Below are 57,671 nucleotides of genomic sequence, written 5' to 3' on the forward strand. Positions count from 1 at the left end.
TCGGAGTAGAAGGGGCGGATGGGCACGCCGGACGACCCGCTGGTGGGCGCCTCGCGGGTGTTGTCGGGGGTGAACCCGGTGGCCATCAGCTCGGCGGGCGGCAGGTCCCGCAGCGTCGTCCGGTTCAGCATCGGCAGGGCGGCCAGGTCGGCGGCGGTGGACAGCGCCGCCACGGCGTCGGCCGGGAACACGCGGCGGTAGTACGGCACGTTGGCGTGCGCGTGGCGGACGAGCCCCGTCAGCAGCCGGTCCTGCACGACCTGGAGCCGGGCCGGGTCCATCCGGTCCCGCGAGCGAGCCAGGTACAGGTTCCGCAGCACCGGCACCACCGGGATCGTGCTGGGCAAGCCCTTCATGAGGTCTCCTTCTTCAGCGTGGCCAGCATGACGCCGCCCTTGACCACCTCGCCCGCGCAGTACGCCAGCAGCGCGCCGAACGCCGCCGCGGCGGGCACCAGGAACCAGCCGGCGGCGGCGACCACCGCGAACTGCAGGCACGCGGCCACCGCGGCCAGCCGCCGGCCCCGGTCGTCGGTGTTCTCCACCAGCAGGAACGCGGGCAGCACGGCCGCCGTCAGCGCCGCCTCGGCCAGCAGCGCCGCGCCGGTCGCCGCCATGCCCCGCTGGCCGCCCGCCAGCACCACCCCGAGCACGACCACCGCCAGGGCGCCGGCCGGCACGGCGGGCGCGAGGATGCGCCGCGCCATCCGGCGGGCGCCGGCCTCGCCCGTGCCCTCGATCCAGACCGCCACCCGCGGCTGGAGGATGCGCAGCAGGTACGACACGCCCATCACGACCACCGACAGCGCCACCGACCACACGTAGAAGACGCTGGTCTGCTGCGCGTCGTCCAGGTGCGCGAAGTACGCGAACGTCACCGAGGTGGCCGCGACGGCGGTCACCTCGCCGACGCTGAGCAGCGCCGCCGCGCGTACGGCCGGCCGGTAGGAGCCCTTGTCCGCCCTGCCGGCGCGCCCGCGGATCAGCCCGGCCGCCAGCACGGCGTTCAGCACCGCCAGCACGCCGACGTGCAGGGCCAGCAGCGCGTTGGCGCGCATCCCGGTCAGGGCCACCAGCCCCACGCCGGACGCCTGCGCGACGGCGAGCGTCAGGTAGGCGAACACGTCGGCCCGCGCCCGCCCGCGCAGCCGGTTCAGCGCGGCCATCACCGCGCAGCAGCCCAGCCCGCAGGCGTAGGCGGCGGCGGCCGCGTACCGGGCGGGCGCGCCGCCGGGGTCGGCCGCCGCCAGGGCCAGCCACACGGGCACGGCCACCGCGAACGGCGTGGCCGCCAGCAGCATGAACAGCGGCCGCAGCGTCTGGCCGCCGCGCCGCGGCACCAGCGCGAGCGCCGCCTTCTCGATGCCGCTGGACGTCAGCGCCAGCAGCCAGCCGGACACGCCGTTGGCGGTGGCGTACAGGGCGAACTCCTCGGCGCCCCAGAGGCCGAGCAGCACCAGGTTGGCGGTCCACAGGGCGGCGCGGAACGCGCCGCGCCCGGCGAACAGGGCCGCCGTCACCGCCACGAGGCGTGGCGGTGGCCTGCGGCGCAGGCTCACGGTCACGGGCCGGCCTGTGCCGACTCGACGAACCTGCCCTTGCCGCCGGGGGTGAGCGTGACCCGTTCGGCCTGCTCGAAGCGCACCTCGACCGGCCCGCCCACCTGCTTGGCCAGCCCGTTCCGGTAGGCCGCGGCCACCTCGTCGAAGTCCCGGCCCGCCTCGGGGACCAGGTGGACGGTGACGTTGCCCTCGGCGTCCTGGCGGACCATGCTCTCGGCCACGCCCGGCGTCCACATGGCCAGTGACAGGAACGTGGCCGTGTAGACGCGGTGGCCGCCGGGGAAGGTGATGTAGTCGTCGGACCGGCCGCCGGTCACCCGCATGCGCATGAACCGGTTGCCGCAGCCGCACTCCCCCGGCACGATCATGCCGCGGTCGCCCAGGCGGTAGCGGATCAGCGGCATCGCCCGTTCCCTGAAGTGGGTCACCACGACCGCGCCGTCCTGGCCGTCGGGCACGGGCCCGCCGTCGTCGTCCACGATCTCCAGACGGACGCGGTCCTCGTCCACGTGCATCGCGCCCCGGTCGCACTGGGTGGAGACGGTCAGCACCTCGTAGGCCGAGTACTCGTCGAACACCGGGACGCCGAAGCCGTTCTGCAGCAGCTCGCGCACCTCGTCGGTGAGCAGTTCGGAGTCGGTCATGACCATGCGCAGCGTGCGCCGCAGCCGGGCCACGTCGGCGGGTGAGGCGGCGCGCAGCAGCCCGCGCAGCACCACCGGGTAGCCCATGATCAGGTGCGGGCGCACCTTCAGCACGTCGGCCAGGATCTTCGCGTCGCCCTGCCCGGCGCCGATGACCGTGCGCGGGAACAGGCCGAGCCGCTGGAACCAGCGCAGCGGGCGGGGGAACGGCTTGATGTGCGCGATCCGCCACCACGGCCGGTAACCCGACAGCAGGAAGCGGCGGAAGATGGTCGCGCCGTGGTAGCCGTAGGCGGCCACGTCGTGCCGCACCTCCAGGACGCGGCCCGTGGTCCCGCTCGTCCGGTCCAGCCGGTAGTCCTTGGTGCTCAGGCCGGGCGTGTGGAAGCGGGACAGGTCGCCGTCCAGCACGGTGGCCTTGTCCAGGATCGGCAGCTTCGCCAGGTCGGCCAGGCTGTGCAGGGGCACGTCGTAGCGCGGGTCGGCGTAGTGCGGCACGTGCGCGCGGGCGAAGGCCAGCAGGTCGCGCAGGCCGTCGAGGGTGAGCCGGTCGGTCTCGGCGCGCGGGCGGCGGATGGCGCGGAAGGCGTCCACGACGTGCCGCACCTCCCGCACGGCGACGCCCAGTCCATGGCTCACAGGCCGTCCCCGATCTCGAAGCGGAGCAGCCCGGCGGCCTCGGCCAGCACGCCGGCCAGGGCGTCCCGGCCGGAGGCGGCGGCGGTCAGGTAGCCGAGCTTGGCGCCCGCCCGCGTATAGCGCTCCACGTGGTCGCCGGGGGCGGCGGCCAGCACCAGGTCGACGACGCCGGGCAGCGCCCTGACCTGCTCCTCGCCGTCCACCCTGACCAGCTTCCCGTCGCGTTCCGCGTTGAGCACGCGGACCGCGCCGTACCGGGTCGCCGCCGGGGTCAGGGACGGCGTCTCGCCCATGGCCGACAACACGTACTGCTCGACCACGTCCACGCCGTGGACCAGGCCCAGCAGCTCGGCCAGGCCGTTGCCGCCCAGGCGGGCGCCCATCTCGACGAGCACGACCTCGCCCGTCCCGGTGACCAGCACGTCGGCGCTGAGCGGCCCTTCGCGCAGCCCGGTCTCGGCGCAGATCGCGTCGAGCATCGGGCGCACGGCGTCGGTGACGTGGCCGGGGCCCGGCATGGTGTGCTGGACGGTGATGAACAGCGGCGGCGGGGTCAGCTCGCGTTCGGCCAGGCCGATCAGCGCCACCTTGCCGCCGATCACGAACGCCTCGGCCGTGTAGTGGGCCCCCTCCAGGAACTCCTCGGCCACGACGCGGCCGGACAGCGACCACTCCCTGGCCAGCCGCACGGCCTCGGGCAGCTCGTCCGCCGCGCGGCACAGCGACACGCCGCGGCTGCCGGAGGAGTCCACCGGCTTGACCATGAGCGGGAAGCCCAGGTCAGGGGCGTCGCGCAGCACCTCCTCCGCGGTGCCGCTCACGTGGCGGGGGCCGGGCAGGCCGAGCCGGGCGCACATCGCGCGGAACCAGCCCTTGTCGACCGAGCCGCGCACCGCGCCCTCCGACAGCCCGCACGGCAGGCCCAGCCGGGCGGCCAGGGCGAGCTGCGAGGGCAGGTTGACGTCGCTGGCCGGGGAGACCACGCCGGCCAGGTCGTCGCGCTCGGCCAGCGCCCGCGCGACCCGCGGCACGTCGCGGGTGCTGAGGTCGAGGAACTCGTCGGCGTGCGCGACGCCGGGGGCGTCGGCCCGCATGTCCACGCAGATCGTGCGCACGCCGAGGCGGGCCGCGGCGCGGATGGTGCTGATGGCGCCGTCCGCGCCGCCGAGGACCGCGATGGTGCGGCGGGCGCCGGTCACGTGAGCCTCCCGGCGAGCAGGTCAGCGGAATCGACCGGCACGTTGGCCTCCCGTACGAGGAACAGCGGCGGACGGGCCTGACCGCGAGAGATGTGCAGAAGCGTGCGGGCCATCATGGCCAGCCCGAACAGGGCGGCGGCCAGCGCCAGCCCGAACAGCAGCGCGCTGCCGGTGATCCCGGCCAGCAGCGCCACGGGCAGGCCGATCAGGCCCGCCCACACCGCGGCCGAGATGGGCCGCGACGAGAAGCCGAAGAACAGGTCCAGCGAGTGCCTGGCCAGCCCGCGCACGGTCACCTTGGACGAGCCGTGCACCCGCGGCCGGTGCGCGGTCGGCACGGTCGTCCAGGCGCGCGTCAGGCGCGGCAGCGTGGCCAGGAAGTACGGCGTGCCGAGCCGCAGGTCCACGATCCGGCGTGCGATCTCCGTGCGGACCAGGCGGAACGTCGTGGCGCGCGGCGGGATCTCGATGCCCAGCAGCCGCCGCGCCAGCCAGTCGTGCACGATCGACGCGGTCCGCCGCGGCCAGGGGTCCTTGCGGTCCACCCGGATGCCGAACACCGCGTCGTACCCGTCGGCCGCCCGCTCGATCAGGCGCTTGGCCTCGGTGGGCGGGAACTGCAGGTCGGCGTCCAGGTGCAGCACCCAGGGGTTCCGGGCGTACCGATAACCGGCCGAGAAGGCGGCCTCCACGCCGAAATTCTTGGACAACGATATGAAAGACACCCGATTGTCACTCTCGGCGATCGTGCGAATGCGCGCGAGCGTGTCGTCGGTACTGCCGTCGTCGACGAAGAGTATTTCGAGTTCGGCCTGGTCACCGAGCGCGTCAGCGATTTCGCGATAGGTGTCAGGGATGTTGTCGGCCTCGTTCAGGCACGGAACGACCACGGTGAGTGCCAGGCCGTCCGGCGGAACCGGAAGCGGATGCTCATTCATGGAACGGTCTTCACCACGTGTATCAACCCCGGTTCACCCTGTGACAGGGCCCGGGCATTCCCACCCGGCTCGACCCCGGTTGCGGAATATATCCATACGCGTCAGACAAAAGATAGGTATTGATTTCTTTCCGGACGGTTTGTTAGGAAGATCTCCGACGCGGGGCCGCTGGGTCATGCGCATTGTCAGGGGGCATTCATGTATGTGCTCGGCATCAGCCAGGTCCACGACTCGGCGGCGGCCCTGGTGGCCGACGGGAAGATCGTGGCCTTCGCCGAGGAGGAGCGGTTCACCAGGGTCAAGCACGACGGCCGGTTTCCCGCGCAGGCCGTGCGCTACTGCCTGGAGGAGGCCGGCATCACGCTGGCCGACGTCGACCACGTCGCCTACTACTGGCAGGCGCCCCGCGAGACGTTGCACGCGCTCGGCCACTTCGCCCGGCACCTGCCCCACACGCTGGCCGTCTTCCGCAACGACGCCGGCGACTACGGCGACAAGGCCAGCGGCCTGCTGGAGACGCTGTCCGACCAGAAGGGCCAGGCCCACCCGGACGACTACAACGTCGGCGGCGCGCTGCTGCTGCACCTGCGGCGCGGGTTCACGCTGGAGAAGATCCTGCGCGAGTCGCAGAACTTCCGGGGCCGGACGAAGTTCAAGGTCCACCTGATGGACCACCACCGCGCCCACGCCGCCAGCGCCTTCTTCATCTCGCCGTACCAGGAGTCGGCGATCATCACCTGGGACGGCATCGGCAGCGACGGCACCTCCACCTACCTCGGGCTGGGCAAGGGCGGCCGGATCCACGACATCCGCCGCGTCAAGTTCCCGCACTCGCTGGGCGCCATGTACGCCGGCGTCACCGGCTACCTCGGCTTCAACCCGACCCGGGACGAGGGCAAGGTCATGGGCCTGGCCGCGTACGGCACCGACCGCTACGTGGACGACTTCGCCGACCTGGTCCGCCTGGGCCCCGACGGCTACTTCGAGCTGGACCTGAGCTGGTTCCGGCACCACGCCACCGGCAAGCACCAGATGTCGGCCAAGTTCCTGGAGCGCTTCGGCCCGGCCAGGCCGCGCGAGCGCGCCGTTCCCAACCAGCACTACGCCGACGTCGCGTACGCGCTGCAGGCCACGCTGGAGCGCACCGGCCTGCACGTGGCGCGCTGGCTGCAGGCCAAGACCGGGCAGACCCGCCTGGTCACCGCCGGCGGCGTCGCGCTGAACAGCGTCATGAACGGCCGCATCCTGCTGGAGACGCCGTTCGAGGACTTCTTCGCCCAGCCCGCCGCCGCCGACGACGGCTCGGCCCTGGGCGCGGCGCTGCTGCTGGGCGTGGAGAAGTACGGCATGCGCCGCCCGCGCGACGAGGAGTACATCTTCCTCGGCCCGCAGTTCGGCGAGGAGGAGATGGAGCGGGCGCTCCAGGACGCCGGCCTCGACTACCGGCGCACCGACGACATCAACGACACGACGGCGCGGGCGCTGGCCGACGGCAAGATCGTCGGCTGGTTCCAGGGCCGCATGGAGTGCGGGCCGCGCGCGCTCGGCAACCGCTCGATCCTGGCCGACCCGCGCCGCGCCGACGCCAAGGACCGGCTGAACGAGAAGGTCAAGCACCGCGAGCCGTTCCGCCCGTTCGCGCCCTCCTGCCTGGCCGAGCACGCCGGCGAGTACTTCGCCAGCGGCTACCCCTCGCCCGTCATGCTGCTCGTGTTCGACGTGCTGGAGCACCAGCGGGACAAGGTGCCGGCGATCACCCACGAGGACGGCACCGCCCGCGTCCAGACGGTCTCGGCGGCCGACAACCCGCGCTACCACGCGATGATCTCCCGCTTCGCGGAGCTGACCGGCGTGCCCATGGTGGTCAACACCTCGTTCAACGACAACGAGGAGCCCATCGTCTGCACCCCCGAGGACGCCGTGCGCTGCTACCTCAAGACCGACATGGACGCCCTGGCCCTGGGACCGTTCTTCACCGAGAAGGACGTTCGTTGAGGCGTTGGTTGTGGCTGGCGCCCGCCGTTCTGGGCGCCGCGGCGGCCACCCTGATCATGGTGATCCTGCCGCCCGACCGCACTCTGGACAACCCGCTCGAAGCGCTGTGGAAGGTCAGCCCGCTGGTGTTCGCGGTGCTGGCCGTGGCCGGGTTCCCCCGGCGGCCGGGGCTGGGCATGGCGCTGATGTGCGCGCTGGTCGTCGGCTACATGGGCGTGCTCGACACGGTCAACGTGCTGCACATCTTCTCGTACGCCGAGTCCGCCGACCAGAAGGCCGCCTTCCCCGAGCTCTACCAGTTCATGCTCTTCATGAACTCCTTCACCGTGCTGGCCGTGCTGTTCGCCTACCGGCTGGGCGGGGCGCGCTCCGACCGCGTGCTGAAGGTCGGGCTCGCCAGCGTCCTGGTCGTGATCTCCGGGCTGAACGACCTGTCGATGTGGCTGCTCGGCGACTGGCCGCAGGGCCGGCCCGGCACGCTGACGTGGGCCTCGCACATCGCGGTGTTCGTCGGCGGGCCGCCGAGCGTCGCCGTGGCAGTGATCTTCCTTCTCGTCCACCTCGTCCTGGCCGGGGTCGTGCTGGCGCTGCCCGTGCGGCGGTGGCTGGACCGGCTCGTCCCCGCAGCCGCATGAACGCCGACTTAGTCGTCGTCGGCTCCGGTCTGTTCGGGCTGACCGTGGCCGAGCGGTGCGCGTCCGAGCTGGGGATGCGGGTGCTGGTGCTGGAGCGCAGGGACCACGTCGGCGGCAACTCCTACAGCGAGCGCGAGCCGCAGACCGGCATCGAGGTCCACCGGTACGGGTCGCACCTGTTCCACACGTCCAACGCGCGCGTGTGGGAGTACGCCCAGAGGTTCACGTCGTTCACGCCGTACGAACACCGGGTCTATTCGGTGCACAAGGGCCAGGTCTACCCGATGCCCATCAACCTGGGCACGATCTGCGCCTTCTTCGGCCGCCACCTCAGCCCCGACGAGGCCCGCGACCTGGTCGCCCGGCAGGCCGCCGAGGTGACCAGCGCCGGCAACCTGGAGGAGAAGGCGATCTCGCTGATCGGCCGGCCGCTGTACGAGGCGTTCATCCGGGGCTACACCGCCAAGCAGTGGCAGACGGCCCCGGCCGAGCTGCCCGCCGAGATCATCGGCCGGCTGCCGGTGCGCTACACCTTCGACGGGCGCTACTTCGACGACCTCTACCAGGGCCTGCCCACCGACGGGTACGCCGCCTGGCTGGAACGCATGGCCGACCATCCCAACATCGAGATCCGGCTCGGCGCCGACTTCTTCGACCTGCGGGAGAGCCTGGCCGGTGCGGTGCCCGTCGTCTACACCGGGCCACTGGACCGCTACTTCGGCCACGCCGAGGGCGAGCTGGGCTGGCGGACGCTCGACTTCGAGACGTCCGTGCTGCCCACCGGCGACTTCCAGGGCACGTCGGTGATCAACTACGCCGACGAGGACCTGCCGTGGACGCGCGTCCATGAGTTCCGCCACCTGCATCCCGAACGCACCTGGTACCCGTCCGACGCCACGGTGATCATGCGGGAGTACTCGCGCTTCGCCGGCCGGGCCGACGAGCCGTACTACCCGATCAACACGCCGCAGGACCGTGCCCGGCTGCGCCGGTACCGCGACCTGGCCAAGGGCGAGCGGGACGTCTGGTTCGGCGGGCGCCTGGGCACCTACCAGTACCTCGACATGCACATGGCCATCGCCGCCGCCCTGACCCTGTACGAGAACCGCCTGCGCCCCCGCTTCGCCGCCCACGTCCCCGAGTAGGCCGCCCTCAGGCTCAGGCGGACCGGCGGCCGGACGGTTGGGCTGGACGGTTGTGCCGGGCCGGGGGGCGGGCCACACTTCTGGCATGCAGGTAATCGTGCGCCTCGACGGCGAGACGCCGACCGCCCCCGCCCTCTCCTCCCTGGAGCGCCAGCTCCGCGGCGACAGCGCCTTCCGGGGCATGGAGATCCGGCCGCTGCCCGGCCCGCCCGAGCCCGGGGCGATGAACGGCGCCGCCGACGCCCTCATGCTGGCGGTCTCGGCCGCGTCCGGCGGGCTGGGCGTCTCGATCGTCCAGGCGCTGGCCGGGTGGCTCAGGACGCGGCGCCACAGCTTCACGATCAAGATCAGCCATGGCGAGCGCACGCTGGAGCTGAGCGTGGAGGCGGCCAAGGACCCGGCGAAGGTGATGGAGGCGGCCCGGCGGCTGGCCGAGATGCTGGAGCCTCCCGCCCCATGAGCCCCTGGCCCGACCCGGCCCGCTGCCGGGCCGTCCTCGTCGGCACGACGACGTACACCGACCAGGTCATGTGGCCGGCCCTGCCTGCGGTGCGGGCCAACGTCACGGACCTGGCCGAGGTGCTCACCGGCCCGCGCTCGTGGGGCCTGCGGAGCGACCACTGCGCGCAGCTCATCGATCCGGCCAGCTCCGACCACGTCCTCGACCTCATCCACGACGCGGCGACCGAGGCCGCCGACACCGTCTTCATCTACTACTCCGGCCACGGCGAGAAGACCGAGAACGACCTGCTACTGCCGATCGCCACCACCAGGCCCGACCGGCTGCGGATCGGCGGCGTGCGGTTCTCGGTCATCCGGGAGATCATCCGCGAGCGCCGCGCGCCCCGCGCCGTGGTCGTGCTCGACTGCTGCTACAGCGGCATGGCCCACGGGATGAGCGGGCCCGCCCTGCGCGGGCTGATCGACACGACCAGCGCGTACGTCCTGACCTCCTCGGCCAGGGACACCCTGTCGCTCGCGCCGCCCGGCGAGCGCCACACCGCCTTCACCGGCGAGCTGCTCAAGATCCTCCAGGACGGCGTCCCCGCCGGGCCCGCCGACCTGTCCATCGGGGACGTCACCCGCGCGCTGCGCTACCGGCTGCTCGACCGGCGGCTGCCGCTGCCCGAGTACAGCCAGGCCGGCGCGGCGGACGAGCTGCCGCTCGTGCGGAACAGACGAGAGCCGCCCCGGACGCCGCCCCGGGCCGCGCCCGCCCCGCCGCCGGGGATCCGCCTGGCCGGGGCCGCCCGCCGGACGGGCCGGGCGGTCGGCATCTGCTTCGGCGCGGCCAACTCCTTCGTCACCGTCGTCGAGGGTGGCGAGCCCGTCGTCATCCCCGGTTCCGAGGGCGCGCGGGCCACGCCGTCCGTGGTGGCCTTCGCCAAGGACGGCGACGTCGTCATCGGGCAGGCCGCCAAGCGGCAGACCCTCACCAACCCGGACAGGACCGTGCGCTCGATCGTCCTGGAACTGGGCACCGACTGGTCGATGGCCGTCGACGGCTCAAGATACTCCGCGCCCCGGGTCGGCGCGCTCGTCCTGGGCCGGCTGAAGCAGGACGCCGAGGCGTACCTGGGCGAGCGGGTCACCGACGCGGTGATCACCGTCCCGGCCTACTTCGACGACGCCCGGCGCCAGGCCGTCACCGAGGCCGGCACGCTGGCCGGGCTCAACGTGCTGCGCCTGATCAACGAGCCGACCGCGGCGGCGCTGGCGTACGGGTTCGACGCGGCGGAGAACCGCTCGATCCTGGTCTTCGACCTCGGCGGCCGCACCTTTGACGTGTCCGTGCTGCACATCGGGGACGGCTACGTCGAGGTTCTTGCCACCCACGGTGACAACCGGCTCGGCGGCGACGACTGGGACCAGCGGATCGTGGACGAGCTGGCCAGACGGTTCAGGGAGACCCACGGCGTCGACCTGACCGGCGACACGATGGCGCTGCAGCGGCTGCGCGAGGCGGCGGAGCGGGTGAAGATCGAGCTGACGGCCGCGCAGCAGGCGCACGTCAACCTGCCCTACCTCACCTCGGGCCGGCAGGGCCCGCTCCATCTGGACACGACGCTGACCCGGCGGGAGTTCCAGAGCCTGACCGCCGACCTGCTCGCCCTGCTGCGCGGGCCGTTCCGGGGCGCGCTCCAGGACTCCGGCCTCAAGGTGACTGACCTCGCGCACGTGGTGCTGGCCGGCGGTGCGAGCCAGATGCCCGCCGTGACGGCGCTGGTCACCGAGCTGTCCGGCGGCACGCCCCCGCTCATGGGGCTGAGCCCCGACGAGGTCGCCTCCATCGGCGCGGCGCGGCAGGCGAACGTGCTCAAGGCCGACCTGACCCCGGTGACGCTCGGCCTGCGGGGCAAGGGCGGTGTGCTGCGGAAGGTCATCGAGCGCGACAGCCCGGTCCCGGTCGAGCGGACGGTCACGTTCACCACGACCGCCGACGACCAGTCGGCCCTGCGGGTCGAGGTCTACGAGGGCGAGCAGGCCACGGCCGCGCTCAACGCGGTGCTGGGGACGTACATGGTGGGCGGCATCCCCGCCGCCCGGCGCGGGGAGCCGCGGATCGAGGTGACGTTCGGCGTGGACGCCGGCCTGACCTTCACCGTCACGGCCCGGGAGGCGGCGACCGGCATCCCCCTCCCGGTGACCCGCCACCCCGGCTGACCGACCGGCCCGCACCCTGAGGGAGCGGCCCGGTCGCCGGTTCGTCAGGGGGCGGCCTGCCAGGAGGTGCGGACGAGGGCGCGTTCGGTGGCGGCCAGGTGGGTGGCCGCCGCGAGCCAGGCCCGTGCGTACCCGTCCGGGTCGGCCTCGGCCGGCCTGCCGAACACGTCGCGGTCACGCCGGTCGGCCTCGTCGGCGAGCGCGACGGCCAGGTCGGCGGCCGTGCGGAACCCGGCGCGGCGCAGGGACGCGGCCTGCTCGCGGGCGTCGCCGCCGCGCGCGGACTCGGCGACCGCCCTGCGTCCGCCGGAGACGGCCAGCTCGACCAGCCGGCGCACCCGCCAGAGCGGCGCGCCGTCCAGCGGGTCCACCTCGGCGAACGCGTCCTGGCCGGGTGAGAGGCAGGCGTCGGCGGGTGGGGGGCAGGCGTCGGCGGGCGGCAGGTGCGAGCCCTGGAGGCGGTCGTAGCCGAGGTCGGCCCGGCCCTCCCACTCGGCGGGCAGCCTGAGCGTCGCCTCCTCGCCCCCGACCGGCCCCACGGCGAGCGGGACGAGCGTCGCCGCCCGGCCGGGCTCGACCCTGGCCACCACGCGCACCCGCAGGCCGGGCCGGGAGGCGAGCCGCCGCAGGTTCTCGACGTACGCGAGGTCGGGATGACGGTTCGCCGGAACCAGCCGGACCACCGGCCCCGCACCACCGGGGCCGGTGGGTGGGAGGTGGCGGGCCAGGACGTGGTCGCCCGCCGCGCCGACGATCACCAGGTCGCAGCCGACCGGCTCCCGTACCTGCTCGGCCGACTCCTCCTCGCTCCACGCCCCCGCCGACAGCCGGTCCCCCACCGCTTCGGGCAGCGGCCGGGTGAACAGCGCGCCGAGCGGCCCGTCCGTCCAGGCCAGGCCGGCGACCGGGGTGGCCCGTACGCCCTTGCCCGCGCCGAGGCGGCCGTCCGGGGAGACGGTGGCCCCGGCGATCAGCAGTCCGCCGCGGGCCAGTTGCGCGTGGCTCATCATGGCCGCCCCGATGGCGACGGTCGCGGTCGCCGCGCCACGGGCACGAGCCGGGCCGCCGGGCTTGACGTCGGCCACCGAGAACCAGCGTCCGTCGTCGGTGACGAGGTGGGTGACCACCCCGCCGTAGCCGGTGCTGCTGATCACGGGCTCGCGGAAGACGCCGTACACCTTCAGGCCGCCGTTCGGACGGTAGCCGCGCCGTACGGTGCCGACCAGCGCCGGGTCGGGATCGGACGCGGCCAGCCGGCCCACGGTGAGCAGCAGCTCCCGCAGGGCGGAGACCAGGTCGGCGAGGCGGTGGCTGTCGTAGCGGGCACGGGCGGCGCGCAGCCCGCGCACCACCCGCAGCGTGGCGGCCTCGGCCCTGGGCAGCCCGGCCAGGCGGGCGGTGTGGGCGGCTCTGAGCAGCTCAGCCTGCGGCACCGCGCCCGCGCCCGGCACGCCCGCCGACAGCACGGCGGCCGCCGCCCGCCACAACCCCGCGGCCGCCGCCACCTGCGCCGCCCCGGGCACCACCGCAGCCGGAACACTCACCTCCCCCGAGCCCCGCCCAGCTCCGACGCCCGCGTGTCCGGCTCCCGAGCCCGCTCCGGACCCGGCGCCCGCCTGCCCTGACCCTGACCCGGCCGCGGCACCCGCCTGGCCGGCTCCTGTATCAGGTCCCGACTCCGTGCCCGCCTGGCCGGTGTCCGGGCGTCGGGTGGGTTCTGTGGCCGGTTGGGCGGGACGTCCGTCGGCGGAGGGCGGGTCCGGTTGCCCGGAAGGTGACGGGGGTGTGGCCGTCTCGACGTCCAAGGGCGGGGTGTCGGCAAGGGGGCAGGCGGTGAGGAGGGCGGCGCGGTGGAGGCACCGGGGGGCGAGGAGGCAGGAGCAGCGGGCCTGTCCCTCCTCCGCGATCACCCCCGACGGCCCCGGCGACAGCGTGACCACCGCGTCCTCGCCGCACGTGACCACCACGTCGGTGCCGTCGGCCACCCGGTCGAGGGCGGCGTACTGGTCGACGGCCGCGTCCAGCTTCTTGCGCAACCTGCTGGTCAGGCCGTCGACGGCGGCGGCCACCACGTGCGGCGCGGCGGGCGGGAGCGTTGCAGAGGTGTTCACCGGACTTCTCCCCGGAGGCGGTCCCCCACCCAGCGGGCGAGGGCGAGCGGGCTGAGCGCGGCGACCGGCATGCCGGCCGCGACGAGCTGCTGGGCGATGGGCAGCGAGTAACGGGGCACGCCCTGGTCGTCGAGCGCCGCGCAGCCCAGCAGGTGGACGCCGGACCCGGCCAGCGAGCGCACCTCCGCGAGCAGGCCGCCCACCGGGTAGCCCTCCTCGAAGTCGCTGACGACGACCACGAGCGTACGGCTCGGCACGGTGACCAGCGTCCGGGCGTGCGCGAGCCCGGCGGCGATGTGCGTGCCGCCGCCGACCCGCACTTCGAGCAGCAGGGACAGCGGGTCCTCCACCCGGTCGGTCAGGTCGATCACCTGGGTGGAGAACGTCAGGAAGTGCGTCGAGAGCGTCGGCACGCCCGCGAGGACGGCGGCCGTCAGCGCGGACCACACGACCGAGGCCTCCATCGAGCCCGACACGTCGACCACGAGGATCAGCCGCCAGTCGGCCTCCTTCCTGGACCGCGTGCTGAACACCGGGCGTTCCGGCACCACCACGAGCCGCCCGTCGTCGAGACGGCGGGTGTGGGCCAGGTTGGCGCGCAGCGTGCGCGGCAGGTCGAGCCGTCCGCCGGGCCTTCTGGTCGGACGCGGGTTCGCCAGGCCGGTCAGCGCGGGTCTCAGCCGGGTCGCCAGCTCACGGGTCAGCTCGGCGACCAGGCGGCGGACGAGCGGCCTGAGCTTGGCGACCTGCTGCTCGGGCAGCCCGCCGGCCAGCGACAGCACGGACGTCAGCAGCTCGACCGACGGCCGCACGGCGGCGGGGTCCAGCTCGGCGAGCACGTCGTGCCGTCCGGCGTCGGCGGCCCTGGCCAGCACTTCCTCGCGTACGTCGCCGCCGAACAGGGACTCCAGCTCCTCGGCCCATTCGCGGGCCGTGGGGAACGGGTCGCCCTGGCCTCCGGTGTCGCCCTGCTGCCCGAAGTCGTCGGCGCCCTCGCCGCGGCCGGCGCCGTAGAGCTCGTCCAGGGCGCGGGCGTACGGGCGGGCGCCGGCGGGCAGCCGTTCGCGCTCCCGGCCGAGCAGCAGCCGCCACCGGTCGGCGGGGCCGATCCGCGTCCCGCCCTCCGCCCGGCGCGTGGACACCGACGGCGCCGGACCGTCATGCGGGGCCGGACCGGGGGCCGGACCAGCTTGTGCGGGCAGATCGTCCTGCGGGACCGGGTCACCGTGCTGGGCCGGGTCGTCCTGCGGGGCCGGGTCGTCGTGGGGGGTGAGGAGGCCGAGGGTGCGCAGGGCCGTCAGGCCGGCCAGGTCGGCGGCGGTCCAGGCGGCCAGCAGGTCGGGCGGCGCGTCCAGCGTAAGGTCCGGACGGTCCCCGAGCCGTTCGGACACCGCCGCCAGCAGACGGCCGCGCGCCGCCGGGGCGAGCGTGTCGAACCCGCCGCGCAGGGCGGGCAGCCGGTCGAGGAACTCCTTGTCCGCCAGCTCGTCCACCCGGTCCATCAGCGGGCCGAGCGCGGCGGGCGCCGCCTGGAGCAGCGGTCCGGCGGCCGTGAGCACGCCGGTCAGCAGCAGGCTCAGCCGGCGGCGGCCGTCCGGGGCGGTGGCGGTGTCGATCCAGCCGGCCGCCCGCGTGCCCAGGAGCTCGGGGCCGTCCAGGTCGAGCAGCACGCGGGCGGCCAGCGCGGCCCCCTGGACGAGCGGCGCCCCGGTACGCGCGAGCGCGCCCAGCGCGTCGTCCAGCCGCAGGCCCAGCCGCTCGTCCCCGGCCCGCGTGGCGAGCGCGACCAGCGCGACCGCGTCCTCGGGCCGGTCGCTGCCGGCGAGTCCGGGCAGCGACCGGACCGCGGCCTCCAGCAGCGTGACGGCCAGCTCGCCCGCCTGCTCGCGGCCCTCCGGCGTGGTGCCGGGAAGGTGCTCGCGGCGCAGCGCCTCCAGCAGGTCGAGGGCGTCGAGCAGCTCGGGGAGGGTGGCCGTGGCGGGCAGCGTGCCGGCGGCGTCGGCCAGCCGCTGCCCGACCAGCTCCGGCAGGTCGCAGCGGGCGGCGGCGCGCAGCCCGTCGAGGATGGTGCGGCAGGTGGGCCCGCCGTCCGCGGACTCGCGGCGGTAGGTCTCGCGCAGCGTGCCCGCCGCCGCCTGGGCCGCGGTCACGCCCCGGACGCCGGCCAGGTCGAGCAGCGCGGGGACGGCGGGCGTCCAGGACAGGCGCCACTTGGTGGTAAGCGCGGTGGCGTCGCCGGTGCCCGCGACCTGGATCGGCTCGCCGTAGCCGACGCCGCACACGTGCAGCCGCCGCAGCAGCACCTCCCGGCGCGCGTCCAGGTCGGAGCGGAGCGGGTCGAGACGTACCTCGCGCGGCTCGGGGTCGTCCGGGCAGGGCAGCCTGAGCGCGGCCAGCTCCTCCTCGACGGCGGGGCCGAGCCCCGAGCGGGGGGTGCCGGGGGCGGTGCGGCCCCTGGCCGTCCCGACGAGCACCGTGTCGAGCGCCTTGGCCAGCGCGCGTCCGCGGCCCAGGGGTTCGCCCTGGCCGAGGACGGTCGTCACCGCCTCCAGCAGCTCGCCGCGGCCGGGGGCGGGCAGGCCGCGCAGGCGGGCGAGGTCGCACGCCAGGCGCAGCGTCTCGACGGCCTCGCCGGTGCCCGCCGTGTGCCCGGCGGCCCGCAGCTCCCTGCACAGGTCGGTGATCGCGCGGGCGGCGCCGTCCCTGACCCGGTCCGGTACGCCGTCCGCCTCGAACACCGCCTGCTGCCAGCGCGGGTCGCGGATCCCGGCCGGGTAGCCGGACCGGGAGTCGAGCAGGTCGAAGGCGTACGGCACCAGCGAAGTGACGGCCCGCGCCCCGACGGACGCAGACCCGGAGGGCGCGGAGTCGGAGGCAGAGGGGGCGGGGGCGGGGGTCTCGTCGGTGGTGAGCAGGGCGGGGGCGTGGAAGGCGCCCACGACCGCGGCGACCCGGCGTCCACCGGCCGCGGCGGCGGACACCACGCGCCGCATGTGCGCCTCCCGCGCCAGGTCCCTGGCCGGGACGCCGCCGCCCGCCGCCGCGTCGCGCCGCAGCGCCCAGCCGACGCCGAGCGCGGCCCGGCGGACGGCCTCCGGCTCGCAGCCCGGCGCCAGGACCTCGACGGCCCGGTCCCACATGTCGTCACCCGCCCGCCCGGTGCCCGAAGCGGCCAGCGCGTCGGCGAAGCGGGGCCCGCCGTCGGCCTCAGCCTGGGGCCCGGGCACTGGCCCGGGCTCGGGCGTTGGCCCGGGCTCGGACGCTGGTCCGGGCTCGGGCGTTGGCCCGGGCTCGGGCGTTGGCCCGGGCTCGGGCGCTGGTCCGGGCTCGGACGCTGGTCCGGCGGCCTGTCGGCTCGGGTCCGACAGCGGGAGGTCGCAGCACAGCACCTCCACGCCGCGCTTGACCGCCCACCGGATCGCCACCAGCTCGGGGGAGAAGTCGGCGAACGGGTAGAAGCCGAGCCCGTCCGCGCCGTTCCCGGCCAGGGCGACCGGGGCGACGGTGGCCGGGTCGGCCAGGTGGGGCAGCCACTGCTGGAAGTCGGCGGGCAGCTCGACGCACACCGTCTCGGGGTCGGCCGCCTCCAGCAGCTCGGGCAGCACCACGGCCAGGGCCGGGCTGTGGTGCCGCACCCCCACCAGGTACGGCCGGGTCGCGGCGGCCAGCCCGGCCACCACCACCCGCGGATCCGCCGGGTCAAGCGGCGCCGCCGGATCGAGGGACGGGGCCGGCGCATCCGGGGTGGCCGGGGCCTCCGGGATGGCCGCGGCCGCCGGGTCAAGCGGGCCGGCCGCGGCCGTCGAGTTGAGCGGGTCGGCCGGGGTGTGGGGTGTCAACGGAGGTTCTCCCGCAGGTCCCAGAGGCGGCGCCACATGGCCGAGCCGTCCTCGGCGCGCCGCCGCACCGGCCCGTCCCAGTAGCCGAGCAGCCGTCCGTGGTCGGCGGGGTCGTCCTTGCGCACGACGCCCAGCAGGTGGCCGGGCACCAGGTCGAGGACGTCGCCGCCCGGCAGGTACGCGGCCGCGACGCCGAGCGAGGCCGCCACCTGCACCGCCTCGGCGGTGGACATCACGGTGCCCGGCCGCTCGACGTCCCAGCCCTCGCCGGACCGTCCGGTGCGCAGGTCGCGGAAGACCGTGACCAGCGCCTCCAGCACCGCGTCGTCCACGGCGAACCCGGCGCCGGCGCGCTGGACGACCGCCGTGGCCTGCCGCCGCACCAGGGACGTCTCGGCCGCGGCGTCGGAGATGGGATCGACGGTCTCGAAGTTGAAGCGCCGCTTGAGCGCGGCCGACATCTCCGACACGCCGCGGTCGCGGAGGTTGGCCGTGGCGATCACCGTGAACCCGGGGACGGCGGCCACCTGCGCATCGTCGGTGCCGGCCAGCTCGGGGACGCTGACCCGCCGGTCGGACAGGATGGACACCAGCGCGTCCTGCACCTCGGGCAGGCAGCGGGTGATCTCCTCGACCCTGGCCACCCGCCCCGACCGCATGGCGGTCAGCACCGGGGAGTCCACCAGCGCGCCCCGGCTGGGGCCCTGGGCCAGCAGCAGCGCGTAGTTCCAGCCGTAGCGGAAGGCGTCCTCGGTGGTGCCGGCGGTGCCCTGGACGGTGAGCGCGCTGGTGCCGCAGACCGCCGCGGCCAGCAGCTCCGACAACATCGACTTGGCCGTGCCGGGCTCGCCGACCAGCAGCAGGCCGCGCTCGCCGGCGAGCGTCACGACGCAGCGCTCGACCAGCGCGCGTTCGCCGACGAACTTGGGCGCCACCTTGAGCTTGGACGGCAGGCCGTCGCGGGCGGGCAGGGAGAGGGTCTCCTCGCCGCTGCCGCAGATGAAGGTCACGACGGCGCGCGGCGTCAGCAGCCAGCCGGGCGGGCGCGGGCCGTCGTCGTGGGCGGCGAGGAAGGCCAGTTCGGTGGCGTACCGCTGCTCGGCGGAGACCACCTGCGTGGCGGGGGTCGCCTCGTCGGTGAGGGTCATGGGGTTTCGTGTCCTTCGTGTGGTGATGACAGGGGTCAGCGGCGGCGGCCGCGTTTGACGTCGAGCTGCCCGAACCGGGGCACGTCGCCGTCCTGGACGCGCCGCCAGGCCCTGGCGTACAGGTCGGCCGCGGGTTCGCCGGGCACGATGAGGCCGCCGAGGCCCGCGTCCGGGCTGAACATCGGGAGTTTCCACTGCTCCAGCGGGAGCCGCGGCGTGCGCTCCTCCGACCAGCCGCCGGTCAGGAACAACGAGCGTCCGGCACGGGCGCGCACGGCCTGGACGACCAGGTCGGTGCGGGCCAGCTCGGCCCGCGCGGCCTTGAGCCTGGCCGGCTTCCAGCCGGTCCACCGGGCGGTGTTGCGGTCGGTGGGGTCGGGCATGGCCAGCAGCATCAGGTAGACGGCGGCGGCGTCCTCGCCGAGGCCGTGCGCCTTGGCGACGTCCACCACCAGGTCGGGCACCGAGCGGGTCGGGTCCTGCGGCCACCAGGTGCCGTCGGCGTCCCGGGCGCCCTGGGCGGGGTCGCCGGGGTCGGCCAGCAGCGCCGCGAAGCGCGGGTCGAGGGCGGTGCGCAGCGCGGACACGGCGGGGAAGGAGCCGTTGAGCCCGATCAGGGCCCGCAGGTAGGGGTCGTCGCCGGCCGGGTCGAGCAGGTGGGGGCGGAGCGCGGGCGAGGGCTGGCTGTCGTAGGTGGCCATGACGACCGCGCCGTACCGCTCGTAGCCGTCGCCGACCTCGGTCGGCGTGCCCGCGACCTTCTTGAACGCGGGCAGGCCGACGTACTCGTCGAGGTCGATCAGCAGCCCGGGGTGGGCGAGCCGGTCGCGGACCGCCGACAGGGCGGCGGGCAGCGCGGCGCGCAGCGGATCCCCGGCCGGCAGCCGGTGGGCCAGCCACGCGGCCGTGGCGACGGCCGTGACCAGCGACCGCCCGCCGAACCCGGTGCCCTGGCCGACGGGGTGGACGCGGTCGCCGCGCACCTCCCACTCCAGGTCCACGCTCAGCTCGGGAGCGGCGGCGGGGTCGAGCACCGCGCGCAGGGCGTGCGCCGGGTCGTCCCCGACGGTGCGCAGCGCGCGGGCGGCCTCGCCGAGCAGCCATTCGGGCAGGGCGAGCCGCCGCCCGACGCGCTCGTTCCACACCCGCGCGGCGGCGGCCGCGTCGGGGCCGTCGGTCCACAGGCGGGCCGGGTCGGCGGGCAGCAGCGCCGCCGTGACGGCCCGCCGCACGCCGGCGCCGAGGGCGCGCAGCTCGTCCTTGGCGACGGCGGCCTCGGCCACCTTCACACCGATCGTCGCGCGGGCCTCCTTGTCGAGGAAGGTCCGCTCGTAGGTGTCCACCTGCGGGAACCCGGCCACGACCAGCCGCGCGGCGGTCCGGGAGACCCCGGTGAGCCGGGCGAACTCCTCGGCGGCGGCGTCGTGCCAGGGGGCCGGGCCGCGCGCGGCCAGCTCGGCGAGGAACGCCGCGAGCCAACTCGCCTCCCGGTCCCCGCCGACGGGCGAGGTGTCGCGGACGGTGTAGGGCGCGGGCACCTCGAACGCCCCGGCGGGGTCGTGGCACAGCGCCGTCCATTCGAGGCCGTCGACGTCGGTCTCCCGCAGGTCGAGGAAGGCGACGAACGCGCCGCCGCCCAGCGGCAGCACGCCCGAGAGCGAGCCGTCCGCCGGGGCGCCGTCCGCGCCCACCAGGTGCTCGTGCCTGAGCGTCACCGTCATGCGGCGCCAGCGGGACGCGCCGGCCGCGACCGGCAGGCCGCCGTCGCGCAGCTCGTCCAGCAGCACGCCCAGCGCGTCCCGGTGCTCGGCCGGGGTGGTCGGCGCCGCACACCGGTACGCCACGGCGGCGCAGTGGTCGAGCAGGCGCTCCCACCGCAGGCCGGAGGCGGGCAGTCCGGGCAGGCGGAGGTGGTTGGCCACCTGCGGGCGGTCCTGCCCGGCGGTGACGGCCCGGCCGACCGCGCGGATCTGCTGGACGGCGGCGTCGGCGTTGTGGCGGTGGTAGCCGCGGCCGTCGCCGATGCCGTTGAGCGCCTCGTCCAGCAGCTGGTCGGCAGGCCCGGACGGCCCCCGCTCGGCGGCCGGGTCGCCGGCCAGCGCGCGGTTGAGGTTGGCCACGACGGTGCGCACCGCGTCCTGCTGGTTGGCGGCGAAGCCGACGATCCCGGCCACGCCCTTGACCAGCGCCTGGTGGGTGATGCCCGGCAGCAGCGCCCGGACGGCCGCCGCCAGGTCGGCGCCCTGGGACGCGGCCGCTTCGAGCAGGGCCGCGGCGGTCTCGCGATCCGCGCGGCGCAGCGCCGCCGAGCCTTCGAGGTCGCGGGGGCGCAGGCAGTACCAGTAGCGCTCGGGCGGCAGGATGGGCGTGCCCGCGCCGAAGGCGCCCGGCTTGGCGTCGGTCCGGTACTCGGCCAGGACGACGCCGTCGGCGCCCACGAGGCTGATCCGGTAGCTGCCGCGCACGACGGCGCAGGCCCGGTCCGCGCCCGGGAACGTCAGCACCCGCACCGGCACTCCGGCGCCCGGCGGCAGCGTCACCGAGATGCCGGACAGGTCCTCGGCGCGGTGGGAACCGTCGGGCAGCTCGGCCACGCGCAGGCCGTACAGGCCGGCCACGGGGGCGCCGACCGGGGTGGGCTCGTCGGAGGGCGCGGGCAGCAGCCAGCCCTCGCCGGGACGGACGTCCGGGATGCCGGAGAGGAAGCCGGGCAGCGACTTCCTGCCGACGCCGCCGCCCGCGGGGTCGAACTCGTACCAGCCGCTGTCGTGCTCCGACCCCGACCAGATCCACGTCCAGAACGACGTGCCGTCGGTGAGCAGGTGCCGCTCGTCGGGGACGGCCGTGTCACCGGCGTGCAGCACGCCGTACCCGGTGGTGCGGCCGCCGCCGGGGACGGCCAGGCTGACCGGGTCGTCGCCCTGGTAGTAGTCCAGCCGCGTGCCCCGGCTCCGGTCCGTCCCGTCCAGGTCGCGCACCCGGTCGGCGGAGGTGTGCCAGTAGCCGCGCAGGCCGTTGGCGCGGTCGCGGGAGTCCCAGTAGACGAGCAGCTCGCCGTCCACGTAGTGGAAGCCGGGATCGCTCCAGGTGTCGTCCCTGGGGACGCGCAGATCGTGGGTGAGCAGGACGCCGTCGGCCGAGAGCACCCGGGCCTGCGCGGTGCCCGCGACGACCAGATGGGGCCAGGCGTCGCAGACGACGAGGTCGTCGATGTCCTTCTCCGGCACGAGCTCGGTGGCGGCCTGCTCGAAGGCGGGCCAGCCCAGCTCGTCGATGACGCCGGAGCGCAGGGAGCGGGCCAGCACCCCGGCCACGTCGGCGTCGGTCACCGCCTGGCGCACCTCGTCCTCGGCCAGGGCCAGGGCCTCGCCGGGCAGCCAGGACAGGCGGCGCAGGGCGTCGGGCAGGTTGGGCAGGCCGGCGGCGGCCGAACGGCGGGCGACCAGGCGTACCCACTCGGTCAGCAGCGGACGCCCGCCCGGCGAGGCGGCCAGGGCGCGGACGGTGGCCCGGCCGGCGTCGTCGGCGTCGAGGTAGTCGGCGCCGTGCCGGAAGGCGGTGTGGAAGCGGCCGTCGGCGGCCAGGGCGAGCAGGTCGCGCCGGTCGTCCTGCTCCGCCCAGTGCGTCAGCCGGAGCCGGGCGCCGGGGCCGGGGTCGGCCAGGGGGATGCCGAGGGCGAGCAGCAGGTCGATCAGGTCGGCGTCGTCGTCGACCGCGATCGTCTCGCCGGTCGCGGTCAGCTCGGCGCGCAGCCGGTCGGCCATGCGCTCGATCAGGGCGTGCAGCGCGGGCAGGTGCGGCGCGACGCCCCAGGCCCGCTGCCGCGCGGCGAGGAACCTGCGCAGCCAGCCGGCGGCGCCGTCGGCCGAGCGTTCCGGCTCGGGCACGTCGGTGTGCAGGCCGGCGGTCGCGCCCGCGCTCTGCAGGATGTCGAGCCAGATGCCCGGCAGCTCCCGGTCGCGGCTGTCGGGGATGACGTTCAGCAGCGTGCCCCGCAGCTCGGGCCGCTGCCTGGCCAGCGCCGCGACGGCCGGGGCGTGGGACTTCCACCAGCCGGTCGGGGCCTGCATGGCGGCCGGCAGCGCCAGCACCTCGGCCAGGTAGTCCTGCTCGGCCGCCGCGGCGTCCACGCCGGCGGCTCTGGCGAGCCTGCGGATGTCGGCGGCCATCTGCGCGGAGGGGGCGAGGCCGCCGGCGGTCCTGCGCACGCACAGCCGCGCGTACCTGTTCAGCGCCTCCTCGGCGGGCAGGCGGGCGGTCAGCTCCTTGGCGTACCCGGACAGCGCCTTGACCGGCAGCGCCCCGGCCAGCGCGAACTCCAGGAACACCGCGTCGAGCCGGTCGTCGTCCACGGCGAGGCCGTGCTGGGCCTCGGCCCGGCGGGCGGCGGAGAACAGCTGCCCTGCGTACTGGGCGTTGTCGGCCGCGGCGAACACGCGGGCGGCCTGCTCGTAGAAGGTCGGCAGGAAGTGCGGGACGGCCGCGGCGAGCTGCCCGGCCAGGCGCTGGTAGGCGTCGAGCGCCATCTTGGGCTTGGTCCTGGCCTGCCGGGCGACGCGCTCCAGCTCCGGCACGACGGCCAGGGCGTGGTGCCCGTCCTGCGGGTGGTGGACCAGCACCCATTCGGGGAAGCCGAGCGAGCGCCGCAGGCCCAGGCCGACCACCGCGGCCTCGCCCTCGGGGACCAGGCCGAGGAAGCCGCCCACCGCGTCCTCGGCGGCGCTCAGCTCCTCGGTGACCAGGCGGACGATCACCCGGTCGTCGAGGCCGGGGTGCCGGTAGGCGCGGGCGACCAGCGGCACGGCCCGCTCCCCCGCGCCCTCGGTGCCGGGCGGCAGCACCGCGCCGGCGTCGAGCAGTTCCTGTGCCTCGGCGTTCCGCGAGATGCCGGTCATGCGCCCTTCCCCTCTTCGACCTGGCGGCCGGCGTGCAGCGCGGCGGCCATCCTCATGCCTTCCGACCAGGCGACCGGACCGACCTCGCGCAGCGTGAGCGTCCTGCCGTCCTGGTCGCGCCAGGTGAGATCGCCCGTGGACGTCTCGCTGTCCCAGTAGGGCTCGCCGATCCAGACGGCGGCCTCGGTGAGCCGGCCGGCGTCGCGCACCTGGCAGGTGGCGAAGCCGCCGGAGACGCGGTAGCCGAGCTGGGTGGCGCGGGCCGCCACGCCGAACCTGGAGGCGTACGTGCCGCCCGCGAAGTCCTTCACCTGGCGCACCCCTTCGCCCTGGTCGGCGGGCTTGCGCCAGATGGCCCGGTGGATCTGCTCGACCTTCTGCGTGATGCCCAGCTCGGCGGCGAACTCGCGCAGGTCGTCGAGGTCGGGCAGGAGCACCGGGTGCGGCAGCGTCACCGTGCGCGGGGCCAGCCTGACGGTCTCGCCGTCGAGGTTGACCATGCGCAGCTCGCCGGAGGCGGTCGCGTCGCGCAGGAAGCCCACCTCGTCGGGGTCGTCGCCGACGACCGCCACGTCACGCAGCGCCGTCTGCCACGCCTCGTCCGGCCACACCCGGGCGATCAGCTCGGTCGGGACGGGCAGCGAGGACACCATCCAGGCGTCCACCTGCGCCACGCAGGACGCGGCGTGCCGGTCGAGCCATTCGGCGAAGCGGCGCAGCCGGTCCGCCTCGGGGTGCTCGCGCACCGCCTTCGGCAGCGTCTTCAGCTGCCGCCCGGCCGAGCGGCCGGACGTGGCCCTGGCCGTGACCCGGCCCTCTATCAGGGCGACCTCGTACGCGTCGCCCGCCGCCAGCCAACCCAATTGCCGCCGCCTCTCCTCGTGCCGCCATGGCATGCGGCCATGCCGTCAGGCCATGGGGATGTGTCGCGGCGCGGATCTCCCGCCGCCACGTTGCGCGGAACGTTATCGGCGATCACTGACAAATGCCTACCGACTGCCCGACTGCCCGACGGCCCGACTGCCCGACGGCCCGGTTACGGCGCCGGGTCTCCCCGGGGATCGGGGATGCGGTGATTTGCGTGCCTACCGCCTAAGGACCGTCCGCACCGCCTAAAGAGCAGGGCAGGATCGCCGCGCGCAGGCTACGGGCGCGGGCGGCGGGGGTAGGCCATTCCGGGCCGGGGGCGCCGACCGGGGAGCGGACGCGCGGCTCGCTCGACGGGGGGATGGCCGGTGAAAGTCGTCGTCGATCTGACGCGTTGCCAGGGGTACGGCCAGTGCGCCTTCCTCGCACCCGACGTCTTCACCATGCGCGAGGAGTCCCTGCTGTACGACCTCGACCCCGCCGACGAGCGGCGCGAGCACGTGCTGCGCGCGGCGGCGGCCTGCCCCGTCCAGGCCATCCACCTCGACTGGACGGCCACCCGGCTCACGCCCGAGCCGCCCGGCCCGCCGGCGCGCGGGATGACCGACGGCCGCATCGTCATCGTCGGCGCGTCCCTGGCCGGGGCGCGGGCCGCCGGCGTGCTCAGGCGGGAGGGCTTCACCGGGTCGCTGACGGTGATCGGCGACGAGCCCGCCGAGCCGTACGACCGGCCGCCGCTGTCCAAGCAGGTGCTCATGGGGCAGGTGGCCCCCGACCACGTCATGCTGCCCCACCTGCGCGAGGTCGAGGCCGACTGGTTGTGGGGCACCCGGGCGACCGGCCTGGACGTGGCCGGCAAGCGCGTCCTGCTGGCCGACGGCCGCGAGGTGGGTTTCGACCGGGTGCTGCTGGCCACCGGCACCCGCGCCCGGCCCTGGCCGCACGAGGAGGAGGCCCGGCTGGCGGGCGTCCACACGCTGCGCTCGATGCGGGACGCCGCCGGCCTGCGGGAGGCGCTGGCCGCCCGCCCCAACCGGGTGCTCATCCTGGGCGCCGGGTTCACCGGCAGCGAGATCGCCTCGGTCTGCCGCGAGCTGGACCTGCCCGTGACGGTCGTCGAACGCGGCCCGGCCCCGCTCGTCAACGCCCTCGGCGGCGTGATCGGCGACGTCGCCGCGCAGCTCCACCGCGAGCACGGCGTGGACCTGCGGTGCGGCACCACGGTCACCTCGCTGGAGGGCGACGGGCAGGGGCGGCTGCGCGCCGCCCATCTGTCGGACGGCAGCACCATCGAGGCCGAGGTCGCCGTCGTCGCGCTCGGCTCGGTGCGCAACGTCGAGTGGCTGCTCGACTCGGGGCTGGCCGCCGGCGTGTGGGGCGTGGCCTGCGACGCCGGCTGCCGCGCCGTGGACACCAACGGCCTGGTGACCGACGACGTCTTCGTCGCCGGCGACATCGCCCGCTTCCCGCACCCGCTGTACCAGTACCAGTTCATGACGCTGGAGCACTGGGGGAACGCCGTCACCCAGGCCGAGATCGCGGCCCACAACATGGTCAGCGACCAGACCCACCGCTGGCCGCACCTGTCGGTGCCGGTGTTCTGGTCCAGCCAGTTCGGGGTCAACATCAAGTCGGTGGGCGTGCCCACCTTCGCCGACGAGCTCGTCGTCACCCAGGGCTCGACGGACGAGCGCCGCTTCGTCGCCGTCTACGGCTACAAGGGCCGGATCACCGCCGCGGTCACCTTCGACCAGGGCATGTGGCTGGAGTTCTACCAGCGGCTGATCGAGCGGGCGACGCCCTTCCCGCCCGCCTTCCGGCACGTGGACATGCGGGGTGAGGCGCGGCCCGTGCCGGCCCGGGTGCCCGAGCGGCTGGTCGCGGCCGAGGGGGCGACGGTCGTGGTGACCGGCCACGACCCGGCCGAGCGGCGCGCCTCGCTGCTGCACGCGCCGCAGAGCTGACCCGGCAGGAACCAAGGACAGGAGTGCAGGAGATGACCTCGGACGCCGCCATGCAGCGCATCCTCGACCCGGCCGGCCGCGCCGACCCCTACCCGTTCCTCGGGGAGCTGCGCCGCAACCCGGTGACGCGGCTGGCGGACGGCTCGTACGTCGTCAGCACGTACCGGGAGATCGTCGAGCTGCTGCACGACCCGCGGGTCAGCTCCGACCGGCGCAATCTGGCCGACGCGCCGGAGGAGCCGGAGCACGCGCCCGCCTTCATCAGGCTCGACCCGCCCGAGCACGACCGGCTGCGCCGCCTGACCATGCGCCACTTCGGCCCGCCGCACTCGCCGGGCGTGGTGGACGGCCTGCGCCCGATGATGCTGGCCACCACCACCGAGCTGATCGACGCCCTGGCCGGCAAGAACCGGGCCGACGTCGTGGACGAGGTCGCCTACCCGCTGCCGATCGCCGTCATCTGCCGGCTGCTCGGCGTGCCGGCCGAGGACGAGCAGCAGTTCCACGCCTGGGCCGACCAGATCGTCGAGACGCTCGGGCCGGGCGAGGAGAACCGCGCCGAGCGGGCCCGCGAGCGCCAGGCGGTGTCGCAGAACCTGGAACGCTACCTCGCCGGGCTGGCCGAGGCGCGGCGGCAGGAGCCGGGCGACGACATGTTGTCCGGGTTCGTCACCTACGAGGGCCCGGACGGCCGCATGACGCCGGAGGAGGTCGTCGCCACGTCCCTGCTGCTGCTCATCGCCGGGCACGAGACCACGATCAACCTCATCGCCAACGGCATGCTCACCGTGCTGCGCGACCCCATGCTGCTGGAACGCCTGCGCGCCGACCCCGACCTCGTCATCACCACGGTCGAGGAGCTGCTGCGCTTCGAGCCGCCCGTGCAGCTCGTCTCCTCCCGGGTCACCCTCGACGACGTGGTCGTCGGCGGCGTGACCATCCCGGCGGGCTCGCCCGTCGTGCTGGCGCTGGCGGCGGGCAGCCGCGACCCGGCCCACGTGCGCGAGCCCGACCGGTTCGACCCGTGCCGCCGGCCGAACGAGCACCTGGGGTTCGGGGGCGGCGTCCACTACTGCTTCGGCGCGCCGCTGGCCCGGCTGGAGGCGCAGGTCGTGCTGGGCGAGCTGGTGCGCCGGGTGCGGAATCCGCGGCTGGTCGCCGACCCGCCGCCGTACCGCCCCAGCCCGGTGCTGCGCGGCCCCCGCCACCTCCTGATCGACTACGACGGCATCGCCCCCGCCTGACCCGGCCGCGTTCCGCCGGGTCGTGACGTTGATCTGTGACTTCGTGTGCAGTTGAATGAGCGGGTGCGTGCTGGGCGGGTGGTGTCTCCTGTTCTGGTTGGGCGGGAGAAGGAGCTCGCCCGGCTCGTCGCGCTGGTCGCCGGGGCGCCCGCCGTGGCCGTCGTCGAGGGCGAGGCCGGCATCGGCAAGTCCAGGCTGACGGCCGAGCTGCTCGGCGGTCCCGCGGTGGCGGGCCTGCGGGTGCTGAGCGGGGCCTGCGTGCAGATCAGGGAGCCGTTCCCGCTGGGTCCCGTCGTCGAGGCGTTACGCGGACGGGCGGCCGAGCTGGCCGGCGCTGCGCTGTCGCCGGTCGCCGGGGCGCTGCGCGAGCTGCTGCCCGAGCTGGCCGGGGTGCTGCCGGAGACGCCGCCGCCGCTCGACGACCGGGCGGCCGAGCGCCACCGCGTCTTCCGCGGGCTCGCCGAGGTGCTGACCGCGCTCGGCCCCGCCGTCCTGGCGGTGGAGGACCTGCACTGGGCCGACGGGCAGACGGTCGAGTTCCTGACGTACCTGATGTCCGTGCTGCCGGTGCTGCCCGGCGCGTTGCGGGTGGTGCTGACGTACCGCAGCGAGGAGGCGTCCGGGGCGGTGCGGGCGATCACGGCCCGCGCCCCCGACACGATCACGGCCGAGCACCTGGTGCTGCCGCCGCTCGACGCCGCCCAGACCCGGGTGATGGCCTCGGCGATCCTCGGGGCCGAGGAGGTGACGGCCGCGTTCGCCGAGCACCTGTGCGGGCGGGCGTCCGGCCTGCCGCTGGCCGTGCAGGAGCTGCTGGCGCTGCTGCGCGACCGCGGCACGCTGATCCGGTGGGAGGGCGGCTGGGCGCGGCGGGCGCTGGAGGAGCTGGACGTGCCGAGCGGCGTGCGCGCCTCGGTGCAGGAACGGGTGGCCCGGCTCTCCCCCGGCGCCAAGGAGGTGGCCGAGCGGGCCGCCGTGCTGCAGCTCCCGGTGCCGGTCGCCCTGCTGTCGGGGCCCGACGTCGGGGCGATCGACGAGGTGCTCGGCTCCGGGCTGTTCGCCGACACCGGCGGCCTGGTCGGGTTCCGCCACGTGCTGGCGGCGCAGGCGGTCTACGAGGCGATCCCGCTCGGCCGCCGGCAGGCCCTGCACGCCGCCGCCGCCGACACCGTACGCGAGCTGCGCCCGGTGCCGCTGGGCCGGCTGGCCCACCACCTGCGCCAGGCCGGCCGGGCCGGGCAGTGGGTGACGGCCGCGATCGAGGCGGCCGAGCAGGCGTCCCGGCTGGGCGACGACGCCGAGGCCGCCCGCCTGCTGGAGGACGTCCTGCGCGGCGCCGACCTGCCCGCCGCCCGGCGGGCCGAGCTGACGGTGAAGCTGGGCTGGGCCGCGCTGGAGCTGCTGCGCCCGCCGCCGGTCGCCGACCTGCTCACCGGCGCGCTGGAGCAGGACGTGCCGCCCCCGGTGCGCGGCCACCTGCGCCTGCTGCTCGCGCTGCACCTGGAACGCACCCGCACCGACGGCGCCCGCATCGGCGAGGCGTTCGCGCGGGCCGCCGACGACCTGGCCGGCGAGCCGGGCCTGGCGGCGTGGGCCATGGCGGGGGTCGGCCGCCCGCCCAGCGGCCTGCCGCCGGAGGAGAGCAGGCAGTGGCTGGAGCGGGCGCTCGCGACCCTGCCCGCGGTCGCCGACCCGGCCATGCGGATGCTGGTGCTCGGCAAGATCGCGATGATCTTCGTGGTGATGGGCGACCCGCGCTGGGCCGTGCTCGCCGACGACCTGCTGCGGGAGACCGGCGGACGGCCGCTGCTGCGCCGCGAGGTCAACGCCTACCGCTCCATCGGGGGCGCGGCCCTGTTCAGCGGGCACCACCGGCGGGGCCGCCGCCTGCTGACCGCGGCGGTCGAGGAGGGCGCCGAGCCCGACCTGCGCGAGCGGCTGGAACTGCGCTGCCTGGTGAACCTGGCCGCGGCCGACTACTTCGAGGGCTCCTGGCAGGGCCTGCCGGCCAGGCTCCAGGAGCTGCGCGACCAGTTCGGCGACGAGCCGCACGAGCGCATCCTCGTCGACATCGTGACCGCCTGCCTGGCCGTGGTGCAGGGCCGCCAGGAGGCCGCGCTGCCGTCGCTGCTCGACGCCGCGGCCGAGGCCCGTACCCGGGGGCAGTACGACGACCTGGTGCTGCCGCTGGCGATGTCGCTGCGGCTGAGCGCGGCGCGGGGCGAGCCGGCGGCGGCGATCGAGGCGGCCGTCGAGGCGGGCCGTCACTGGGAGGCGAGCGAGTTGTGGCCGGTGGCGGTCCGCGCGCTGCCCGCGCTGACCGAGGCGCTGCTCGTGGCGGGCCGTCCCGGGGAGGCCGCCGACGTCGTCGCGCGGCACGCCGCCCGGCTGGCCGGGCGCGACGCGCCGCTGGCCGGGCCCGCGCTCGCGCAGGCCCGCGGCCTGCTGGCAGCCGCCGACGAGCAGTGGGCGCGGGCCGCGGCCGAGTTCACGGCCGCCGCCGACGCCTACGAGACGGTCCCGGCGCGGTACGAGGCCGCGCAGGCGAGCGAGCAGGCCGCGGCCTGCCTGTTCGCCCTCGACGACCCCGAGGCCGCCGTCCGGCTCGGCCGGGCCGTCGCGGTGTACGCCGACCTCGGGGCGCGCTGGGACCTCGACCGCGCGACCGGGCTGGGCCGCAGGTGGGGCGTCCGCCCGGCGGCGCAGAGCGCGCCCGCGCAGGCGGGGAACGACCACGCCCTGTCGGCCCGGCAGGAGCAGGTGGCCCGGCTGGCGGCCGAGGGGCTGACCAACCAGGAGATCGCCAGGGAGCTGTTCCTGTCGCCGAAGACGGTGGACAAGCACGTCAGCGCGGCCATGCGCAAGGTGGGGGCGCGGTCGCGGACGGAGCTGGCCCGCCACCTCCTCCCCAGCGACTAACCCCCAAGATGGGGATTTTTCCCCATAGAGCACCCCATACCCCACCCCCTACGTCTGCCACGACACTTTCGGCATGTCCCACACCATCCACGACCCCGACCGGCCGGACCCGGACGACCCGGCCCCCGACGTCCCCTCCCCGCACGAGGAGACCCCGGAGCCCCCCCGCCCGCCGGACGGCTTCGAACCCGTCTGACCCTTCCTGACGGCTTCGCACCCGTCTGCCCCTTCCTGACGGCTTCGAACCCGTCTGACCCCTCCCGGACGGCCATGACCCCGTCCGCACCCTTGCGGACGGTTCCTCCTGCCGGGCCATGAGCCCGCGGCCGTCCGAACCCCTCCCCCGCCAGAAAGGCCACCATGGCACTGCCCCGCCCCCCGCTGGCGCGCCGGACAGGCGTCCTGCTGACCGCGGTCACCGCGCTCGCCGGCGTGCTGACCGCCGGACCGGCGACCGCCGCGACACCGGACACCCCCGCCCCCGGCGCCCCCGCCGCCCCCACAGCGCCCACCGCGCCCGCAGCGCCCGCGCAGGCCGCCAAGGACGTCACCCTGTCCGGGGTGCGCGCCCAGAAGGTCGTCGTCACGCTGATCACGGGTGACAAGGTCCAGCTCACCCGGAACGCCGCCGGCCGCTACCGCGTCGAGCCGGCCCCCGGCACCCGCCAGGACGGCCGCCGCATCAACCTGTTCACCCAGTTCACCCCGGACGGCGTCTTCGTGCTGCCGGACGACGCGGTCTCCGCCGTCCAGGCCGGGCTGGTGGACAGGCGGCTGTTCGACGTCAAGTACCTGGCCGAGAACGGCTACTCCGACGAGGTGGCCAAGCGGCTGCCGGTCATCGTGCAGTACCCCGGCGACCAGGCCGAGGCCGCGGTCAGGCGCTCGGCCGCCGCCGTCCCCGCCAGCGAGCCCACCCGGACGCTGGAGAGCATCCACGCCTCCGCCCTCGACGTCACCAAGGCCGAGGCGGGCGCGTTCTGGGAGGCCGTGCGCGGCGCACGGCCCGCCGGCGAGGGCCTGGCCAAGTCGCCCGGCGCGCTGCGCGGCGGCATCGCCAAGCTGTGGCTGGACGCCAAGGTCAAGGCCGACCTGGACGTCAGCGTCCCGCAGATCGGCGCCCCCAAGGCGTGGGAACGCGGTCAGGACGGGACCGGCGTGAAGATCGCCGTCCTGGACACCGGCGCCGACACCGGCCACCCCGACCTGGCCGGCCGGATCGCCGACAGCAAGTCGTTCGTCCCCGACCAGCCCGTCCAGGACGGGCACGGGCACGGCACCCACGTCGCCTCGACCATCGCCGGCACCGGCGCGGCCTCGGGCGGCAGGTTCAAGGGCGTCGCCCCGGGCGCGCAGCTCGTCGTCGGCAAGGTTCTCGACAACACCGGCTCCGGCCAGGAGTCGTGGATCATCGAGGGCATGGAGTGGGCCGCGCGCAGCGGCGCCAAGGCCGTCAGCATGAGCCTCGGCGGCCCGCCCAGCGACGGCACCGACCCGCTCAGCCAGGCCGTGAATGACCTGACCGCCGAGACCGGCACGCTGTTCGTGGTCGCCGCGGGCAACCTGTACGAGGCCGAGACGATCAGCATGCCCGGCGCGGCCGACGCCGCGCTGACCGTGGCCGCCGTGGACAAGAGCGACAAGCTCGCCGCGTTCTCCAGCCGCGGGCCGCGTCCCGGCGGCGGGCTCAAGCCGGACATCGCCGCGCCCGGCGTGGACATCGTGGCCGCGCGGGCGGCCGGCACCTCCATGGGCTCCCCGGCGGACGACCACTACACCGGCGCCTCCGGCACCTCCATGGCCACGCCGCACGTGGCCGGCGCGGTCGCGATCATGGCGCAGCGGCACCCGGACTGGACGGCCCAGCAGCTCAAGGCCGCCCTGATGTCCACCTCCACGGACGACGGCTTCACCGTCTACGAGCAGGGCGCCGGCCGGGTGGACCTGGACCGCGCGACCCGGCAGCAGGTGTTCGCGACGAGCGGCGGCGTGGACTTCGGCCTGCTGGAGACCGGCAGCGCGACGAAGACCGGCGAGATCTCCTACCGCAACCTCGGCGACCGGCCCGTCACGCTCACGCTGAAGGCGGCGATGGGCGCCGCGAAGCCGGTCCTCGCCGACGCGACGCTGACCGTCCCCGCCGGCGGCACCGCCGCCACCACCGTCACCCTCGACCCGGCCGAGCTGCCCGTCGGCATCTACAGCGGGGCCGTGACGGCCGAGGCGGACGGCGTCCGGCTCAGCACGCCGCTCGGCGCGGTGCGGGACGTCCCCAAGTACGACCTGACCATCCGCACCATCGACCGGGACGGCAAGCCGCGCACCCCGTCGGCCATGAGCGTCCTGGACGTCGACGGCAACAAGGGCGAGCTCGGCCCCAACCGCATCGACGACGTGGGCCTGGTGGTGAGCCGCGTCCCGGCCGGCACCGTCAGCCTGCTGCAGGTGCTCGACTGGGTGGACGCCGACGACCGCGCCAACCGGGCCTGGCTGTTCGAGCCCGAGCTGACCGTCACCGGCGACATGGAGATCACCCTCGACGCCCGCAAGGCCACCGAGGTCAGCTTCCGCGCGCCGAAGACCGCCCAGCCGCTGAACAACACCTACGACGTCTTCTTCCAGCGCACCCTGCCCAACGGCAAGGTCTTCGGCGGCACGCTGCTGTCCAACCGCCCGCTCGGCGCCTGGGAGAAAGTGTGGGCGCTGCCGACCAAGAAGGTCACCAAGGGCAGCTTCCGCTTCGCCGGCCAGTGGGAGCTGGGCGTGCCCGAGGTCACCATGACCATGCGCACGCCGAAGCGCACGACCCTGCATCCGGTCACCCGCGTCCACACGATCGACGGCGGCGAGATCCACCCGGGCTACGTGCCGTTCGAGGGCGCCAAGGACCTGCGGGTGGTGGACGCCGGCAAGGGCCGTCCCGAGGACCTCGCGGGCAAGGACCTGCGCGGCGCGCTCGTGCTGATCGACGCCGAGCCCGCCGAGGGCATCTTCGGGGTGGCGTGCGGCCTGCAGATCGAGCGGGTGGGCCCGATCAGGGACGCGGGCGCCGCCGGCGTCCTGGCCTTCAACGAGAAGGCCGCCACCTGCCCGATCCCGCTGCCCATCTCGCAGAAGCCGTTCAGCGGCCCGTTCCAGCCGGTCAACATCCCCGTCGCCTACGTCTCCAACGCCGAGGGCCGCAAGATCCGCGAGGAGGCCGGCCGGGGCGCGGTGACCGTCCGGGTCGAGGGCACGCCGAACACGCCGTACTCGTACGTGTTCCGCCCGACCGTGGACGGGCGCGTCCCCGACTCGATGCGGTACGAGGTGACCGAGCGCCGGCTCCACCAGGTCGACCTCGACGTGCACGCCGGGCCGTACACGAAGTACATGAACTGGCGGGCCTCGTGGCGGACCGACGACATCTCCTACACCACGACCAACACCAACATCCTCCAGTGGTCGGCCCCGCTGCCCGAGCGCAGGACGCAGTGGATCTGGCCGCTGGACCCCGAGCTCGTGAGCGAGGCCGGCCTGTCCGCGCTGGTCACGTCCGCGCCCGGCGAGGAGGTCCAGGAGTCCCGCTACCGGCACGAGGTGTTCGACCGGCCGGGCACCACCGTCCAGAAGTGGTTCGCCACCCCGAGCACGCCGGGCGCCTCGACGGCCTCCGACAAGCTGTACGCGCTCGGCGGCCCCGCGGACGCGCCCCCGCTCAAGCAGCTCGTGATCGGCGTGCCGTGCGCGATCTGCGTGCACGACGGCAACCTGTGGGTGACGCCGTCCATGGTCAACGGGGTCGGGGACCGGCGTGACGACGGCGTCGCGTTCGGCGACCTGATCCCCCAGTACGAGCTGCACCTGTACCGCGACGGCAAGGAGCTGCCGAACGCCCCGCTGCCGGGCTTCGACACGCTGCCGCGCTACCCGCTGCCCAAGGAGCCGGGCGCCTACCGGCTGACGGCCAGGAACGCCCTGTCGGACATCGAGTGGACGTTCACCGCGCCGCCGTCCAAGGAGCAGCTCAGGCCGGGCGCCAACTGCTACGCCTGGTTCGTCGACGGGCTGGTCGAGCAGTGCCGCACCACCCCCGCGGTCTACGTCAGCTACGACCTCGGTGACACCCTGTCGGCCGGCAACACCGTCGCGGCCGGGCGCAGGCACACGTTCGAGCTGGAGGCCTATCACGGGCCGTCGGCGGCGAAGATGCCGGCGATCGCGGGCGTGCGGCTGTGGACCAGCACCGACGACGGCGCCACCTGGCAGCCCGCCGACCTCCGGCGGGGCCGGGACGGTGTCTACACCGCCGGCGCGACGTACCCGGCCTACCGCGCCACCAAGGGCGCGGTGAGCCTGAAGGTGGAGGCGTGGGACGCGGCGGGCAACCGCCTCAGGCAGACCACCCTGCGCGCCTTCAACCTCCGCTGACCCCGGTGACCGCGGCCGCCTGGTGGGCGGCCGCGGTCTCCTCCCCGCTTCCCGGCAGTACGTACGGCGGTGCGCGGGCCGTTCCCCTGCCGGTGTGCTCATGGCGGTACGGTGAGCACCCGGCGGCGTACGGCCACCGGGACGGAAAGCGAAGGGAACCCCGCGCCATGAACGCCACCGGACGGGACAAGGGCCCGGCGGCGGCCTGGCGGCGGGCCCGCGACCGGCACGGGTGGCTCGACCACCTGTCCCGCGCCGTGCTGCGCTACGACAAGGCCGACGGCGGCCGGTTGTCGGCGGCCCTGACCTACTACTCCTTCTTCGCCACCTTCGCCCTGGCCCTGCTGGCGTTCGGCATCCTCGGCCACGTCATGGACGACCCGACGGTCCTCGCCACGGTCCAGCACTACCTGAGCGAGAACTTCCCGCGCCTCGACGTCCAGGCGTTACGGGAGGCCGGGGGCACGGCCGGCGCGGTGGCCTTCGTCGCGCTGCCGATGACCGGGCTGTTCTGGATGGACACCCTGCGCTCGGCCACCCGGGCGATGTGGGGGCTGGAGGAGTATCCGGGGCGGTTCTTCCTGCGCCAGCTCATCGACCTGGGCGTGATGGCCGGGCTCGGCATGCTGCTCGCCCTGTCGCTGGCCGTCGCCTTCGCCGCCGAGCGGCTGCTGACCTGGCTGGCCGTGCTCACCGTGGGCGTCGAGGCCCTTCCGGCCCAGTGGGTGCTCACCGCGGCCGGGATCGTGCTCGGCCTCGGCGTGAACACGCTGCTGGCGATGGCGCTGCTGACCGCGCCGCCCCGGCTGCGGGTGCCGCTGCGCCGCGTGATCGGCCCGGCGCTGGTGATCACCGCCGGGCTGGAGATCCTCAAGACGATCGGCCAGGTCTACGTCAACCTCACCGCGGCCAATCCCGCCTACCGGGTGGTGGCGGGCGCGGCGGGCATGCTGCTGTTCCTGAAGGTGCTCAACCAGCTCATCCTGTTCGCCACCGCCCTGACGGCGACCGGCACGTCGGGCCACGTCAAGGATCTGGCCGTGCGGCGGGCCCGTTGACAGGGTAACCAACCAAGCGCATGCTCGTTTCGGCGAGGGGGCCGACCGGCTCTCCCCTGTCGAAGGGATCACCGATGCGACCAGCCTCACCGGCCTCCGACGACCTCACCCCCCGCGGCCGCAGCCGCCGTACCCTGCTCGTCGCGGGCGGGATCCTGGTCACCGGCGCGGCGCTCGGCCAGGACCCGGCCTACGCCGAGGCCGACTACGACGTGGTGGTGGTCGGCTCCGGGGCCGCCGGGATGACCGCCGCCCTCACCGCCGCCAAGCGCGGCCTGAGCACCGTCGTGCTGGAGAAGGCGCCGACGTTCGGCGGGTCGGCGGCGCGGTCGGGGGCGGGCATCTGGATCCCGTGCAACGAGGTGATCCTGGCCGCCGGGGTGCCGGACACGCCCGCCAAGGCGGCGGCGTACCTGGCGCGGGTGGTGGGCGACACCGTCCCGGCCGCGCGGCAGCAGGCGTTCCTGGACGCGGGACCGCAGATGATCTCGTTCGTGACGCGCAACAGCCCGCTGCGCTTCCGGTTCATGGAGGGGTACTCCGACTACTACCCGGAGTTCCCCGGCGGGATGCCGAACGGCCGGTCCATCGAGCCCGACCAGTTCGACGGCAACCTCCTCGGCCCGGAGCTGGCCCGGCTGAACCCGCCGTACATGGCGACCCCGGCGGGCATGGTCGTCTTCAGCGCCGACTACAAGTGGCTGACGCTCGCCCTGGTCAACCCGAAGGGCGCGGAGGTGTCGGCGGCGTGCCTGCTGCGGGGCACGCAGGCGGCGCTGCGCGGCGAGAAGCCGCTGACCATGGGCCAGGCGCTGGCCGCCGGGCTGCGCGCCGGGCTGCTGGCCGCCGGGGTGCCGGTGTGGCTGAACACCCCGCTGCTCGGCCTGCACGTCGAGAGCGGCCGGGCCGCCGGCGTCGTCACCCCGGCCGGGGTGGTCAGGGCCAGGCGCGGGGTGATCGTCGCATCGGGCGGGTTCGAGCACAGCGCGGCGATGCGGGCCGAGTTCCAGCGCCAGCCCATCGGGACGAGCTGGACGGTCGGCGCCAAGGAGAACACCGGCGACGGCATCGAGGCCGGCGAGCAGGCCGGCGGCGCGCTGGACCTGATGGACGACGCCTGGTGGGGGCCGGTGATCCCGCTGCCCGGCGAGCCGTACTTCTGCCTGGCCGAGCGGACCCTGCCGGGCTGCGTGATCGTCAACGGCGCCGGCCGGCGCTTCGTCAACGAGGCCGCGCCCTACAGCGACGTCGTGCACGTCATGTACGACCGCAACACCCCGTCCGACCCGCACATCCCCGCCTGGCTGATCATCGACCAGCAGTACCGCAACAAGTACCTGTTCAAGGACATCGCGCCGCTGCTGCCCTTCCCCGACTCCTGGTACGACAGCGGCGCCGTGTTCAGGGCCCCGACGATCGAGCAGCTCGCCCGCAGGATCGGGGTGCCGGAGGCCGCCCTGCGCGCCACGGTCACCCGCTTCAACGGGTTCGCCCTGGCCGGGCGGGACGCCGACTTCCACCGCGGCGACAGCGCCTACGACCACTACTACGCCGACCCGTACGTCCGGCCGAACCCGTGCCTGGCGCCGCTCTGGCTGCCGCCGTTCTACGCCTTCAAGATCGTCCCTGGCGACCTGGGCACCAAGGGCGGCCTGCGCACCGACGCCCGCGCCCGCGTCCTGCGCGCCGACGGCTCGGTGATCCCCGGCCTGTACGCCGCCGGGAACGCCAGCGGCGCCGTCATGGGCCACAGCTACGCGGGCTCGGGCTCGACCATCGGACCGGCCATGACCTTCGGCTACGTGGCCGCGAACGACCTGGCCGGCGGCTGACCGTCAGTCGGCCGTGTAGCTGATCGACCGGACGTCGTAGCCCCTCGCCGCGGAGCCGCGGACGTGCATGAACATCGCGCCGCCCTCGTAGGACCAGGCGCACGCGTAGCCCTTCGGCTCCTCGGCGCAGCCCTGGAAGTGGTGGGTGACGCCGCGCGGGTCGTATGTGACCCGGAACAGCGTCCGCACCGCGCCCTCGGCGCCGACCTCCAGGGCGGCGTACCGGTCGCCGCGCTTCCAGGCGGCGAACAGGTGACCGGCCGCGTCGGACGGCCGCACGACGTGCCGGGACAGGTAGACCTTGGTGACCTTGGAGCCGGTCACGGTCATCGCGATGCCGTTGAGGCCGCCGGGCACGCGCACGCTGGTGTGCACGTACCGGCACACGCCGCGCGAGCAGCCGTCGAACCGGTCGGGCGCGCGGTAGGCGTAGCCGAAGATCGTGCGCACCGCGGCGGGGGTGGCGACCCCGGCCGCGGCGGCGCGGTCGCCGGCCAGCCACGCGCGGAACAGCTTGCCCGCCACCTTGCCGGGCGCGGGCGCGGCGGCGAGCGCGGGAGCGGCCGGGAGGCCGAGCGTCAGCGTGGCGGTCGCCGCGAGGGCGGCGCCGCCGAGAAGCAGTCGTCTGGACACGCCCCCGACGTTAGGACCCGCCCCTTGCGCAGGGATTGCTCCCGACTTGCAACCCTTACCCCCGCACACCGGCGGCGCGGCGGCCGGCCGGCCGTCGCGCCGGCCGCGTACCGGGGCGGCTGCTCAGCGTGACGAGCTGTTCACGGATAACAAGCGGAGATCGTACAGTGTCAGGATGACGGTCGAGATCACGTGGTCGCGGCGGCGCGCGGCGACCGGCCGGGGCTCGCCGTCGCCCGCGCACATGACGTAGCCGTCATCCTCACGGACGAGAAGGACCACCCCCATGGCTCAGATCAGTCCCCCCAGCCCGCCCGAGGCCGGCAGCGGCCAGCCCAGCCTGAAGCGCGTGATGGGCCCCGGCCTGTTGCTGCTGTTCATCGTCGGCGACATCCTCGGCACCGGCATCTACGCCCTGACCGGCCAGGTCGCCGGCGAGGTGGGCGGCGCGGCCTGGCTGCCCTTCACGATCGCCTTCGTCGTCGCGCTGATCACCGCCTGCTCCTACCTGGAGCTGGTCACCAAGTATCCGGAGGCCGCGGGCGCCGCCCTCTACGTGCACAAGGCGTTCGGCAAGCACGCGCTGACGTTCCTGGTGTGCTTCGCGGTGATGTGCTCGGGCATCACGTCGGCGTCGGCGGCCTCGCGGGCCTTCGCCGCCAACCTCGCCACCGGGTTCGGCCTCGACGCGGGCAACGGCGTCATCCTGCTGATCGCCGTGGCGTTCATGCTGCTGATCCTGGCCGTCAACCTGCGCGGCGTCGGCGAGAGCGTCAAGCTCAACGTCGTGCTCACCGCGGTCGAGCTGTCGGGGCTGCTGATGGTCATCGTGCTCAGCGGGTACTTCATCTCCGGCGGCCACGCCGACTTCTCCCGCGTCGTCGCCTTCGAGACGCCCGCCGACAAGGGCGTGTTCCTGGCCGTCAGCGCCGCGACGTCGCTGGCCTTCTTCGCCATGGTCGGCTTCGAGGACTCCGTCAACATGGCCGAGGAGACCAAGAACCCGACCCGGATCTTCCCGCGCATGATGTTCGCGGGCATCGGCATCACCGGGGTGATCTACGTCCTCGTGTCGATCTGCGCGGTCGCCGTCGTCCCGGTCGGGCAGCTCGCCGCCAGCGAGACGCCGCTGGTCACGGTGGTCCAGACGGCGGCCCCGGGCGTGCCGATCGCCTCGCTGCTGCCGTTCATCTCGATGTTCGCCGTCGCGAACTCGGCGCTGATCAACATGCTGATGGCCAGCCGGTTGCTGTACGGCATGAGCAAGCAGGGCGTGCTGCCGCCGTTCCTGTCGGCGGTCCACGCCACCCGGCGCACGCCGCACGCGGCGATCCTGTTCACCACGGTGATCGCCGTCGGCCTCATCACGTTCGTCTCGCTGGTCCCTGACAGCCCGGTGGTGGCGCTGCTGGGCGGCACGACCTCGCTGCTGCTGCTGGCCGTCTTCGCGGCGGTCAACGTGGCGGTCCTCGTCCTGCGCCGGGACGTCACCGGCGCCGAGCACTTCAACGCGGGCCGCGTGCTGCCCGTGGTGGGCACGGTAACCTGCCTCTACCTGGTGCTGCCGTGGTCCTCCGGGCGTCCGGCGGGCCAGTACGAGATCGCCGGGATCCTGCTGGTGATCGGCGTGGTCCTCTGGGCGGCGTCCTGGTCGTCGGCCAGGCGCAGGGCGGCCCGGCGACCTTAAGCCCGGCGGAAGCGGACCGTAAGCATGCTCCGGCACGCTGGGAACCACACAGAGCGGAACCGGAAAGGACATCTCACATGCGCAAGGTCAAGCTGCAGCTCCAGATCACCACGGACGGCTTCGTGGGCGGACCCGGCGGCGAGATGGACTGGGTGACGTTCCCCTGGACCGACGACATCAACGCGCACGTCGCGGCGATCTGGGAGCCGGTCGACACGATCGTGCTGGGCCGCAAGCTGGCCGAGGGCTTCATCCCGGCCTGGGAGTCGCGGCCGGCGGGCGAGACCGAGGAGGGCATCGACAAGATGATCAACACTCCGAAGGTCGTCATCTCCCGCAGCCTCACCGAGTCGCCCTGGAAGAACGCCGTCGTGGCGGGCGGCGACCCGGCCGAGACCGTCGGCGAGCTGAAGGCGAAGCCCGGCGGCGACGTGATGGTGGCCGGCGGCGCCTCGATCGGCAGGCAGCTGATCTCGCGGGGCCTGATCGACGAGCTGCACCTGTTCGTCAACCCGGTCGCGATCGGGGCCGGGCTGCCGCTGTTCCCGGCGGGCGAGGGTTACCACCGGCTGCGCCTGGTCGGCGCGCGCGCGTTCGACTGCGGTGTGGTGGGCCTGCACTACGAGCCGGAACGGTCCTGAGCCGTCCGCCCTTCACCGTGGCGGACTGTGAACCGCGGAGGGCGAAAGAGAGCACGTGCCCGGGAATGGCCTCCCGGGCACTTCGCTTTTGGTCAGAACGTTCCTGACCAGGAGATAGTCCGGCCGTCAACGACGGCGAAAGCGAAGGCCCGGGAGAATGGCGGTCAGTCCACCTCGACGGCGGCCTGGGCGAACTGGGCGGAGTAGAGGCGGGCGTAGGCGCCGCCCGCCGCCAGGAGGGCCTCGTGGGTGCCCTGCTCGACGATTCGGCCCTCCTCCATGACCAGAATGAGGCTGGCGTCGCGGATCGTGGACAGGCGGTGGGCGATCACGAAGCTGGTGCGGCCCTCGCGCAGCGAGCTCATCGCCCGCTGGATGAGCACCTCGGTACGCGTGTCGACCGAGCTGGTGGCCTCGTCCAGGATGAGGATCGCCGGCTCGGACAGGAACGCGCGGGCGATCGTGATGAGCTGCTTCTCCCCCGCGCTGACCGTGGCGCCCTCCTCGTCGATCACCGTGTCGTAGCCGTCGGGCAGCGTGTGCGCGATGCGGTCGACGTGGGCGGCGCGGGCGGCGGCCTCGATGCGCTCGCGGCCGGCGCCCTCGGCCCCGTAGCCGATGTTCTCGGCGATCGTGCCGCCGAACAGCCAGGTGTCCTGGAGCACCATGCCGATGTCGGCGCGCAGCTCCTCCCTGGACATCTCGGCCGTGTCGACGCCGTCGAGGGTGATGCGGCCGCCGGTCACCTCGTAGAAGCGCATGATGAGGTTGACCAGCGTCGTCTTGCCCGCTCCCGTGGGGCCGACGATGGCCACGGTCTGGCCGGGCTCCACGGTCAGCGACAGGTTCTCGATCAGCGGCCGGTCGGGGGCGTAGCGGAAGGAGACGTTCTCGAACGCCACGCGCCCCCGCAGCTCGGCGGGACGGGCCGGCTCGGCCGGCTCGGCCGACTGCTCGGGCGCCTCCAGCAGCTCGAAGACCCGCTCGGCCGAGGCGACGCCCGACTGGACGAGGTTCGCCATGCCGGCCACCTGGGTCAGCGGCTGGCTGAACTGCCGGGAGTACTGGATGAACGCCTGCACGTCGCCCAGCGAGATCGACCCCGACGCCACCTTGAACCCGCCGACGACGGCGACCAGCACGTAGTTGACGTTGCCGATGAACATCATCGCCGGCTGGATGACGCCGGAGATGAACTGGGCGCGGAAGCTGGAGGCGTACAGGGCCTGGTTGTGCTCCTCGAAGGTGGCGGCGGCCTCCTGCTGGCGGCCGAAGACCTTGACCAGGGTGTGGCCGCCGTACATCTCCTCGATGTGGCCGTTGAGCTTGCCGGTGGACGACCACTGCTTGACGAACTGCGGCTGCGACCGCTTGCCGACCACGGCGGTGACGTAGACCGAGACGGGCACCGTGACCAGGGCGATGAGCGCCAGGATCGGCGAGATCCAGAACATCACCACCAGCACGCCCACGACGGTCAGCACCGAGGAGATGAGCTGGCTCATGGTCTGCTGGAGGGTCTGGGCGATGTTGTCGGTGTCGTTGGTGGCGCGGCTGAGGATCTCGCCGCGCGGCTGGCCGTCGAAGTAGCTGAGCGGCAGCCGCGCCAGCTTGGCCTCGATCCGCTCGCGCAGCCGGGACGCCGCCCGCTGGACGATGGTCGTCGTGAGCCGGAACTGCGCGATGCCGAGCAGCGCCGCCACCACGTAGATCGCCAGCACCCAGCCCAGGACGTGGGCCAGGGCGGTGAAGTCGATGCCCTGGCCGGGCACGACGTTCATCGAGGCGACCATGTCGGCGAAGTTGGCCTCGCCCTTGGCCCGCAGGCCCGCCACGGCCTGCTCCTTGGTGAGCCCGGGGGTCAGCCGGGCGCCGATGATGCCGGAGAAGATCAGGTCGGTGGCGTGGCCGAGGATCTTGGGCCCGGTGACGGTGAGCGCGACGCTGGCCGTGCCGAGCGCCAGCACGACGCCGAGCATCGCGCGTTCGGGCCGCAGCAGGCGCAGGATCCTGCGCAGCGTGCCGCCGAAGTCGAGCGCCTTCTCGGCCGGCCCGGCCATCATCCTGCCGGGCCCGAAGGCGGGCTGCGGGCGGCGCGCGGGTGCCTGGGCGGTCATGCCGCGGCCTCCTGTTCGGTGAGCTGGGACAGCACGATCTCGCGGTAGGTCGGGCAGGTCTCCATGAGCTCGGCGTGGTCGCCGCTGCCCACCACCCGTCCCTCGTCGAGCACGAGGATGAGGTCGGCGTCGCGGATCGTGTTCACCCGCTGGGCGACGATGACGATCGTGGCGTCGGCGATCTCCTCGGCCAGGGCGGCCCGCAGGCGGGCGTCGGTGGCGTAGTCGAGGGCGGAGAAGGAGTCGTCGAACAGGTAGATCTCGGGCCGGTGCACGAGAGTCCTGGCGATGGCCAGGCGCTGGCGCTGACCGCCGGAGACGTTCGTGCCGCCCTGGGAGATCGGCTCGTCCAGGCCGCCGGGCATCGCCTCGACGAACTCGCGGGCCTGGGCGATCTCCAGGGCCCGCCACAGCTCCTCGTCGGTGGCGCCGGGCCGGCCGTAGCGCAGGTTGGAGGCCACGGTGCCGGAGAACAGGTAGGGCGACTGCGGGACCAGGCCGACCGCGCGGGACAGCGCCGCCGGGTCGAGGTCGCGGACGTTGACGCCGTCCACCAGCACGTCGCCGGCGGTCGCGTCGAACAGCCGCGGGACGAGGTTGAGCAGCGTGGTCTTGCCGCTGCCGGTGCTGCCGATGATCGCGGTGGTCCGGCCCGGCCGCGCGGCGAAGCTCACCCCGCACAACACCGGGTCCGCCGCGCCCGGGTAGCGGAAGTCGACCGACCGCAGCTCCAGCTCGCCGCGGTGGCCGTCGGGGGTGACGGGGTTCGCGGGCGGGTCGACGGTCGAATCGGTGCCGAGCACGTCCTCGATGCGCTCGGCGCAGACCTCGGCGCGCGGGATCATCATGAACATGAACATGGCCATCATCACCGACATCAGGATCTGCATCAGGTAGGAGATGACCGCGGTCAGCGCGCCGACCTGCATGGCGCCGTCGGCGATGCGGTGGCCGCCGAACCAGATGACGGCGACGCTGGAGACGTTCACGACCAGCATGACCGAGGGGAACATCAGCGCCATCAGCCGGCCGACCCGCAGCGAGACGTCGGTGAGCCGGTCGTTGGCCACGCCGAAGCGCTCGCGCTCGTGCCGGTCGCGGACGAACGCCCGGATGACCCGGATGCCGGTGATCTGCTCGCGCAGCACCTGGTTGATCCGGTCGATGCGCTCCTGCATGGTGCGGAACAGCGGCCGCATCCGCCAGACGACCAGGCCGACGATGACGATCATCACCGGCAGCACGACGAGCAGCAGCGACGACAGCGCGGTGTCCTGGCGCAGCGCCAGCACGATGCCGCCGACGCACATGATCGGCGCGGCCACCATCATCGTGAACGTCATCAGCACGAGCAGCTGCACCTGCTGCACGTCGTTGGTGGTCCGGGTGATCAGCGACGGCGCCCCGAACCTGTTCACCTCCTGCGCCGAGAAGCTCTGCACGCGGTGGAAGATCGCGGCGCGCAGGTCGCGGCCGAGGGCCATCGACGTCCTGGCGCCGTAGTAGACGGCCACGATCGAGCAGACGATCTGGACGAACGTCACGCCGAGCATCACCAGCCCGACGCGCATGATGTAACCGGTGTCGCCGGTGATGACGCCGTGGTCGATGATGTCGGCGTTGAGTGTCGGGAGATAGAGCGTGGCCAGTGTCTGCACGAACTGGAAGAGGACCACGAGGGTGATCTCCTTCCCGTACGGCCTGAGCTGGACCCGCAGCAGGCGGAGCAGCATCAACGGACGCTTTCTGTGATGGGGGCGCGGTAGGAGGGCAGCAGCAGCCCGTCGAGCAGCACGGAGACGAGCTCGTCGTCGTCCATGTCGCCGAAGTCGTCGGACAGGCCGAAACCGCGGTGGACGCTCACCGAGACGAGCATGAGCAGCAGTTGCGCGGTGGCCATGGGCGAGCGGCGCAGGTGGTCGCGGTCGGGCTCGACGAGGGCGGCGAGCGCGGCGGTGATGCGGGCGCGGCTGTCCATCATGTGCTCGCGGAACTCGGCGTCCTCGGCCATGTGTTCGCGCGGCACGGCGATGAGGTTGACGTTGGCCTTCATGCCGGCCCGCAGCAGCGACGCCGCCTCACGCAGCCGGGCGCGCAGCCCGCCGGCGACGCCGATGGCGGCGAGCGCCTCCTCGGCCGGACGGGGGTCGAACGCGCTCATCAGGGCCGCGCGCAGCAGCGTGGCCTTGTCGGGGAAGACGCCGAAGATCGTGCCCTCGGCCACGCCCGCGGCCTCGGCGATCTGGCGGGTGCTGACGGCGGTGCCGTGCGCGCGCAGCAGGGGGACGGTGGCCTCGATGAGGGCGGCACGGCGGTCTTCGGGCGCCATCGCGGGCACCCGTCGCCTCTTGGTCATGCGGACGAGCGTAATGAGTGAGTACTCGCTCGTTCAAATCATTATTTGCCGGACATGTGGATCGGCAGGTCAGCCCGTCTTGTCCTCGGCCAGGTTCTTGAGCCAGACGCCGGCGCCGCGCATGAGCACGTCCAGCTCGCGGCGGAGTTCGGCGTTCTCGCGGCGCAGCCAGAGCAGCTCGTCCCGCTCCGCCAGGGAGAGCACGCCGGCCTCCGGCTGGGCCGGCGGCGGGTGGTGGCGGCCCTCGGGGGCCGGGTCCTGCGTGCGGAAGGCGTCCTCCCAGGGGCCGAGGACGTCGGCGGCGGCCGGAGCGGGCCCGGCCACCGGGGCCGGGGCGGGGGGCGCGGCGACGACGGGGGCCGGCGCGGCGGCGGCCCTGGTCCTCGGCAGCGTGAGGGTGACCAGCGCGGCGACCACCGCGACGCCGCAGCCGATCAGCAGGGCGGTGCGGAAGCCGGTCTCCGAGGGCAGCGTGTGGCCGCCGACCGTCACGGTGAGCTGGGCCAGGACGACGCCGATCACGGCGGCGCAGACCGAGGTGCCGATGGAGCGCATCAGGGTGTTGAAGCTGTTGGCGGAGGCGGTCTCGCTCCTCGGCACCGCGCCCATGATGAGGGCGGGCATCGCGCCGTAGGCCAGGCCGACCCCGGCGCTGCCGACGCAACCGGCGATCATCAGGCCCCAGCTCCAGCCCATGAGGCCGAGCGCGGTGCCGTAACCGGCCGCGATGACCAGCGCGCCGACGAACAGGCTGGTCCTGGGCCCGCGGGCGGCCGACAGCCGGGCGCCGAGCGAGGAGACCGCCATCATCATCAGCCCGGACGGCGCCATCCAGAGCCCGGCGGCCAGCATCGACTGGCCCAGGCCGTAGCCGAGCGCGGCGGGCAGCTGCAGGATCTGCATGAGGACCAGCGACTGGGCGTACATGGCGAAGCCGACGAGGACCGAGGCCACGTTCGTGAGCAGCACCTGCGGGCGGGCGGTGGTGCGCAGGTCCACGAGGGGGTCGCGGACGCGCAGCTCCCACAGCCCCCACAGCAGGGCGAGCGCCACCGCGCCGCCGAGCAGCCCGAGTGTGGCGCCGCTCGACCAGCCCCAGTCGCCGCCCTTCGACACGCCGAGCAGCAGGCAGACCAGCGCCGCGCCCAGGCCGAACGCGCCGACCAGGTCGAGCCGGCCCCGGACGGCGGCGGCGGGCGTGGCCGGGACCAGCAGCCAGATCAGCACGGCGACCAGCACGCTGAGCGCGGCCGAGCCCCAGAACAGCACCCGCCAGTCGGCGTACTCGGCGACCGCGGCCGAGATCGGCAGCCCGAGCGCGCCGCCGATGCCCATGGACGAGCTCATCAGCGCGATGGCCGGGCCGACCCGCTGGGGCGGCAGCAGGTCGCGCAGCGCGCTGACGCCGAGCGGGATCATGCCGACGCCGAGCCCCTGGAGGCCGCGCCCGGCGATCATGGGGATCAGGGAGCCGGACAGCGCGCACACCACCGACCCGGCGATGAGCGGCACCGAGCAGACGAGCATCATGGTGCGCTTGCCGTACAGGTCGCCGAGCTTGCCGATCACGGGGGTGGCGACCGCGCCGACCAGCAGCGTCACGGTGATCACCCATGACGCGTCGGCGGCACTGGCGTGCAGCAGCCGCGGCAGCCGGCCGATGAGCGGCACCACCAGCGTCTGCATGAGCGAGCCGACGATGCCGGCGACCGCGAGCACGCTGACGATCCCGCCGCCGGAGCGCGGGCTGGGCGCGGAATGCACCATTAATCCCCCTATTGTCCGAATGCACCCTACACAGGATGTGCCCCCTGCACAACCTGTGCGCCCTGCACATCGGCCGCCGCGGCGAAGGCGCGCCGTCGCACCGGAAGGTCAGCCGCGGTCGCGGGCGCCGCCGTCGAGGACCTGGTCGATGTGGGCGGCGAGCTCGACGTCGCGCTCGGTGACCCCGCCGGCCTCGTGCGTCGAGAGCCGGAAGCGGATGCCCTCCCCCGTGCGCTCGATCTCGGCCTGGTGTCCCAGCGTGGCGCCCTCGTTGTGCACCGCCTCGCTCAGCCAGCCGTAGCTGTCCGGCGTGATCGGCACGTCCTTGACCAGGGCGTCGCCGTCCCGCCGCCAGCCCTCCAGCGCCGCCAGGGCGGTGTCGATGTCCTCGTCGGTCAGGCGCTCGGCCATGTTGCCCCCCAAGTCGTCGGCTTCCCGAGGCTCGGCTACCACCGATGGGCCGCTTCACACCCGGCGTTTCTCTCTATAGCGTGTAGTACTACGACTTGTAGAGGGGGCTGTCGCATGCGGGTGCTGGTGGCGGGGGCGGGGATCAGCGGGCTGGCGGTCGCGCGCGGCCTGGCCGCGGACGGCCACGAGGTCGTCGTGCTGGAGGAGGCGGACGGGCTGCGCCTCGGCGGCGGCGCGATCACGCTGTGGTGCAACGGGACGGCGATCCTCGGCGACCTCGGCGTGGACCTGGCCGCGACGGGCCAGCGGCTGTCCACGTTATCCCTGCGCACGGCCCGGGGCCGCCGGATCATGGAGGTGGACCTGGAGTCCCTGACGGCCCGCTTCGGCTCGGCCCCCAGGGTGGTCCCGCGCGGCTCGCTGATCAGGCTGCTGGCCGCCGGCCTGCCCGCGGGCGCCGTACGGTTCGGCGCGGGCGTACGGGACGTGCGGGCCGGCCTCGACGGCGTGCGCGTGCGCACCGCGGCGGGCACGGAGCACGAGGCGGACCTCCTGGTCGGCGCCGACGGCGTGCGCTCGCGGGTCCGCGCGCACGTGCTGGGCGACACGCCGGCGACCCCGACGGGCGCGGCGATCTGGCAGGGCCTGACCCCCGCCCCCTTCGACCCCGGCCCGACCACGACGCTGATGATCGGGCGGCAGGGCGACTTCGGCTTCATGGGCGCGGGCGACGGGCTCATGCAGTGGTTCTTCGAGCAGTCCTGGTCGCCGGGCGACCCGCCGGCGGACAAGCCGGTGGCGATGTTGCGCCGCCGGTTCGCCGGCTGGGGCGCGCCGGTCGCGCGGGTGCTGGACTCGCTGGCCGACGGCGACGTCGAGCTGTTCCCGCACGCCCGGCACCGGGTCCCGCGTCGCTGGGGCGCGGGCCGGTGCGTGCTGCTCGGCGACGCGGCGCACGCGATGCCGCCGGTCGGCGCGCACGGGACGAACCAGGCACTTGAGGACGTGGCCGCGCTGACCGCCTGCCTGCGGGCCGCGCCGGACCCGGCGGCGGTCGTGGACGCGTACTCGGCGCGGCGCAGGCGGCGGGCGGCCCGCGCCTCGGCGGTCGCCGCGAACCTGCTCGCGGTGTCGGGCCCGCGGACGCTCATGCAGAGCGAGCCCCTGATGCGGCTGATGGCCGTCGTCCCGCCGAGCCTGGGGGCGCCGGGTTTCGGGCGTCTGCTGCGCGCACTCAGCGACCGGATCTGACACTCGGGGCGCACGTCTGCGCCGTTTCTGACATAGGGGTTGACGCCGCCGGGACGCCCGGCCACCGCCGCCGAGCCCCTGACAGGCCGGTAATCACAAGATCGTTTATATAAATGCTTGAATTACAGCATTTGCGACCTGACTTACCACCTATTTCGGGCAAGTCATTTCTGTCAGGACGTACAAACTGTTTGCCGAAACCCGGTGAAATGTGATCAGTTTACGGACGTGAGAGATTTTCTCATTGTCGGGGGCGGCGTCGCGGGCGCCTGTGCGGGGTTCTTCCTCGCCAGGTCAGGCACCGTGACCCTGCTCGAAGCCGAGCAGGTCACCGGCCACCACTCGACCGGACGGTCGGCGGCGCTCTTCTCCGAGTACTTCGGCAACCGGGCCGTCCGGGCTCTCACCGCGGCGAGCAGGAACTTCCTCGCCGCGCCCCCGCCGGGTTTCGCCGACGTCCCGCTGCTGAGCCCGCGCGGCGTGCTCGCGCTGTGCCCGCACGGCGGCGAGCAGCTGTTCGACGAGGTGCTGGCCGAAGGACGGCAGGCCCCGGCGCCGGCCGTGGAGATCGACCCCGCCGAGGCCCCGGCGCACTGCCCGGTCCTGCGTCCGGGCCGGTTCAGCAGGGCGATGCTCAAGCCCGGCGCGATGGACATCGACGTCGACGCCCTCCACCAGGGCTTCCTGCGCGGTATCAGGGCCCGCGGCGGCCAGGTGCTCACCTCCGCCCGGGTCCGGGCGCTGTCGCGCACGGGCGGCGTCTGGCGGGCGGTCACCGACGCGGGCGAGCACGCCGCGCCGATCCTGGTCAACGCGGCCGGGGCGTGGGCCGACGAGGTCGCCGGGCTGGCCGGGGTGCGGCCGGTGGGCCTGCGCCCGCTGCGCAGGACCGCGTTCCTGGTCGACCTGCCCGAGGGGACGGACGCGCGGTCCTGGCCGATGGTCACCGACGTGGCCGACACGTTCTACTTCAAGCCCGAGTCCGGGCGGCTGCTGGTCTCCCCCGCCGACGCCACGCCCGTCCCGCCCTGCGACGCCCGTCCGGACGACCTGGACGTCGCCGTGGGCGTGCGGCGCGTGCAGGAGGCCACGACGCTGGAGATCCGCAGCGTCCGGCACGCCTGGGCGGGGCTGCGCAGCGAGGTGGCCGACGGGACGCCGGTGATCGGGCCGGACCCCGGCGCGCCGGGGTTCGTCTGGCTGGCCGCCCTGGGCGGCTACGGGGTCCAGACCTCGCCCGAGGCGGGCCGGATCGCCGCCGCCGCGGCGACGGACGGGGCCGCAGAACCGGCGTACGCGCCGGGCCGGCTCCGGAACGACTTGGAACGCCTATGAGGAAGGCGACGGGGGCGTGTGGGGCAAGGGGGCCGGTCGCCGTTCGTACATTCCTGACAGAGAGGTGGAGATGACCGGCAACACCCGCGGCTTCACCGGCCGGGCGGTCGACTTCGGCCCGTTCCGTCCCGTCCCGGCGTTGATCGAGGAGCAGACCGACCGGTGCCCCGAGCGGCCGGCGGTCACCTTCGACGGCAGGACCCTCACCTACAGGCAACTGGACGACCTGGTCAACGGCCTGGCGGCGACGCTGGCCGGACACGGCGTGGGCAAGGGCGACGTGGTCGCGGCCCTGCTGGTCAACTCGCTGGAACTGCCGGTCGCGTACCTGGCGCTGATGAAGCTGGGCGCGGCGTTCGTGCCGCTCGACCCGTCCTGGCCGGTCGAGCGCGTGCGCGACACGCTGGACGTGCTGCCGGACGGGCCGATCCTGTGCGCGGGCGGCGAGCCGCTGCCGCCGGGCGCGGCCGATCGGGCGGTGATCGTCAGGATCGACACGATCGTCCCGACCTGCGAACGTCCGGCGGTCGAGCTGGGCCCGGACGACCTGGCGTACGGCTACTTCACCTCCGGCACCACCGGCACCCCCAAGTGCGCGATGAACCGGCACGGCGGCCTGGCCAACCGGCTGCGCTTCATGACCCGCTACTTCGCCGCGACCGGCGACGACGTCGTGCTGCAGAACAGCAGGCACACCTCCGACTCCGCGCTGTGGCAGCTGTTCTGGCCGCTGACCACCGGCGGGCGCACGGTGCTGCCCGTGCAGGGCGACTTCCTCAACCTCCGGCACACCATCGACCTGATCGCCCGGTACGGCATCACCACCGCCGACTTCGTCTCCAGCGTCTTCAACGCCCTGGTCGCCATCGTGGACGGCGACGCCGCCGCCCTGCGCGCGCTGTCGTCGCTGCGCCGGCTCGTCGTCGGCAGCGAGGCGGTCAGCCCGCGCGCGGTGCACCGCCTGATGGCCCTGCTGCCCGGCCTCGACCTGACCAACGGCTACGGCCCGACCGAGGCGTCGATCGGGATGGTCTTCCACCGGGTGTCGGCGGCCGACGGCGACGCGGTCCCGCTGGGCCGCCCGATCGACAACTGCTACGCGGTCGTGGTGGACGACGACCTGCGCCCGGTCCCGCCCGGCACGACCGGCGAGATCGCGATCGGCGGCGTCTGCCTGGGCGCGGGCTACCTGGGCGACCCGGCCGCGACGGCCAGGGCGTTCGTCGGCAACCCGTTCCCGGCCGAGATCCCGGGCGAGCGCCTCTACCTCACGGGCGACCTCGGCCACCTGGACGACGACGGCCGCCTGTTCTTCGCCGGCCGCAAGGACTTCCAGGTCAAGATCCACGGCGTGCGCATCGAGCTGGGCGAGATCGCCGCGGCGGCCCAGCGCTGCCCCGGCGTGCTGCAGGCCGAGGTCCTGGTGGCCGAGCAGGCGGGCGTCAAGGCGCTGGCGCTGTTCGCCTCCGGCAGGGGCGTGACCGAGGCCGCGCTGGCCGCCGAGCTGCGCCGCACGCTGCCGCGGACCAGCGTCCCCCGCTACTTCTTCCCGCTGGCCGAGATGCCGCTGCACGACAACGGCAAGGTGGACCGCGGCCGCCTCCAGGAGATCCTCGACGGCCGGCTGGCCGAGGACACCGCGCTGCTGGCCGAGAGCGCGCCGACCGCGTGCCTGGACGACCAGGTGCTGCGGGCGATGCGCTCGGCGCTGGGCTGGCCGGGCCTGACCGCCGAGACGCACTTCGCCGAGTCGGGCGGCGACTCCATCCAGGCCCTGTCGGTGGTCCACATGATCACCGCCGAGACCGGCGTGCGCGTGGACGTCAAGGACCTGTACGACCACCCGACGGCCGGCGCGCTGGCCCGGCTGATCGAGCGGCGGCGGCACGACCACGAGGCCATCGAGGAGGAGTCGGTGCTGATGGCGCGCGACTCCGTGGTGCCCGACGGGGAGCCCATCCGGCGGGCGTCCAGGCCGGAGCGGCTGCGTACGGTGCTGGTCACCGGGGCCACCGGGTTCGTCGGCAGCCGCCTGGTGCACGAGCTGCTGAGCCGCGGCGGGCTGCGGGTGTGCTGCCTGGCGCGGGCGGCCGACGACGAGGCGGCCACGGCCCGGGTCGTGGCGGCGCTCGCCGAGCGGGGGTTGTGGGAGCCGCGCTTCGCCGACCGGCTGGAGGGCTACGCGGGCGACCTGTCCTTACCCGGCCTCGGGCTGGACGGCTCCACCTGGGAGCATCTGGCCCGAGCCTGCGACCTGGTGCTGCACAACGGCGCGATGGTGAACTTCCTGTTCGACTACCGCGCCCACCGTCAGGCCAACGTGCGCGGCACGATCGAGCTGGTGCGGCTGGCGATGGCCCACCACCCGGTGCCGTTGCACTACGTCTCGACGCTGGGCGCGCTGCAGACGGAGGCGCTCCACAGGGGCGAGCGCGTCCCGGAGGACTGCGACCCGGCGCTGGCCAGGGCGCCGGGCGGCGGGTACAGCCGGTCGAAGTGGATCGCCGAGCGCTACCTGGCCGAGGCCCGGCGCCGGGGCGCGCTGGTGACCGTGCTGCGGCTGGGCGAGATCATGCCGAGCGCCGACAACGGCTACCCGAACCCGGTCGCCTTCACCCACCTGCTGCTGTCGGCCTTCGTGCGGCTCGGCGTGCGTCCGGACGTCGCCACGCGCACCGACTACACCCCGGTCGACTACGTCGCCGCGCGGGTCGGGGCGGCCGTGGCCGATCCCGAGGTCTGGGGCCGTACGCTGCACGTCTTCCGCGCCGAGAGCGTCCGCATCGACGACGTGCCGGCCCGGGCGGGCGTGCCGGTCACGCCGATCCCGTGCGGCGACTTCGCGCGGCTCGTCCGCGAGACCGGCCGGGCGAGCGGGGACCGCGAGCTGATCACGCTCGCCTCCCTGCTGCCCGCCGCGGCGGACGAGGAGGAGCTGCGCCGGGCGTTCGGCGGGCTGCTCACCGACAATCCCGCGCTGTTCCGCAAGGACGAGTGCCACAGGCTCGAACAGCGATGGCGGCTCGGCGAGGGCACCCTCGACGGCCCGATCGCCGCCTACCACGCCCGCCTGGCGGGCACGGCCGGGCAGCGGGTGCCCACCGGTTGATCAGGAAAGGTCAGGAATGCGCTACCGCAAGATGGGAAACCTCGGCTGGGAGGTCAGCGAGGTCGGCTACGGCATGTGGGGCATCGGCGGCGGCCCCGGCGGCTTCACCGGCTGGGACTACGACGTCGCACCCCAATGCCTCGACGAGGCCGTCGAACTGGGCTGCACCTTCTTCGACACCGCCTGGGTCTACGGCCGCGGCGTCAGCGAGCAGCTGCTCGGCGCGCTGCTGCGCCGCCACTCCGGCCACCGGCTGTACGTGGCCACGAAGATCCCGCCGAAGAACCGCGAATGGCCGCCGAAACCGGACGACGCCCTCGACGACGCCTACCCCGCCGAGCACATCCGCGAGTACACCCACCGCAGCCTGGACAACCTGGGCGTCTCGCGCATCGACCTCATGCAGTTCCACACCTGGGAGGACCGCTGGGCCCGGGACGAGCGGTGGCAGGAGGCGATCAGGGACCTCAAGAGCGAGGGCCTGATCGACGCGGTCGGCATCAGCGTCAACCGGTGGGAGCCGGCCAACTGCTTCGCCGCGCTCGACACCGGCCTGATCGACGTCATCCAGGTGATCTACAACATCTTCGACCAGGCGCCCGAGGACGAGCTGTTCGACCGGGCGCTGCGCGAGGGCGTGGGCATCATCGCCCGGGTGCCGTTCGACGAGGGCACGCTCACGGGCACGCTGACCGCGGACAGCACGTGGCCGCCGGAGGACTGGCGCAGCACGTACTTCGGGCCGGAGAACCTGGGGCCGAGCGTCGAGCGGGCCGAACGGCTCAAGGCGGCGATGCCGGAGGGGCTCTCGCTGCCGGAGGTCGCGCTGCGGTTCGTGCTGCACCACCCGGCGGTCAGCACGGTGATCCCTGGGATGCGCAGGCCGGCGCACGTGCGGGCCAACCTCGGCGTCTCCGACGGGCGGCCGCTCGACCCGGACCTGCTGAGCGAGCTGCGGCGGCACCGCTGGGACCGGGTGCCGGCGTGGTGGTCGGGGTGAGCGGGCCGCTGGTCGCCATGTGGGCGCACTCGCGCTCGGCCTCGACGGCGTTCCTGCGCATGATGATCGAGCGGGGCGACGTGGCCGTCCTGCACGAGCCGTTCCTGGCGCTGACCGAGGAGGGCTCGCTGACGCTGCCCTCGCCGGACGGCGGCCAGGTGACGGCCCGCTCGGAGAAGGAGCTGCTGGTGCGGCTGGCCGAGCTGGCGCGGGTGCGGCCGGTGTTCGTCAAGGAGGTGCTCGACTACGAGTACCCGCACCTGTTCAAGCATCCGGAGGACCTGGCGGGGATCGTCCACACGTTCATCGTGCGCGACCCGCGGCCGACCATCGCCTCGCACTACGCGATCAAACCGGCGGTGACCTGCGACGAGATCGGCTACGAGCGGCTGTTCCTGCTGCACGAGCTGGTCCGGGAGGCCACCGGCCGGCGGCCGCTGGTGATCCGCACCGAACGGCTGATCCGCGAGCCGGCGGCGGTCGTCGAGGAGTTCTGCGCCTACACCGGCCTGCCCTTCCTGCCCGGCTCGCTCACCTGGGCCGCCGGCGACCGCCCGGAGTGGGGGCGGACCCGCCGCTGGCACCTGGACGCGAGCGGCAGCGCCGGGTTCGAGGACCGCGGCAACGTCTACGCCGCGACCGTGGACAACCATCCGGGCCTGCGGGCCTTCTACGACCACCACCTCCCCTTCTACCAGCGCCTCGTCCAGGACGAATAGGGAGTATCCATGTCAGAGTCACCGGGCCGGCTGTTCGCGCGGGCCTACGCCGAGGACCCCGGCCACGCGGAAGTGACCTTCGACTACACCATCACCGAGGCGCACGAGCCGACCAAGGACCGGCCCCGCCTGACCGTGCGCAACCTGCTCAAGGTCGTCCCCGTCGAGGGCGACCGGGCCCGGTTCTGGACGGAGTCGCCGCCCGGCGAGGAGGAGCGGCGCTCGGTGCGCGACGCGGACGTGCGCCGCGAGGCGGCCTTCCGGTTCGGCATGTCGGAGGCCAAGGTGCATCCGATCCGGGCTTGGGTGCAGATCCCCGACGGCCTGGCCGCCGACCCGGACGCCCTGGCCACCTTCCTCGACTACCGCCTGCTGGTCCGGCTGGCCACGGCCGAGAACCTGGCCCTGACCACCGCCCTGCTCGGCCATCCGGAGATCGCCCGCCTGCCGTACGACGACTACGTCCACGGCGTGTTGTCGGCCTGCGACGAGGTCGAGCAGTCGGGCGCGACCCCGCACGCGATGATCGTCAACCCGCGCGACTACTACCACCGGCTGATCGGCCATGGCGGGCTGCTGGCCGAGCTGGCCGAGGGCAACGGCATGAAGGTCAGCCGCAACCGGTGGGTCGCGCCCGGGGACGCCCTGGTCGGCGACATCTCCGTGGCGGCCAGGCTGCTGGACGCCCGCCGCTCGGTGATCCGGGTGGCCGAGCCGCCGCCCGGCACCTTCGCCCGGCCGGGCGTGGCCGTCTGCGCGGAGGTGTACGAGGGCGTCGCGGTGCATCTGCCGGGGTTGTTCTACCTGGTCACCCCTGCCGGGGAAAACACCGTATTTCCCACTTCATAGCAATCGAGTAGAACGAGAACGACGAAAGGCGGTGACCGTGTCGGACACGAGCCAGGAATACCGGCGCAATGGTTGGTGGCGCGACGAGACCTTCCTCGACGACTTACGCCGCAACATCGGTGCGTCCCCCGACAAGGCGGCACTGATCAGCCGGCGCGTCGCCGACGGTGTCACCGACGTCGTCACGTACGCCGAGCTGGGCGCGATGACCGACCGCATCGCGCACGGCCTGGTCCGGCTGGGTGTGCGGCCGGGCGACTTCGTCGCCATCCAGCTGCCCAACCGCAGGGAGACGCTGCCCCTCGCGCTGGCGTGCATGAAGGTCGGCGCGCGCATCGCCCCGCAGATGCCCATCTACCGGCACCGCGAGCTGGACTTCATGATCCGGCTGACCGAGGCGAAGCTGTTCGTCACCACGAGCCGGATCGGCCACCTGGACACGGCGGAGACGGGGATGACCCTGGCCCGGGAGATCCCGAGCCTGGAGCACGTGATCGTCGTCGGCGGCGACGGCCCGCCCGGCTCGCTCGACTTCGACGAGCTGCTGCTCAACCCCGAACCGGGCGACCCGGCCGACATCGACGGCCGCGAGCTGGGCCCCGACGACCCGTTCCTCATCCTGTTCACCTCGGGCACCACCGGCGAGCCCAAGGGCGCCCTGCACAGCCAGAACACCCTGTACGCCGACATCAAGGGCTACGGGGAGGCGTTCGGGCTGGACCAGAGCCTGGTCATCATGACGGCTCAGACGTCGATGCACTACGTCGGGCTGGTGATGGCGTACCTGACGGCGCTGACGCTGGGCGGCACCGCGGTCACGGCCGACGCCTGGGATCCCGGCGTCTACCTCGACCTGATGGCCGACCACGACGTCACCATGTACTACGGCTCGCCGCCGTTCGCCCGGGAGATCAGCGAGGAGCAGGCGGCCCGGCCGCGCGAGCTGCCCAGCCTGAGCGTCTTCGTCTCCGGCTCGGCCCCCGTCCCGCCGCACCTGGTGGAACGGGTCACCGAGACGCTGGGCGTGCGCGTGTACGCGCTGTGGGGCATGACCGAGAACGGCGGCGTCACCATGACCAGGCCGCAGGACCCGCCCGAGCGGGCCGGCGAGAGCGACGGCACGGTCATCTCCGGCATGGAGGTGCGCATCGTCGACGAGGAGAACAAGCCGGTCGAGAAGGGCGAGATCGGCGCGCTCCAGGTACGCGGCGCGGCCCAGTGCCTCGGCTACTACCTGCGCGACGAGATCTACGCCAAGTCGATCACCCCGGACGGCTGGTTCGACACCGGCGACCTGGCCCGCGACGACGGCTACGGCGGCGTGCGCATCTCCGGCAGGACCAAGGACGTCATCATCGCCAACATGTGCCTCAAGCTGCCGGTCAGCGACATCGAGGCGCTGCTCGGCCGGCATCCGGCGATCCGCGACATCGCCCTCATCGGCATCCCGGACCCGGCGCTGGTCGAGCAGGTGTGCGCCGTCGTCACGCCGTCGGGCGAGCCGCCCACGCTGGAGGAGCTGCGCGCCTACCTCAAGGAGGCCGGCGTGAACGACTGGTTCTGGCCCGAGCGGCTGGAGATCGTCGAGGAGATGCCGCGGACCGTCACCGGCAAGATCCGCAAGGTCGAGCTGCGGGAGCGGTTCGGCGCGGCGTCGGACTGAGGTGGCCGGTTCACGGGCGCTCCCGCTCGCCGTCCTGTGCGGGAGCGCCTTCCTCGGCGCGATCGACGTGCAGCTCGCGAACATCGCCTTCCCTGACATCCTGCGCAGCTTCCCCGGCAGCAGCCTGCCCGAGCTGTCGTGGGTGTTCAACGGCTACGCGATCGTGTTCACCGCGGCGTTGCTGCCGGCGGGCGGCCTGGCCGACCGGTTCGGCGCGCGGCGGGTGTTCCTGACCGGCCTCGCGGTGTTCGTGGTCGGCGCCGCCCTGTGCGCGGTCGCGCCGTCGGCCGGCGCGCTGATCGCCGCCCGGGTCGTGCAGGGCGTGGGCGGCGGGGTGATCACGCCGCTGACGCTCGCGCTGATCCTGCCGTACTACCCGCCGGAACGCCGGGGCACGGCGATCGGGCTGTGGAGCGCGGCGCAGTC

Annotated in this window: 38 protein-coding genes (2 of these 38 only partly in view); 22 read left to right on the forward strand and 16 right to left on the reverse strand. The window is 74.2% G+C overall.

Annotated elements, in window-relative coordinates:
• The 5 genes in view from ACFYYW_RS13220 to ACFYYW_RS13240 are tightly spaced (each overlapping or abutting the next) and all read right to left on the reverse strand, a layout consistent with a single transcriptional unit that may run on beyond the window.
• Positions 1 to 356: the beginning of a phenylacetate--CoA ligase family protein gene (locus ACFYYW_RS13220; protein WP_387648098.1), read on the reverse strand. It extends 943 nt beyond the left edge of the window; only the first 356 of its 1,299 coding nucleotides appear in the window; it begins with the start codon at positions 354 to 356; its stop codon lies off the left edge, out of view.
• A complete protein-coding gene (locus ACFYYW_RS13225; protein WP_387648101.1) occupies positions 353 to 1,564 on the reverse strand; it encodes a hypothetical protein in 1,212 nt (403 codons plus the stop codon). The genes ACFYYW_RS13220 and ACFYYW_RS13225 overlap by 4 nt, the downstream gene beginning before the upstream one ends.
• On the reverse strand, positions 1,561 to 2,844 hold the full coding sequence (locus tag ACFYYW_RS13230; RefSeq protein ID WP_387648104.1) for a phenylacetate--CoA ligase family protein: 1,284 nt from the start codon (positions 2,842 to 2,844) through the stop codon (positions 1,561 to 1,563). The genes ACFYYW_RS13225 and ACFYYW_RS13230 overlap by 4 nt, the downstream gene beginning before the upstream one ends.
• On the reverse strand, positions 2,841 to 4,043 hold the full coding sequence (locus ACFYYW_RS13235; RefSeq protein ID WP_387648107.1) for an ATP-grasp domain-containing protein: 1,203 nt from the start codon (positions 4,041 to 4,043) through the stop codon (positions 2,841 to 2,843). Before ACFYYW_RS13235 ends, ACFYYW_RS13230 begins: the two co-directional genes overlap by 4 nt.
• Positions 4,040 to 4,981 (reverse strand): glycosyltransferase family 2 protein, encoded by a 942-nt coding sequence (locus tag ACFYYW_RS13240; RefSeq protein WP_352323702.1) that lies wholly within the window; start codon positions 4,979 to 4,981, stop codon positions 4,040 to 4,042. Before ACFYYW_RS13240 ends, ACFYYW_RS13235 begins: the two co-directional genes overlap by 4 nt.
• Positions 4,982 to 5,179: 198 nt before the next feature.
• Here ACFYYW_RS13240 and ACFYYW_RS13245 point away from each other — a divergent pair, with 198 nt between their 5' ends.
• The 5 genes from ACFYYW_RS13245 to ACFYYW_RS13265 all read left to right on the forward strand — a co-directional run bounded on the left by ACFYYW_RS13245 (position 5,180) and on the right by ACFYYW_RS13265 (position 11,420).
• Positions 5,180 to 6,976 (forward strand): carbamoyltransferase, encoded by a 1,797-nt coding sequence (locus ACFYYW_RS13245; protein ID WP_387648110.1) that lies wholly within the window; start codon positions 5,180 to 5,182, stop codon positions 6,974 to 6,976.
• Entirely contained in the window at positions 6,973 to 7,611 is a 639-nt protein-coding gene (locus ACFYYW_RS13250) for a hypothetical protein (protein ID WP_352323705.1), read from the forward strand. Before ACFYYW_RS13245 ends, ACFYYW_RS13250 begins: the two co-directional genes overlap by 4 nt.
• Positions 7,608 to 8,756 carry a UDP-galactopyranose mutase gene (glf, locus tag ACFYYW_RS13255; protein ID WP_364412109.1) on the forward strand — a complete coding sequence of 383 codons (1,149 nt, stop codon included), beginning with the start codon at positions 7,608 to 7,610 and terminating at the stop codon, positions 8,754 to 8,756. The genes ACFYYW_RS13250 and glf overlap by 4 nt, the downstream gene beginning before the upstream one ends.
• Positions 8,757 to 8,841: 85 nt before the next feature.
• A complete protein-coding gene (locus ACFYYW_RS13260) occupies positions 8,842 to 9,216 on the forward strand; it encodes a hypothetical protein (RefSeq protein WP_387648114.1) in 375 nt (124 codons plus the stop codon).
• Positions 9,213 to 11,420 carry an Hsp70 family protein gene (locus tag ACFYYW_RS13265; RefSeq protein WP_387648117.1) on the forward strand — a complete coding sequence of 736 codons (2,208 nt, stop codon included), beginning with the start codon at positions 9,213 to 9,215 and terminating at the stop codon, positions 11,418 to 11,420. The genes ACFYYW_RS13260 and ACFYYW_RS13265 overlap by 4 nt, the downstream gene beginning before the upstream one ends.
• 44 nt (positions 11,421 to 11,464) lie before the next feature.
• On the opposite strand, the gene ACFYYW_RS13270 is transcribed toward ACFYYW_RS13265, so the two are convergent.
• The 5 genes from ACFYYW_RS13270 to ACFYYW_RS13290 are packed head-to-tail and all read right to left on the reverse strand — an operon-like array spanning position 11,465 to position 24,309.
• Positions 11,465 to 13,531, reverse strand: a complete 2,067-nt coding sequence (locus ACFYYW_RS13270) for a hypothetical protein (RefSeq protein ID WP_387648120.1) — start codon at positions 13,529 to 13,531, stop codon at positions 11,465 to 11,467.
• Positions 13,528 to 17,370 carry a DUF5682 family protein gene (locus ACFYYW_RS13275; protein ID WP_387648123.1) on the reverse strand — a complete coding sequence of 1,281 codons (3,843 nt, stop codon included), beginning with the start codon at positions 17,368 to 17,370 and terminating at the stop codon, positions 13,528 to 13,530. Before ACFYYW_RS13275 ends, ACFYYW_RS13270 begins: the two co-directional genes overlap by 4 nt.
• The gene (locus tag ACFYYW_RS13280) at positions 17,367 to 18,518 is read right to left on the reverse strand and encodes an AAA family ATPase (RefSeq protein WP_352323711.1); all 1,152 of its coding nucleotides are present in this window, start codon (positions 18,516 to 18,518) and stop codon (positions 17,367 to 17,369) included. Before ACFYYW_RS13280 ends, ACFYYW_RS13275 begins: the two co-directional genes overlap by 4 nt.
• A 35-nt stretch (positions 18,519 to 18,553) precedes the next feature.
• Positions 18,554 to 23,413: a DNA-binding protein gene (locus ACFYYW_RS13285; protein ID WP_387648127.1), complete on the reverse strand. Its 4,860-nt coding sequence runs from the start codon at positions 23,411 to 23,413 to the stop codon at positions 18,554 to 18,556.
• The gene (locus tag ACFYYW_RS13290) at positions 23,410 to 24,309 is read right to left on the reverse strand and encodes a DUF4132 domain-containing protein (RefSeq protein WP_387648130.1); all 900 of its coding nucleotides are present in this window, start codon (positions 24,307 to 24,309) and stop codon (positions 23,410 to 23,412) included. The genes ACFYYW_RS13285 and ACFYYW_RS13290 overlap by 4 nt, the downstream gene beginning before the upstream one ends.
• Before the next feature lie 339 nt (positions 24,310 to 24,648).
• Here ACFYYW_RS13290 and ACFYYW_RS13295 point away from each other — a divergent pair, with 339 nt between their 5' ends.
• The 7 genes from ACFYYW_RS13295 (at position 24,649) to kstD (ending at position 37,707) form a co-directional block, all read left to right on the forward strand.
• Positions 24,649 to 26,244 (forward strand): FAD-dependent oxidoreductase, encoded by a 1,596-nt coding sequence (locus ACFYYW_RS13295; protein WP_387648133.1) that lies wholly within the window; start codon positions 24,649 to 24,651, stop codon positions 26,242 to 26,244.
• 32 nt (positions 26,245 to 26,276) lie between these two features.
• Positions 26,277 to 27,488: a cytochrome P450 gene (locus tag ACFYYW_RS13300; RefSeq protein WP_352326854.1), complete on the forward strand. Its 1,212-nt coding sequence runs from the start codon at positions 26,277 to 26,279 to the stop codon at positions 27,486 to 27,488.
• 78 nt (positions 27,489 to 27,566) lie between these two features.
• The gene (locus tag ACFYYW_RS13305; protein ID WP_387648136.1) at positions 27,567 to 30,407 is read left to right on the forward strand and encodes an ATP-binding protein; all 2,841 of its coding nucleotides are present in this window, start codon (positions 27,567 to 27,569) and stop codon (positions 30,405 to 30,407) included.
• A gap of 73 nt (positions 30,408 to 30,480) precedes the next feature.
• Positions 30,481 to 30,603, forward strand: coding sequence for a hypothetical protein (locus ACFYYW_RS13310; RefSeq protein ID WP_387648139.1), 123 nt, complete (start codon positions 30,481 to 30,483; stop codon positions 30,601 to 30,603).
• 164 nt (positions 30,604 to 30,767) lie between these two features.
• On the forward strand, positions 30,768 to 34,817 hold the full coding sequence (locus ACFYYW_RS13315; protein ID WP_387648142.1) for a S8 family serine peptidase: 4,050 nt from the start codon (positions 30,768 to 30,770) through the stop codon (positions 34,815 to 34,817).
• Positions 34,818 to 34,984: 167 nt separating this feature from the next.
• Positions 34,985 to 35,875: a YihY/virulence factor BrkB family protein gene (locus tag ACFYYW_RS13320; protein ID WP_364390878.1), complete on the forward strand. Its 891-nt coding sequence runs from the start codon at positions 34,985 to 34,987 to the stop codon at positions 35,873 to 35,875.
• Between the two features lie 74 nt (positions 35,876 to 35,949).
• On the forward strand, positions 35,950 to 37,707 hold the full coding sequence (gene kstD / locus ACFYYW_RS13325; RefSeq protein ID WP_387648146.1) for a 3-oxosteroid 1-dehydrogenase: 1,758 nt from the start codon (positions 35,950 to 35,952) through the stop codon (positions 37,705 to 37,707).
• Positions 37,708 to 37,710: 3 nt separating this feature from the next.
• Here the strand turns inward: kstD and ACFYYW_RS13330 are convergent, their stop codons facing one another.
• A complete protein-coding gene (locus tag ACFYYW_RS13330; RefSeq protein WP_387648149.1) occupies positions 37,711 to 38,340 on the reverse strand; it encodes a hypothetical protein in 630 nt (209 codons plus the stop codon).
• A gap of 286 nt (positions 38,341 to 38,626) precedes the next feature.
• On the opposite strand from ACFYYW_RS13330, the gene ACFYYW_RS13335 reads away from it, so the two are divergent.
• Complete coding sequence (locus tag ACFYYW_RS13335; protein ID WP_352323758.1) at positions 38,627 to 40,027, forward strand: APC family permease; 1,401 nt, start codon at positions 38,627 to 38,629, stop codon at positions 40,025 to 40,027.
• A 77-nt stretch (positions 40,028 to 40,104) separates the two neighbouring features.
• On the forward strand, positions 40,105 to 40,668 hold the full coding sequence (locus ACFYYW_RS13340; protein WP_352323757.1) for a dihydrofolate reductase family protein: 564 nt from the start codon (positions 40,105 to 40,107) through the stop codon (positions 40,666 to 40,668).
• A gap of 164 nt (positions 40,669 to 40,832) precedes the next feature.
• Here the strand turns inward: ACFYYW_RS13340 and ACFYYW_RS13345 are convergent, their stop codons facing one another.
• From ACFYYW_RS13345 to ACFYYW_RS13365, 5 genes are all read right to left on the reverse strand, one after another.
• On the reverse strand, positions 40,833 to 42,785 hold the full coding sequence (locus ACFYYW_RS13345; RefSeq protein WP_387648153.1) for an ABC transporter ATP-binding protein: 1,953 nt from the start codon (positions 42,783 to 42,785) through the stop codon (positions 40,833 to 40,835).
• Entirely contained in the window at positions 42,782 to 44,518 is a 1,737-nt protein-coding gene (locus tag ACFYYW_RS13350; protein WP_387648156.1) for an ABC transporter ATP-binding protein, read from the reverse strand. Before ACFYYW_RS13350 ends, ACFYYW_RS13345 begins: the two co-directional genes overlap by 4 nt.
• Complete coding sequence (locus ACFYYW_RS13355) at positions 44,518 to 45,141, reverse strand: helix-turn-helix domain-containing protein (RefSeq protein ID WP_352323754.1); 624 nt, start codon at positions 45,139 to 45,141, stop codon at positions 44,518 to 44,520. Before ACFYYW_RS13355 ends, ACFYYW_RS13350 begins: the two co-directional genes overlap by 1 nt.
• A gap of 69 nt (positions 45,142 to 45,210) precedes the next feature.
• Entirely contained in the window at positions 45,211 to 46,908 is a 1,698-nt protein-coding gene (locus ACFYYW_RS13360; RefSeq protein WP_387648160.1) for an MFS transporter, read from the reverse strand.
• Between the two features lie 108 nt (positions 46,909 to 47,016).
• Positions 47,017 to 47,319 (reverse strand): 4a-hydroxytetrahydrobiopterin dehydratase, encoded by a 303-nt coding sequence (locus tag ACFYYW_RS13365; protein ID WP_387648163.1) that lies wholly within the window; start codon positions 47,317 to 47,319, stop codon positions 47,017 to 47,019.
• Between the two features lie 114 nt (positions 47,320 to 47,433).
• Here ACFYYW_RS13365 and ACFYYW_RS13370 point away from each other — a divergent pair, with 114 nt between their 5' ends.
• From ACFYYW_RS13370 to ACFYYW_RS13405, 8 genes are all read left to right on the forward strand, one after another.
• Positions 47,434 to 48,570, forward strand: coding sequence for an FAD-dependent oxidoreductase (locus tag ACFYYW_RS13370; protein WP_387648166.1), 1,137 nt, complete (start codon positions 47,434 to 47,436; stop codon positions 48,568 to 48,570).
• A 228-nt stretch (positions 48,571 to 48,798) separates the two neighbouring features.
• Positions 48,799 to 49,905, forward strand: a complete 1,107-nt coding sequence (locus ACFYYW_RS13375) for an NAD(P)/FAD-dependent oxidoreductase (protein WP_387648169.1) — start codon at positions 48,799 to 48,801, stop codon at positions 49,903 to 49,905.
• 70 nt (positions 49,906 to 49,975) lie between these two features.
• Positions 49,976 to 53,014: an amino acid adenylation domain-containing protein gene (locus tag ACFYYW_RS13380; RefSeq protein WP_387648172.1), complete on the forward strand. Its 3,039-nt coding sequence runs from the start codon at positions 49,976 to 49,978 to the stop codon at positions 53,012 to 53,014.
• A 16-nt stretch (positions 53,015 to 53,030) separates the two neighbouring features.
• Entirely contained in the window at positions 53,031 to 54,014 is a 984-nt protein-coding gene (locus ACFYYW_RS13385; protein WP_387648175.1) for an aldo/keto reductase, read from the forward strand.
• Complete coding sequence (locus ACFYYW_RS13390) at positions 53,999 to 54,733, forward strand: sulfotransferase family protein (RefSeq protein ID WP_387648178.1); 735 nt, start codon at positions 53,999 to 54,001, stop codon at positions 54,731 to 54,733. The genes ACFYYW_RS13385 and ACFYYW_RS13390 overlap by 16 nt, the downstream gene beginning before the upstream one ends.
• Before the next feature lie 9 nt (positions 54,734 to 54,742).
• Complete coding sequence (locus ACFYYW_RS13395; RefSeq protein WP_387648180.1) at positions 54,743 to 55,582, forward strand: family 3 encapsulin nanocompartment shell protein; 840 nt, start codon at positions 54,743 to 54,745, stop codon at positions 55,580 to 55,582.
• 37 nt (positions 55,583 to 55,619) lie between these two features.
• Complete coding sequence (locus ACFYYW_RS13400) at positions 55,620 to 57,245, forward strand: AMP-binding protein (protein ID WP_387648183.1); 1,626 nt, start codon at positions 55,620 to 55,622, stop codon at positions 57,243 to 57,245.
• 1 nt (position 57,246) lies between these two features.
• On the forward strand, positions 57,247 to 57,671 hold the 5' end (the start) of the coding sequence (locus ACFYYW_RS13405; protein ID WP_387648186.1) for a DHA2 family efflux MFS transporter permease subunit. Its footprint extends 958 nt past the window's final position; only the first 425 of its 1,383 coding nucleotides appear in the window; the start codon lies at positions 57,247 to 57,249; its stop codon lies off the right edge, out of view.

The sequence above is a fragment of the Nonomuraea sp. NPDC001831 genome, assembly GCF_042892035.1.
Classification (GTDB): domain Bacteria; phylum Actinomycetota; class Actinomycetes; order Streptosporangiales; family Streptosporangiaceae; genus Nonomuraea.

What these genes read in the sequence shown, in the direction of transcription:
- ACFYYW_RS13240 (WP_352323702.1), bottom strand. Translation starts at nt 4,981, where the DNA reads ATGAATGAGCATCCGCTTCCGGTTCCGCCGGACGGCCTGGCACTCACC.
- ACFYYW_RS13245 (WP_387648110.1), top strand. Translation starts at nt 5,180, where the DNA reads ATGTATGTGCTCGGCATCAGCCAGGTCCACGACTCGGCGGCGGCCCTG.
- glf (WP_364412109.1), top strand. Translation starts at nt 7,608, where the DNA reads ATGAACGCCGACTTAGTCGTCGTCGGCTCCGGTCTGTTCGGGCTGACC.
- ACFYYW_RS13260 (WP_387648114.1), top strand. Translation starts at nt 8,842, where the DNA reads ATGCAGGTAATCGTGCGCCTCGACGGCGAGACGCCGACCGCCCCCGCC.
- ACFYYW_RS13265 (WP_387648117.1), top strand. Translation starts at nt 9,213, where the DNA reads ATGAGCCCCTGGCCCGACCCGGCCCGCTGCCGGGCCGTCCTCGTCGGC.
- ACFYYW_RS13280 (WP_352323711.1), bottom strand. Translation starts at nt 18,518, where the DNA reads ATGACCCTCACCGACGAGGCGACCCCCGCCACGCAGGTGGTCTCCGCC.
- ACFYYW_RS13285 (WP_387648127.1), bottom strand. Translation starts at nt 23,413, where the DNA reads ATGACCGGCATCTCGCGGAACGCCGAGGCACAGGAACTGCTCGACGCC.
- ACFYYW_RS13290 (WP_387648130.1), bottom strand. Translation starts at nt 24,309, where the DNA reads ATGCCATGGCGGCACGAGGAGAGGCGGCGGCAATTGGGTTGGCTGGCG.
- ACFYYW_RS13300 (WP_352326854.1), top strand. Translation starts at nt 26,277, where the DNA reads ATGACCTCGGACGCCGCCATGCAGCGCATCCTCGACCCGGCCGGCCGC.
- ACFYYW_RS13310 (WP_387648139.1), top strand. Translation starts at nt 30,481, where the DNA reads ATGTCCCACACCATCCACGACCCCGACCGGCCGGACCCGGACGACCCG.
- ACFYYW_RS13315 (WP_387648142.1), top strand. Translation starts at nt 30,768, where the DNA reads ATGGCACTGCCCCGCCCCCCGCTGGCGCGCCGGACAGGCGTCCTGCTG.
- ACFYYW_RS13320 (WP_364390878.1), top strand. Translation starts at nt 34,985, where the DNA reads ATGAACGCCACCGGACGGGACAAGGGCCCGGCGGCGGCCTGGCGGCGG.
- kstD (WP_387648146.1), top strand. Translation starts at nt 35,950, where the DNA reads ATGCGACCAGCCTCACCGGCCTCCGACGACCTCACCCCCCGCGGCCGC.
- ACFYYW_RS13335 (WP_352323758.1), top strand. Translation starts at nt 38,627, where the DNA reads ATGGCTCAGATCAGTCCCCCCAGCCCGCCCGAGGCCGGCAGCGGCCAG.
- ACFYYW_RS13340 (WP_352323757.1), top strand. Translation starts at nt 40,105, where the DNA reads ATGCGCAAGGTCAAGCTGCAGCTCCAGATCACCACGGACGGCTTCGTG.
- ACFYYW_RS13345 (WP_387648153.1), bottom strand. Translation starts at nt 42,785, where the DNA reads ATGACCGCCCAGGCACCCGCGCGCCGCCCGCAGCCCGCCTTCGGGCCC.
- ACFYYW_RS13350 (WP_387648156.1), bottom strand. Translation starts at nt 44,518, where the DNA reads ATGCTGCTCCGCCTGCTGCGGGTCCAGCTCAGGCCGTACGGGAAGGAG.
- ACFYYW_RS13355 (WP_352323754.1), bottom strand. Translation starts at nt 45,141, where the DNA reads ATGACCAAGAGGCGACGGGTGCCCGCGATGGCGCCCGAAGACCGCCGT.
- ACFYYW_RS13360 (WP_387648160.1), bottom strand. Translation starts at nt 46,908, where the DNA reads ATGGTGCATTCCGCGCCCAGCCCGCGCTCCGGCGGCGGGATCGTCAGC.
- ACFYYW_RS13365 (WP_387648163.1), bottom strand. Translation starts at nt 47,319, where the DNA reads ATGGCCGAGCGCCTGACCGACGAGGACATCGACACCGCCCTGGCGGCG.
- ACFYYW_RS13370 (WP_387648166.1), top strand. Translation starts at nt 47,434, where the DNA reads ATGCGGGTGCTGGTGGCGGGGGCGGGGATCAGCGGGCTGGCGGTCGCG.
- ACFYYW_RS13380 (WP_387648172.1), top strand. Translation starts at nt 49,976, where the DNA reads ATGACCGGCAACACCCGCGGCTTCACCGGCCGGGCGGTCGACTTCGGC.
- ACFYYW_RS13385 (WP_387648175.1), top strand. Translation starts at nt 53,031, where the DNA reads ATGCGCTACCGCAAGATGGGAAACCTCGGCTGGGAGGTCAGCGAGGTC.
- ACFYYW_RS13395 (WP_387648180.1), top strand. Translation starts at nt 54,743, where the DNA reads ATGTCAGAGTCACCGGGCCGGCTGTTCGCGCGGGCCTACGCCGAGGAC.